Genomic DNA, 43,257 nt, shown 5'->3' with positions numbered 1-43,257 from the left:
TTTGCCTGGCGGCAATAGCGCGGTGGTCCCACCTGACCCCATGCCGAACTCAGAAGTGAAACGCCGTAGCGCCGATGGTAGTGTGGGGTCTCCCCATGCGAGAGTAGGACACTGCCAGGCATCAAATTAACGTTATCAGTGTGACGACTGGTAATGCGCAAATCGCAAAGCGCGAATTTGCCGGCATCGAGAGATGCAACGTAAAAGAATCGGTGGAGCGGTAGTTCAGTTGGTTAGAATACCTGCCTGTCACGCAGGGGGTCGCGGGTTCGAGCCCCGTCCGTTCCGCCACTTATTTAATTATGCCTGCTTTATTAGCAGGCATAATGTTAAGCGAGATTTAGGGGCGTAGCTCAGTTGGTAGAGCACCGGTCTCCAAAACCGGGTGTCGCGAGTTCGAGTCTCTCCGCCCCTGCCATATTAAGAACCCTTTGCGAAAGCAAAGGGTTTTTTTTTACCTATTATCCCTTCCCTTAGTGCATTCCCGCTTTGGAAAAGAGCGCTTTTGACGCTATATGCCGAGGTTTGCCCGATCCTGGCTGCTTCATGTTCTTCCGAGCTTTACCCTGCACGCCTCCGGATTCTCTTATCGTTTTGCATTATCTTCTCTCAGAAGGCGATGGGCGGCTTTTAGCATGATAGACAGTCATTACCACGATGACGGCATTTAAGGCCGCCATAATGCTTTAGGCTGCGGTATTTAAAGGTATTTTAAGTAATTGCCGAATCAAAGGTTGTTGATCGCTGTTTTGCAACCAGACGGCATACAGTGGGCGGACAATCGGCGGGATCTCGGTGGCGGCAAGCAACTGCGGATACTCTTTTTCCCACTGGCTGGGCAGGAAAGCGCATCCGCCTGTGGTTTCCAGCAACTGACGCGTCAGGTGTGCCGAGGTGGTCGTGAGTACCGGCACGTTATCACCTTCCAACATGCGGTTTTCCTGTTGGTGGAAGTCGGCCCCCCATTCCAGCTTGATGTACGGCATGGGGGATTGCTTGTCACGACGCGCGGATGAGAACAGGCGTAATGAGAAATTGCCCAGCTGCTGGCTGGCCAGTTCGTCCATCTTTGGCGGCTCAGTGGTGATCAGTAAATCGAGCTGCCTTTCATGCAGTTGCTTTACCAAAGAGTGCCTTAAGGCCACCCTGGCTTCGAGCTGCAGCGCCTCTCTTTGTTGATAGAGAGACTGCAACCAGGGGGTCAAATAAGCCTCCCACAACGAGGCAGTCGCGCCGATCGACAGCTCGGTATGTTGCAGTGAACGCACGACCTCTTTCTTCGCCAACTGCCAGGTGTTCATCAGGCTTTCGGCATAGGGCAGAAGCCGCTCGCCGGCAGGCGTCAGGCGGATGTTATTGCGATGACGGGTAAATAAATTTGCGCCCAACTGGTTTTCTAACTGACGGATGCGGAAACTGACCGCGGACTGCGTTAAGTACAAAGATTCTGCGGCTCTGCCAAAGTGACGCGTTCTACTGACCTCCAAAAAGGTTTTCAGTAATTCGGTATCCACACCTATCTCCAAAAAAATTTGTCGTTAAGATTTAAATGTTTTGTTTTACACGCTGTCAAGCCTATCTAATACTCCGCGCCATAAACAGCACGGCCATAAGAGAATTAGGAGCGTGTCAGATGGCGGATAGCTTCACCACGACCAATCGTTTTTTTGATAATAAACATTACCCTCGCGGGTTCTCCCGTCACGGCGATTTCACCATTAAAGAGGCGCAATTGCTAGAGCGTTTCGGCTACGCGTTTAACGAGCTGGACTCGGGTAAACGCCAGCCAGCGACTGAAGAAGAACAGCTGTTCGTCGCAGTGTGCCGAGGTGAGCGCGAAGCGGCTACCGAGCAGGAAAAAGTATGGGCTAAATATCTGGCGCGCACACGTCGCCCGAAGAAATTCCATACTCTGTCCGGCGGTAAACCGCAGGCTGACGCAGTGGAAGATTACAGCGACAGCGAAGACTAAAGACGATGGGGCCTGCGGGCCCCATTTTCATTCCAGACTGCGATGTAGCTGTAACAACAGACGATCCATACTGCGATAGCCCAGCGCTTCGCTGAGGTGGCGCCTGTCGAGTTCAGTATCTCCCGCCAAATCCGCCAGCGTGCGAGCCACTTTCAGGATGCGCTGCCAGGCGCGTACCGATAACCCCAGCGCGTTTAATGTCGTCTCCAAAAACTCGGCGTCCGCCGCCTGCAGAACACAATCACGTTCCACTTCACGGTTGCTCAACAGCGCGTTGACTTTACCGGCGCGTTCGAGCTGCCGGGCGCGTGCCTGCTGCACCCGTTTCCGCACCTGCTCACTGCTTTCCCCATGCGTTTTCCGCTGGCTGAGCGTACCCGGCGGTAACAGCGGCACTTCGATAGACAGATCGAAACGGTCGAGAAAAGGCCCTGACAGCCGGGCCAGATAGCGCAACACCTGCTGCGGCGAGGCGCGGTTGTGCAACCCCTGATAATGCCCTGTCGGGCTGGGGTTCATTGCCGCGATCAACTGTACTCTGGCAGGGAAACAGACCTTGGCGTTGGCGCGTGAAATCACGATCTCGCCGGATTCCAACGGCTCGCGCAGCGCATCCAGGACCTTACGCTCGAATTCCGGTAGCTCATCCAGAAACAGCACGCCGTTATGCGCCATCGAGATCTCGCCCGGACGCGGCAGTGAGCCGCCGCCGACCAATGCCGCCATCGATGCGCTGTGATGCGGCGCGCGAAACGGCCTCTGGCGCCATGGCAGAGCGCTCAGAACAGGGTGTTGCAAGCTGGCGATCGCCAGGCTTTCCAGCGCCTCAGGCTCCGTCAGCGGCGGCAGTAAGCCCGTCAGTCGGCTGGCCAGCATGGTTTTGCCTGTGCCCGGCGGCCCAATCAGCAGCAGGTTATGCCCGCCGGCGGCGGCGATCTCCAGCGCCCGCTTGGCCTGCTCCTGGCCGATGATGTCGCGCAGATCGGCGTTTTCGTACGCATTGCCGGCTGCGGGGGGTGTGACGGCCACCGGCAGTTCGCCCTGGCCGAGTAAAAAAGCACAGACCTCCAACAGGTGTTGGGCGGTATGGGATTGTGACTGTGCGATCAGGCCGACCTCGGCGGCGTTGTCCGTCGACAGGATCAATTGTCGCCCGGCGTCAGCCGCCGCCAGCGCCGCCGGGATGGCGCCTCTGACCGCACGCAGTGCGCCGGACAGCGCGAGCTCGCCAAGAAACTCGTAGCGTGCCAACGGTGCGAGGGGCAGTTGCTCGGAGGCGGCGAGGATCGCCAGCGCTATCGGCAGATCGTAACGCCCGCCTTCTTTCGGCAGATCGGCCGGTGCCAAATTGACGGTGATGCGCCGGGCGGGAAAGGTGAAACCGTTGTTGATCAGGGCGCTGCGCACCCGATCGCGCGCCTCTTTTACCGTGGTTTCCGGCAGACCGACCAGCGTCAGGCCGGGCAGGCCATTGCTGATATGCACCTCCACCGTCACGGAAGGGGCCTGAACGCCGATGATGGCGCGGCTATAGATTACCGCCAGTGACATATCGCTCTCCTTGCTGAGGGCGGCATGATGCGCGATTTATCCAGGTACCGCGCGGCGTTCTTGGCATTTTTTCCATGAAACTCGCAGCATAATCACTGATTTTCATCGAATTGAACGAGATTGTGCGAACCGCCTCGCAACCTGCGGCAATACCCATTAACAATTCGCTGAAGGCTGCAACACATTAGCGGCCCATACGCATTGCAACCATAGGGTTAACGGGTGTATTTAACAATTGATTAAAAGAAAAATCACTTCTTTAACACACTCCGACCGCCGCCGCAGTCTGCCCGGCAGCCGCTAAACCTCCTGACTTCGTACTCTACGGTAGGGATAACACTATGTTTGGTTGGACCCCGCTGCAACGCAACGCGGCAATTGCCAGTTTTTCAAGCTGGACGCTCGACGCTTTCGATTTTTTCGTGCTGGTATTTTTACTCAGCGACATCGCGCAATCTTTTCACGTCGGTCTGGAACAGGTCACGTTGGCTATTCTGCTCACGCTGGCGGTGCGCCCGATCGGCGCGCTGATCTTCGGGCGTGCGGCGGAAAAATATGGCCGCAAACCGATCCTGATGCTGAATATCGTCTTCTTTTCGGTGTTTGAGCTGCTCTCCGCCGCCGCGCCCTCGTTGACGGTCTTCTTGCTGTTACGAGTGTTGTACGGCGTTGCGATGGGCGGTATCTGGGGTGTGGCGTCGTCATTGGCGATGGAAACCATACCGGACCGCTCGCGCGGCCTGATGTCGGGCATTTTCCAGGCCGGCTATCCGTTCGGTTATCTGCTGGCGGCGGTGGTGTACGGCCTGCTGTTCGAAACGGTCGGCTGGCGCGGAATGTTCGTCATCGGCGCGGCGCCGATCCTGCTGCTGCCGTTTATTTATTATTGCGTGCAGGAGTCGCCGGTGTGGCTGGCGGCACGTGAGCGCAAAGAAAGTACGGCTTTATTGCCGGTGTTGAAGAGCCACTGGAAGCTATGCTGCTATCTGGTGCTGCTGATGGCGGCGTTCAATTTCTTCTCTCACGGCACGCAGGATCTGTATCCGGTGTTTCTGAAAGTTCAGCACGGTTTCGATCCGAAAACCGTCAGTATCATCGCCATTAGCTACAATATCGCGTCAATTATCGGTGGCGTTTTCTTCGGTTCGTTATCGGAAAAAATCGGTCGTAAAAAAGCGATCATTATCGCCGCATTGCTGGCCTTACCGGTGATCCCATTGTGGGCATTTTCCAGCGGTTCGCTAATGTTGGGGATCGGCGCTTTCCTGATGCAATTCATGGTGCAGGGCGCCTGGGGCGTGGTGCCGACCTACCTGACCGAGCTGGTGCCGGCCAACACCCGCGCGGTGCTGCCGGGGTTCGTGTACCAGCTGGGCAACCTGATCGCCTCGGTCAACGCTACGCTGCAAGCCACCATCGCCGAGCATCATGGGCATAATTACGGCCTGGCGATGGCGATCGTCGCCGGTACGGTGGCGGTGGCGATCGCCCTGTTGGTGTTCTTCGGCAAGGATACGCGCGGCAAGGCGATCACCGACGCGGTGAAAAATCCGGGCGTGCGCGCCAACGTGTGAAAGAGAGGCGATTCGCGTGAGGTATGACCAGATTGCGCCGAATAATAACGCAAAAAAAGTGTTGTCATGTCGCGCGCGGCTGTGGTACCTCTGTAAGCATTAGTTCTGAATGAGCACAGTGAACAAACCCATTATGAAAGCCTTTGCCCAAGTGATTAGCCTAGTCGTGATTAGCGTGGTGGTGATTATTATCCCACCGTGCGGGGCTGCACTTGGACGAAGAAAGGCTTAGCAAACAAGCCGGAATCGCAAGAGAACCCCCGCACCGTCAGGTCCGGGGGTTTTTTATTGGCAAGAGAAAAGTGGAGCAAGGGGCAGAGCATGAAAAACAGAACAAAATCCTGCGATTTTCGAAGTAAGGCGGGGAAATAACCATGAATGGCGCTCAGTGGGTAGTTCAAGCGTTGCGTACGCAGGGGGTGGATACCGTATTCGGCTATCCGGGCGGGGCAATCATGCCGGTGTACGATGCGCTGTACGACGGCGGCGTGGAACACCTGCTGTGCCGCCATGAACAGGGCGCCGCCATGGCCGCCATCGGCTACGCCCGCGCCACCGGCAAAGTCGGTGTCTGTATCGCCACTTCCGGCCCCGGCGCCACCAACCTGATCACCGGCCTGGCTGATGCGCTGCTCGATTCTGTTCCCGTTGTCGCCATCACTGGTCAGGTGGGGTCCGCGCTGATCGGCACCGATGCCTTTCAGGAGATCGATGTTCTCGGCCTGTCTCTGGCCTGCACCAAGCACAGCTTCCTGGTGGAATCGCTGGACGCCTTGCCGGGCATCATGGCGGAAGCGTTCGCCATCGCCGCCGGCGGCCGTCCCGGCCCGGTGCTGATCGATATCCCGAAAGACATCCAGCTGGCGCAGGGCGACCTGCATCCGCACCTGATGCCGGTCGATGAAGCGCCGGCGTTCCCGGCGGCGGCGTTGGCAGAGGCGGCCGAGCTGCTGGCGCAGGCGCACAAACCGATGCTGTACGTCGGCGGCGGCGTGGGCATGGCCCAGGCGGTGCCGGCGCTGCGCGAGTTCATCGCCGTGACCCGCATGCCGAACGTCGCCACCCTGAAGGGGCTGGGCGCGCCGGATGCGCAAGATCCGCTGTACCTCGGTATGCTGGGCATGCACGGCACCAAGGCTGCCAACCTGGCGGTGCAGGAGTGCGATCTGTTGATCGCCGTCGGCGCGCGTTTCGATGACCGCGTGACCGGCAAGCTGAACGCCTTCGCGCCGCACGCCAAAGTGATCCACATGGATATCGACCCGGCGGAGATGAGCAAGCTGCGCCAGGCGCATGTCGCCCTGCAAGGCGATTTGAAAACGTTGCTGCCGGCGTTGCAGCGCCCGCTGAACATCGCCGCCTGGCAGCAGCAGGTGATGGCGCTGAAAGCCGAGCACGCCTGCCGCTACGATCACCCCGGCCAGCCGATCTACGCGCCGCTGTTCTTGCGCCAGCTGTCCGCCCGCAAGCCGGCCAACAGCGTGGTGACCACCGACGTCGGCCAGCACCAGATGTGGAGCGCGCAGCACATGACGTTCGAGCGCCCGGAGAATTTCATCACCTCCAGCGGCCTCGGCACCATGGGGTTCGGCGTGCCGGCGGCGGTCGGGGCCCAGATCGCGCGTCCGCAAGATACGGTGATCTGCGTCTCGGGCGATGGTTCCTTCATGATGAACGTGCAGGAACTGGGCACTATCAAGCGCAAACGGCTGCCGCTGAAGATCGTGCTGCTGGACAACCAGCGTCTCGGAATGGTGCGCCAATGGCAGCAGCTGTTCTTCGACGGCCGCTACAGCGAAACCAACCTGTCCGATAACCCCGACTTCCTGATGCTGGCCGCCGCCTTCGGCATTCCCGGCCAGCGCATCAGCCGCAAGGATCAGGTGGAGGGCGCGCTCGAGGCGCTGTTCAATACCGAGGGCCCTTATCTGCTGCAGGTCTCTATCGACGAACTCGAAAACGTCTGGCCGCTGGTGCCGCCGGGCGCCGGTAACGAAACCATGTTGGAGGAAATATCATGATGCAGCATCAACTCTCGATCCAGGCGCGTTTTCGCCCCGAAATGTTAGAGCGCGTATTGCGGGTCGTGCGTCATCGCGGCTTTCAGGTTTGTGCTATGAATATGGTTTCCCCGGCCAACGCCGACAGCATCAATATCGAATTGACCGTTGCCAGCCCGCGCCCGGTCGCCCTGTTGTCATCTCAATTAAGCAAACTGATGGACGTCTCCTGCGTCGAGATCCAGCAGCCAACATCACAACAAATACGCGCCTGAGGCGCTGAGAAGGATAAATAACAATGACTAAGAAAGCCGATTACATTTGGTTCAATGGTGAGATGGTGCCTTGGGCCGAGGCCAAAGTGCACGTGATGTCGCACGCGTTGCATTACGGCACGTCGGTGTTTGAAGGCGTACGCTGCTATGACTCGCACTTGGGGCCAGTGGTATTCCGTCATCGCGAGCATATGCAGCGCCTGCACGATTCGGCGAAAATCTACCGCATGCCGGTGTCGCAAAGCGTCGACGAGCTGATGGAAGCCTGCCGCGCTACGCTGCGCAAGAACAACCTGGTCAGCGCGTACATTCGCCCGCTGGTGTTCGTCGGCGATGTCGGCATGGGCGTCAACCCGCCGGCCGGTTATAAAACGGACGTGATTATCGCGGCGTTTCCTTGGGGCGCTTATTTGGGTGAAGAAGCGCTGGATCAAGGCATCGATGCGATGGTCTCCTCCTGGCACCGCGTCGCACCAAACACGATCCCCACTGCGGCCAAGGCCGGCGGCAACTATCTTTCCTCCCTGTTGGTGGGCAGCGAAGCGCGTCGCCACGGCTATCAGGAAGGCATTGCGCTCGACGTGCACGGTTACATTTCCGAAGGGGCGGGCGAGAACCTGTTTGAAGTGAAAGACGGCGTGCTCTATACCCCGCCGTTCACCTCGTCGGCGCTGCCGGGCATCACCCGCGACGCGATCATCAAGCTGGCGAAAGACATGGGCTTCGAGGTGCGCGAGCAGGTGCTGTCGCGCGAATCGCTGTACCTGGCCGACGAAGTGTTCATGTCTGGCACCGCGGCGGAAATCACGCCGGTGCGCAGCGTGGACGGCATTCAGGTCGGCATCGGCAAATGCGGCCCGGTGACCAAACAGATCCAACAGGCGTTCTTCGGCCTGTTCAGCGGCAAGACCGAAGACAAATACGGTTGGCTGGATCCGGTAAACCCGTAACGACAAGGCTCGCCGCGCCGCGTGGCGGACGACAAGACAGACAAGATAAGAATATCCAGGCGGTTCGTTCGCCGCCTGTCATAAATACATTTGGAGTGAAAAGAGCATGCCTAAGTACCGTTCCGCCACCACCACCCATGGCCGCAATATGGCGGGTGCCCGCGCATTGTGGCGCGCGACCGGGATGACCGACGCCGATTTCGGCAAGCCGATCATCGCCGTGGTCAACTCCTTTACCCAGTTCGTGCCGGGCCACGTGCATCTGCGCGATCTGGGCAAACTGGTCGCCGAACAGATCGAAGCCTCCGGCGGCGTGGCCAAAGAGTTCAACACCATCGCGGTGGATGACGGCATCGCCATGGGCCACGGCGGCATGCTCTATTCCTTGCCGTCGCGCGAGCTGATCGCCGACTCGGTCGAATACATGGTGAACGCCCACTGCGCCGACGCGATGGTGTGCATCTCCAACTGTGACAAGATCACCCCGGGCATGCTGATGGCGGCGTTGCGCCTGAACATTCCGGTGATCTTCGTTTCCGGCGGCCCGATGGAAGCTGGCAAAACCAAACTCTCCAACCAGATCATCAAGTTGGATCTGGTAGACGCGATGATCCAGGGTGCGAACCCGAACGTCAGCGACGCCGACAGCGAGCAGATCGAGCGTTCCGCCTGCCCGACCTGCGGCTCCTGCTCCGGCATGTTTACCGCCAACTCGATGAACTGCCTGACCGAAGCGCTGGGCCTGTCGCAGCCGGGCAACGGCTCGCTGCTGGCCACCCACGCCGATCGCAAGGAACTGTTCCTCAACGCCGGCAAGCGCATCGTCGAGCTGACCAAACGCTATTACGAGCAGGACGACGAGAGCGCGCTGCCGCGCAATATCGCCAACAAGGCGGCGTTTGAAAACGCCATGACGCTGGACATCGCCATGGGCGGCTCGACCAACACCGTGCTGCACCTGCTGGCTTCGGCGCAGGAAGGCGAGGTGGACTTCACCATGGAAGACATCGATCGCCTGTCGCGCAAAGTGCCGCACCTGTGCAAGGTGGCGCCGAGCACGCAGAAATATCACATGGAAGACGTGCACCGCGCCGGCGGCGTGATCGGCATCCTTGGCGAGTTGGATCGCGCCGGCTTGCTGAACCGCGAGGTGAACAACGTGTTGGGGCTGACCCTGCCGCAGACGCTGGAAGCTTACGACGTGATGCTGACCCGCGACGAAAGCGTCAAGAAAATGTACTCTGCCGGGCCGGCCGGTATCCGCACCACGCAGGCATTCTCTCAGGATTGCCGCTGGGATTCGCTGGACACCGACCGCAAGGAAGGCTGCATCCGCACCCGTGAGCACGCCTACAGTCAGGACGGCGGGTTGGCGGTACTGTACGGCAACCTGGCGGAAAACGGCTGCATCGTCAAAACCGCCGGCGTGGACAAAGAAATCCTCACCTTCCGCGGCCCGGCCAAAGTGTATGAAAGCCAGGACGACGCGGTAGAAGCGATCCTCGGCGGCAAAGTGGTGGCGGGCGACGTAGTGGTGATTCGCTACGAAGGGCCGAAAGGCGGGCCGGGCATGCAGGAAATGCTTTACCCAACCACCTACCTGAAATCGATGGGGCTGGGCAAGGCGTGTGCGCTGATCACCGACGGGCGTTTCTCCGGCGGCACCTCCGGGTTGTCCATCGGCCACGCTTCGCCGGAAGCGGCCAACGGCGGCCTGATCGCCCTGGTGCAGGACGGCGACATGATCGCGATCGACATTCCTCATCGCGGCATCCAGCTGGATGTCAGCGAGCAGGAGTTGGCGGCGCGGCATGAGGCGGAACTGGCGCGCGGCGACGCGGCCTGGACGCCGAAAAACCGTGAACGTCAGGTGTCCTTCGCGCTGCGCGCCTACGCCTCGTTGGCCACCAGCGCCGACAAAGGCGCGGTGCGCGACAAGAGCAAACTGGGGGGATAAGCAGCATGGCGGTCTCTCAACCCCTACCCAGCGCCCCCTGCGGCGCGGAATATCTGCGAGCGGTACTGCGCTCGCCGGTTTACGAGGTGGCGCAGGTCACCCCGTTGCAGGCCATGAGCAAAATCTCTTCGCGTCTCGGCAACACCATTTTGGTGAAGCGCGAAGATCGCCAGCCGGTGCACAGCTTCAAGCTGCGCGGGGCCTATGCGATGATCGCCGGGCTGGACGAAGAGCAGAAGGCGCGCGGCGTCGTGACGGCTTCGGCCGGCAACCACGCGCAGGGCGTCGCCTTCTCCGGTAAACGGCTGGGGATCAAAACGCTGATCGTGATGCCGGTGTCCACCGCGGACATCAAGGTGGATGCGGTGCGCGGCTTCGGCGGCGAAGTGTTGCTGCACGGCGCTAATTTCGACGAGGCCAAAGCGAAGGCAATCGAGCTTTCCCATCAGCAAGGCATGACTTTCGTGCCGCCGTTCGATCACCCGACGGTGATCGCCGGGCAGGGCACGCTGGCGATGGAGCTGTTGCAGCAAGACGCGCATTTGGATCGGGTCTTCGTACCGGTCGGCGGCGGCGGCTTGGCCGCCGGGGTGGCCGTGCTGATCAAACAGCTGATGCCGCAGATCAAAGTGATCGGCGTCGAAGCGGAAGACTCCGCCTGTCTGCGCGCGGCGCTGGATGCCGGCCATCCGGTGGATCTGGCGCGCGTCGGGCTGTTCGCCGAAGGCGTGGCGGTGAAGCGCATCGGCGACGAAACGTTCCGCCTGTGCCGTGAGTATCTGGACGACGTGATCACCGTGGACAGCGACGCCATCTGCGCGGCGGTCAAAGATCTGTTCGAGGACGTGCGCGCCATTGCCGAACCTTCCGGCGCGCTGGCTTTGGCGGGGCTGAAAAAGTACGTCCAGCAGCACAACATTCAGGGCGAGCGGCTGGCGCACGTGCTGTCCGGCGCCAATCTCAACTTCCACGGACTGCGCTATGTTTCCGAGCGTTGCGAATTGGGCGAACAGCGCGAAGCGCTGCTGGCGGTGACCATTCCGGAACAGCAGGGCAGCTTCCTCAAGTTCTGCCAACTGCTGGGCGGCCGCTCGGTGACCGAATTCAACTACCGGTACGCCGATGCCGACAACGCCTGCATTTTCGTCGGCGTGCGGCTGACGCGCGGCCACCCCGAACGGCGGGAGATCATCGACGAACTCAACGCCGACGGTTACCAGGTGGTGGATCTGTCGGACGACGAGATGGCCAAGCTGCACGTGCGCTACATGGTGGGCGGGCGTCCGTCGAAGCCGCTGCGCGAACGGCTGTACAGCTTTGAATTTCCGGAGTCGCCGGGCGCGCTGCTGAAGTTCCTGCAAACGCTGGGCACGCACTGGAACATTTCGCTGTTCCACTATCGCAGCCACGGTACCGACTTCGGCCGGGTGCTGGCGGCCTTCGAGCTGGCGCAATCCGAGCCGGAATTCGAGCGGCACCTGCAGGCGTTGGGCTACGATTGCCACGATGAAACCGACAACCCGGCGTTCCGCTTCTTTTTGCAGGGGTGAGTCGGATTGATAAGTAACCGTGACGCATGAGTCAGTTTATGGGTTGTGCGGTTGTGATTTTGTCGTGCATTTTTATACTGCCAAGACTTCTGACGTATAGGGATGCACGACAATGAAAACTGCTTTTTCTACGCCGTTCGGTTCTCCCGAAGACGATTTGACCAACGCCGAGTTTGCCCGCCTGTTGGGCAATACCGGCGTACAAGAATTCTATCGCGATATTAATCTGCAAGCCTTGCAGGACTCGCTGGACTGCAGCCTCGCCTTTCATGGCGTGGGAATTATTTTTTCCGACGGGCAAAACTCATTTTTAGTCCGCCCGACGCAGCACACCGGTTACTCGAACGCTTCGCAGGTTACCCACGTGGTCATCAGCAAAACGGTGGCTCATACCTCGCGCGTTGCCGCGACCAATACGCTGTCGGAAGCGTTGAGCAAACCCAGCGTCAGCAAAGAGCTGGCCTCGGCCGCGCTGTCGTGTGGAACGCTGCTGGTATCGGTCTTTTTACTGGCGTCGGGCAGCGTCGCCGTGCCATTTACCGGCGGTACCAGCTCAGCGGTGGCTTATCTGGGCTATGCCGGCATGGCCGCCAGCGCGTTGCAGTGCGGTAATGGGCTGTACCGCGTCAACAAGCTTTATGACGGGAAAGGCGATGAATTGGCTCAGCTCGATTCAGAGCAGTGGTATATCGCCACCAGTACCGTGCTCGATGTGATCTCGCTGGCCAGCGCCGGGGCCGCCCTGAAGGAAGCGACGATGACCTATCGCGCCATGCGCCGCATTTCGGCGCGCAAGGCGACGGAGTGGCTGAAAAGCATGCCCCGCAGCGAAAGGAAGCGACTGACCGAAAACATCATTCGGGCGGAAAATCCGGGAATTTCCAACAACGTCTTGAAAGAGATGGTGAAGAACGGCCTGTACCCGAAACGCTACCCGACGGAAGCGATCCAAAACGGGCTGCGCCAGCAATTGCACTCTGCGCTCAATAACGCGTTGACGTTTGTCGGCAGCGGCATCAGCGGCACCCTGTCGGCGCCGGTGAATGTGAAAACCACCGGGCAGTATTTTGTGGGCATTATGCAGAAATTGCCGCAGATGGTGAGGTAATGGCGGAGTGGATGATTAAACGCCTGATCGTGCAGGGTCGGGAGATGGAAAGCCAAATCGCGGCGCGCGATCGCGCTCTTTTCGCCGGTGTGGATGCGCAGCTCGAGCAGCATTTCATGACGCCGGGCCAGCGGTTGTCGCCGCCGGGCGTCGGCAACGTCATGTTGCTGATGGTGTGCCTGACGCTGGGGCTGGCGGGCGTGATGGGTCTGGTCACGGATGTGGCGGCCGCCTGGAGCGGCAAGACCTCCGCCGCCGTGTTGATGGGCAGCGGCGCGATCGTGGCGGTGTGGATGACGTTGATCCTGTTCCAACTGGTGCAGGGTAAAAACAGCGGGGTGGTATTGTTGCAATATTACCTTGGCATGCTCGGTCTGTGTTGCCTCGGCGCCGCGGCGGCGTGGGCGGCGGGCATGACCGGCATCGCCACCGGCGCCCTGCTGCTGGGGGGCGTGGTTGGCGGTGCGCTGTTCAGCAACCGGGCGGCGTTCTACCTGTATGTCGCCTATTTCCGCACGCGTCGGCGCGTGTTTATCAAACGCCGTTGGCAGAGGGAAGATCTGCGCAACACCCGATAAACCGTCAGAACGGAAAAACTTATGACGCAACCTTTCTCCGGCTTTAGCCAGCAGGGCCTGAATTTCCTGCAGCAGGTGCGGATCGAGAACGATAAGGCCTGGTTCGACGGCAATCGCGACATCTACGATCGCGAGCTGCTGGCGCCGTTTCGCGCGCTGGTGGAGCAACTGGCTCCCGGCATGCTGGCGATCGACCCGCAGTTCGAGACCCGCCCGGCGATCGGCAAAACGCTGTCGCGCATTCATCGCGATACGCGGTTTTCTCACGATAAATCGCGCTACCGCAGCCGCATGTGGCTGACGTTCAAGCGCCCGAGTAAAGACTGGAAAGACGCGCCGGTCTACTTTTCCGAACTGGGGCCGGACATGCTGCGCTATGGGCTCGGCTACTACAGCGCCAACAAGCCGACCATGGATCTGTTCCGCCATACGCTGAGGCAGCGGCCGCAGCCTTTCCTGGAGGTGGCCGCCTGCTGCCGGCCGCCGTTCGAGCTGGTGGGCGAGCGCTACAAGCGCCCGCTGGTGAAGGAACAGGCGGCGGAGATCGCCACCTGGTACAACCGCAAGTCGTTTGCGGTGATGGTGACGGACAGCGAAGTGGAAAAGCTGTTCAACGCCGATCTGGCGCCGCTGCTGGCCGGGGCATTTTTGCAGCTTGAGCCGCTCTACCACTGGTTGATGCAGGTAGAGACGATGAAGCAGATCGATCCGGCGGACCTTTGAAACCCCGCGTCAGCGAGGATGCAGCAACCGCCAAAAGGCGTCGATCAACGGATCGCTGAGGCGTTTTTTCTGAACGCAGACCCCCAGTTCAAACGGTTCGACCATCGAGATGTTATCCAGCTGCGAGATGCGGTTACGTACCGGCTCCGGGCTGTTGTCCACCACCACGCTTGGGATCAGCGCGATGCCGCAGCCCAGGGCCACCATCGACACGATGGCCTCGTGGCCGCCGACGGTAGCGTAAATCAGCGGATTGCTGATGCGATGGCGGCGGAACCACAGCTCGATGCGTTTTCGCGAGGGGCCGTGCTCCGGCAGGATGAACGGGATCTCGGCCCAGTCGGGCTTGTCGGCGAACGCCTGGCTGCGCACCGCACAGGGCAGCGCCGGCGCGATCAGCACCAGCGGAATTTCGCCGATTTTGGTGAACGCCACGCTGGCGGGCAGCGTTTCCGGCCGGCCGGCGATGCCGAGATCGGCCTCGTTGGATTGCACCTTGTCGACCGCGTCGGCGGCATCGCCGGTGGTCAGCTTAATCTCTACCAGCGGGTGCTGCGCACGAAAGCGATCGAGGATCGGCGGCAGGTGGCTGTACGCCGCGGTCACCGAGCAGAACAGCCGCAGTTCGCCGCTCAGCGAAGGGCCGTGCTGGCCGAGCGAGTGCTTCAGCTGCTGATACTGCAGCAGCGTTTGCTGGGCGAATTCTTTCAGCTGTTCGCCGGCGTCGGTGAGCTGCACGGTGCGGTTATCGCGCAGGAACAGCGGCTGCCCGAGGATCTCTTCCAGCCGCTGGATCTGGCGGGAGAGCGTCGACGGGCTGACGTGCATCGCCTTGGCGGTGCGCCCGAAGTGATGGCTTTCGGCCAGATGCAAGAACAGCTTTAAATCACGTAAATCCATATCGATACGCTCGCAGTGAGAGTGTTGCAAAAATTGCAATGTCACGTTCTCAATATATCAATTTAAGCAACGCATTTCCTGTTATACATTGAGTTTAACGAATCTCCGCACAGACAGGGCGGGGAATGAAAATAACAATGCAAGACAACATCAAACCGGAGTACCACCATGGCTAACTATTTCAACACATTGAACCTGCGTCAGCAGTTGGCGCAATTGGGTAAATGCCGCTTTATGGCGCGCGACGAATTTGCTGACGAAGCCGGCTACCTGAAAGGTAAAAAAGTGGTGATTGTCGGCTGTGGCGCCCAGGGCCTGAACCAGGGGCTCAACATGCGCGATTCCGGTCTGGATGTCGCCTATGCCCTGCGCAAAGAAGCGATCGACGAGAAGCGCGCTTCCTGGCGCAAGGCGACCGAAAACGGCTTTAAGGTCGGCACCTACGAAGACCTGATCCCGCAGGCGGATCTGGTGGTCAACCTGACGCCGGACAAGCAGCACTCTTCCGTAGTGCGCGCGGTGCAGCCGCTGATGAAAGACGGCGCGGCGCTGGGTTACTCCCACGGCTTCAACATCGTTGAAGTGGGTGAGCAGGTGCGCAAAGACATCACCGTGGTGATGGTCGCGCCGAAGTGTCCGGGCACCGAAGTGCGTGAAGAGTACAAGCGCGGCTTCGGCGTGCCGACCCTGATTGCGGTTCACCCGGAAAACGATCCGAAAGGCGAAGGCATGGCGATCGCCAAGGCCTGGGCGGCGGCGACCGGCGGCCACCGCGCCGGCGTGCTGGAGTCTTCCTTCGTCGCTGAAGTGAAATCCGATTTGATGGGCGAGCAGACTATTCTGTGCGGCATGCTGCAGGCGGGTTCGCTGCTGTGCTTCGACAAGCTGGTTGCTGAGGGTACCGATCCGGCTTACGCCGAGAAACTGATTCAGTTCGGCTGGGAAACCATCACCGAAGCGCTGAAGCAGGGCGGTATCACCCTGATGATGGATCGCCTGTCCAACCCGGCCAAGCTGCGTGCCTATGCGCTGTCCGAACAGCTGAAAACCATCATGGCACCGCTGTTCCAGAAGCACATGGACGACATCATCTCCGGCGCTTTCTCCAGCGGCATGATGGCCGACTGGGCGGAAGACGACGTGAAACTGCTGACCTGGCGCGAAGAGACCGGCAAAACCGCGTTCGAGAATGCGCCGCAGTTTGAAGGCAAGATCGGTGAACAAGAGTACTTCGATCATGGCGTGCTGATGGTGGCGATGGTGAAAGCAGGCGTCGAGCTGGCGTTCGAAACCATGGTCGATGCCGGTATCATCGAAGAGTCGGCTTACTACGAGTCACTGCACGAGCTGCCGTTGATCGCCAACACCATTGCGCGTAAGCGTCTGTATGAAATGAACGTGGTCATCTCCGATACCGCGGAGTACGGCAACTACCTGTTCGCCAACGCGGCGGTGCCGTTGCTGAAAGACTTCATGACCACTCTGCAGGCGGGCGATTTGGGCAAAGCCGTGGCGGGTACGGCGGTGGACAACGCGCAACTGCGCGACGTGAATGAAGCGGTGCGCAGCCACCCTATCGAAACCGTTGGCCGTAAACTGCGTGGCTACATGACTGACATGAAACGCATCGCCGTCGCGGGCTGATTTTCCGCAAGGCAAAGCACAAAGAGCCGGCAGCGATGCCGGCTTTTTTATGCTTCCGGCGGTGCGATAAGCTGCCGCTCGAGACAGCGCCGGATCGCGTGTTTGGCGTTCGTGACCCCCAGCTTACGCACCGCATTGCCGATGTGAAACTTCACCGTACGGGTTTTGATCCCCAGGATCAGTGCGATCTCATGGTAGGTTTTGCCCTGGCTGGCCCAGTAGAGGATCTCCCCTTCGCGCGGCGAGAGCCGGTCTGTCCGGCTCGCCTCGGCGCTGGCCAAGGCCAGGGCGTGCTGGTGGGTATCGACCAATACCATCTGCAGGCTGGCCCTCTCGTCTTCCATCAGCTGCCGCAGATCGGCGTCATCGGCCGCCGTGGCGCTGATCGACAGGATCGCCAGGTTGTTGTCGTGATCGTGCAAAACAAAGCTGCAGCCGTGCACGATGTCGTATTCCCGCGCCTGGCTGAAGATCTTCCGGTAATGCCGATCCTCGGTGGTGACGGGGGTGTCGTGCCACATGAAGGGCGCGCAGCGGCTATGGGCGGCGCGCACGACGGGATCGATGCGCTGATAACGATTGGCGCTGTAGATGTCCAGCCATTCTTGCGGGTAGCTTGAGACCAGCAGATGGCGATCGGGACGGTGTTTATTGAAGGTCAAATAAGCGTATTTGAATTGGCTGAAGGCGTGCAGTCGGCCGTCAAGATGCAGTCTTGCGGCGACGGCGTTGGCGAATGCGACGGCCATCGGTAACCTCCCTGTCGTTCGGCGATTCAGCCCGACCTGCACCAAAGTCCAGCTAGTCAGTGCGGCGGATTGAAATTTATACTCGGCTAATAAATTCAAAAAGGCGGCAATGCCAAGACCTGAGCTTAGCAGTTCTGGGTATCAATAAGCCAACGCCAGGGAAATTCTTTCAATTATCCTCTCATCAATATGTCTGGGATCCATTGCGCCGGCGGCGAGGCCACCTCGCCGCCGCCTTATTGGCTATGCGGGCATTGCCGTTGCGGGAATGATGGCGCCGCGATGTTGGATCACCGTCGCGGCAAGCCGGTGGCCGCGCTGTGCCGCCTGCTGGGCGCTGCCGCCGTTCAGGCGTACCGCCAGGTAACCGGCGCTGAAAGAGTCGCCTGCTGCGGTGGTATCCACCACGCGCTCCGGCGGCAGTGCGATCGCCGGTACCTCAAGCCGCTCTCCCTCCACGCTGAACACCAGACAGGCATCCGCGCCGCGTTTGATAACGATCTCGCCGACGCCGAGCGCCTGTGTGCGTGCCACCACCTGTTCAACCGGCTGTGCTCCCCACAGCAACGCTTCGTCATCCAGCGTCAGGAAGGCGATGTCGGTGCAGGCCAGCACCTCGCGGTAGGCCAGCTGCGTTTCCTCACGGCTTTGCCACAGGCGCGGACGGTAGTTGTTGTCGAAGATAACCTGGCCGCCGTTGGCGCGGCAGCGGCGCAACAGCGCCAGCAGCTTCGTGCGGTCGGCAGGCGCGAGGATCGCCAGGCTAATGCCGCTGAGATACAGGTAATCGAACTGCGCCAGCCGGGCACACAGTGCGTCGGCCTGCGGTCCCGCAAGCCAATACCGGGCGGCGGCGTCGTTGCGCCAGTAGTAAAAGGTGCGTTCGCCGGCGGCGTCGGTTTCGATCACGTACAGGCCCGGCAGTTTGTTGTCCAACTGCTGAATCAACCCGGTTTCGATGTTCTCCTGCCGCCAGGCCAGCAGCATCTCGCCGCTGAAGCTGTCGGTGCCGAGTGCGGTGACGTAATGTACCTGCAGCGTCTGTTCCGGCATTTGGCGGGCAAGGTAGACGGCGGTGTTGAGGGTATCGCCGCCAAAGCCGCGCGTCAGCTGTGCGCCCTGCTGTGACAGCTCGATCATGCATTCGCCGATCACGGCGAGATTTCGGATAGTCATCGTCAATAAGCCCTGGCTAAAGAAGAAGCAACAGCCGCCAGTCTCCACGTAAGGCGGTCAGGGAGTCAATAAATTAAAACAGTGTTTTAATTTTTTATGATCGCGATCGACCAACGCCAACAGGGTGAAGAGGAAAGCCTGCGGTAATTCGTGCTTAAAGTTTTACGCGGCGCGGCCGATAAGCTGGGTAAAGAAACAGCGGCAGCGCTCTCACTTCCCCGCCACGGCGATAGTACCGATGATAACCAACCTGATCTCGGGTCTGCTGGCGCCCTGTTTTGCCCTCTATGCCTGCGCCAAATCGCGGCGCTACTGGCGGCAATGCCGGCGCTTGTATACCTTCCAGCCGATTTATCGCACCAGCGGCGCGTTGCTGGCGGTGGAACTGCTGACGGCGGTGTATCACCCAAATGAGCCGGGCAAACGGCAATCCCCGGAACAGTATTTTGCCTCGCTCGGCGTCGCCCAGCGTTTGCGGGTGATCCAGGAGCAGTTGGCGCTGTTGCAGCGCTGGCAGGCGTTGTTCATTCGCCACGCGGTGATGGTGTCGGTCAATATCGATGGTATGGCGCTGCAAGCGTTGCAACGTCATGACGCGTTGCAACGGCAGATCGCCGAGATGCCCTACCTGCGCTTCGAGCTGGTGGAGCAAGCCGCAACGGCGTCAAACCGCCCGTTACAGCAGATCGTCGGCGGCGAACGGTTGTGGCTGGACGATTTCGGCAGCGGGCTGGCCAACTTCTCCGCCGTCGGCGCCTGGCGCTATCAATACATCAAGGTGGCGCGCGAATTGTTCACCTTGCTCAAACAGTCGGAAGAGGGCGTACAGCTGCTCGGCACCCTGATCAAGATGATGAATCAGCACAGCGACGGGGTGATCGTCGAAGGCGTGGAAACCGAACAGGAGTGGCGGCTGGTGCAGCGTTCCGGCGCGTTGGCCGCGCAGGGTTACTATCTTTCCCGCCCGGCGTGCTTTGAAACTTTACACAGCGTACCGACGCTGTTTGCCGCGCCCGGCGCGCCGGCGTGAACTCCGGCCTATCCTCAGCTAGGCTTAAACGGGGCTGCTCATTCCTTTTCCTTTCATTCGGCAGCCCGGTTTATGTGCTGAGGGAGCCCTATGACAAGAACAGGAAAGGTTTTCAGCTGGCTGGGCGGCATTGTGCTGCTGGTGCTCGCCGCGCTGGCGATCTTCATCGCCACCTTCGACTGGAATCGACTCAAGCCTACCATCAACGATAAGGTGTCGGCCGAACTGCGGCGGCCCTTCGCCATCCGCGGCGATTTGGGCGTCGACTGGTCGCGTAACCCTGAGGAGGGCGGCTGGCGCGCCTGGGTGCCCTGGCCGCATATTCACGCCGAAGACGTGTGGTTGGGTAATCCGAAAAACATCCCCGGCGACAGCATGGTGACGCTGCAGCGCGTCGACGCCAGCATCGCACCGCTGGCGCTGCTGAGGAAAGAACTGCTGATCCCGCGCATCTGGCTCAAGCAGCCGAATGCGTCGTTGCAACGCCTGGCCAACGGCGACAACAACTGGACGTTTGACCTGGCCGCCGGCCAGGATCCCAAGCAGCCGCCTTCCGCCTGGTCGTTCACTGTGCACGACATCGTGTTCGACAAGGGACAGATCGCCTTTAAAGACGCCACGCTGAAGGCGGATTTCCGCGCCGTTATCGATCCGCTCGGCAAACCGCTGCCGTTCAGTGAAGTGACCGGCAAACAGAGCGGCGGCAAGGTCGCTACACCCGATTATGTTTTCGGCTGGCAGGTGAAAGGCAAATATAACGGCGAACCGCTGAGCGGCAGCGGCAAGATCGGTGGCATGCTGTCACTGCAGAGCGCCGATCTGCCGTTCCCGCTGCAGGCCGACGTGCGCTCCGGCAGCACCCGGGTGGCGGTGGCGGGCACCTTGTCCGATCCGCTGAACCTCGGCGGCCTGGACGTGCAGCTGAAATTTTCCGGTGAAAGCCTGGGGAATCTCTATGGCCTGACCGGCGTGCTGCTGCCGAACACGCCGCCGTATGCGACCGATGGCCATCTGATTGCCCGCCTGCACCAGCCGGGCGGCGCCGTGTTCGAATATCAGAAATTCGACGGCAAAATCGGCGACAGCGACATTCATGGCGACTTGAAATACGTTGCCGCTAAACCGCGGCCGACGCTGAGTGGCGCGGTGAGCTCCCGGCAGCTGAGGCTGGCGGATCTGGCGCCGCTGATCGGCGCGGATTCCAACGCTGCCAAAGCCGGCCGCGGCGAGAAGAGCCGCCAGCCGGCGGATAAGGTGCTGCCGGTTGAACAGTTCGATACGCAAAGCTGGAGCAAGATGGATGCGGACGTGAAGTTTGCCGCCGCGCGCATCGAGCGCGGCAGCGATTTACCGCTGAGCGATCTGGCCACGCACCTGAAGCTGAACAATGGCGAGTTGCGTCTGGATCCGCTGCGCTTCGGCATGGCGGGCGGCAGCCTGAACGCCGTGGTGCGCCTCGACGGCGGCAAAAAGCCGATGCGCGGCCAGGTAGATATGCACGCGCGCAAACTCCAGCTCAAACAGCTATTGCCTAACGTGGCGGCGATGAAGCGCAGCCTCGGGCAGATGAACGGCGACGCGAGGCTGACGGGCAGCGGTAATTCAGTGGCCGAGCTGCTGGCGACCAGCAACGGCGATCTGCGCCTGCTGATCAATAACGGGGTGATCAGCCGTAGCCTGATGGAGATCCTCGGTCTGAACGTCGGCAACTATCTGGTGGCGCAATTGTTCGGTGACGACGTGGTAGGCATCAACTGCGCGGCGGCGGACGTCGGCATCCGCAGCGGCGTCGCCGCGCCGCGGCTGTTCGTGTTCGACACCGAGAACGCGGTGATCAACATCACCGGTAACACTAACCTCGCCACAGAGCGGCTGGATTTATCCATCGATCCGGAAAGCAAGGGGATGCGCGTGCTGACCCTGCGATCGCCGCTGTACGTGAAAGGCACCTTCAAGCACCCGGACGCCGGGGTGAAAGCCGGGCCGCTGATCGCGCGCGGCGCGGCGGCGGTGGCGTTGGGGGCGGTGCTGACGCCGGCGGCGGCGCTGCTGGCGCTGGTCTCGCCCAGTGAAGGCGGCGAGGAGAACCAGTGCGGGCAGATCCTGCGGGAGATGAAAGGCAAAAAATAATCAGGCGCGCGGCGGTGGCGTAAGCAGCCGGCAGTCGTGATCCTGGATCTCTTCCGCCGAGGCCAGGGTGAACGGCAGCAGGCTGCGCTCGGTCGCCAGCAGCAGGAAATCGCCGTCCGGCAGCGCGGTCATCGCCAGGCCGAAGCTGCCCATGCGCCCGTCGGCGCGCGGCAGGCCGGCAGCCAACAGGCGGAAGGCGCCCTGTTGCTCCAGCTCGGCAGGGGTTACCCGCCGCCCCAGATAGTCATGTCCCAACAGGCCGCCGGGCAGCGGTTGCCATTGCTCGATGAAATCGGGGCCGATCTGCGCCAAGCGCTGTTTTACCGCCGGCAACAGGCAGGAGATATGAATGTGCAGCTGGTTTTGCGTGCGGCCATATTCCGAATTGATGGCCAGTGAAATATCACCGTCGTCGATGGGTTTGCCATAGCGTTCCGCCATCACGTGGCGCGCGCGCCAGGCCTGGGCGAAGAAATTCGGCGTGGCGGCATCCAGCACCGCCGGGCTTTCTATCCCGGTGATTTTGGCGCTGGGCATCAGCAGGTATTGCAGCGGTCCGTTGCGATCTTTAAACACCACGAAGCCGGCCTGCACATCCACCTGCTTGCAGGGCGCCGGGTTGTCATGCGCTTGCTGATTGGGCAGACATTGCTGGCTGACGATGCGCCACAGCGCATCGGGATGGTCGGGCTTCAACCCGTAATAGAGCGCGATGGCGAGAGCCGCCAGCAGCGCAACGCAGACAAATACCCCACGACGCAGAGACATCGGCCGATCCTGTTACCGAGATAAACATCCAGCATAGCCCGGTTTTATGACAGGAAACGAACAACGCGTGCGGCCCCCGCAGTGAGGGGGCCGCAGGGGATCACAGCGACTGGTGGCGGGTTTCTTTCATCAACAGCAGAGCCAGTAGCGTCAACCCGGCCATTGCCGCCAGGTACATGCCGACGTAGAACAGCCCGTAATGGGCCGCCAGCCAGGTGGCGATATAAGGCGCCACGGACGCGCCGAGGATCGACGCGACGTTGTAGGAGAACGACGCGCCGGTATAGCGCACTTCGGTAGGGAACAGCTCCGGCAGCAGCGCGCCCATCGGGCCAAAGGTCAGCCCCATGATGCTCAGGCCGCACAGCAGGAAGCCCATTACCAGCGCCTGGTTGCCGGAGCCCAGCAGGGTCGGGAACAGAAACGCGAAGCCGATCATCAGCAGGGTAATGGCGATCATGGTCTTGCGGCGGCCGAACGCGTCCGCCAGCAGGCCGGCGATCGGCACCATCACGCCGAAACCGATCACCGCCACCATCAGCATCCACAGGAAGCTGTTACGGGAGTAGCCGAGGCCCAGCGGCTGCGGCGCGGTGCCGTAGGTCATCGAATACACCGTCATCAGATAAAACAGCGTGTAGGTCGCCAGCATGATGAAGGTGCCGAGGATGGTGGCTTTCAGATGCTTGCTCAGCAGCGTGCCGAGCGGCACTTTTACCTGTTTGCCGGCCTTGGCCGCTTTGGCGAACACCGGCGTTTCATGCAGTGATACCCGCACGTACAGGCCAATCAGCACCAGCGCGGCGGAGAGAATGAACGGCACGCGCCAGCCCCATTCCATAAACTGCTGATCGCTCAGCAGCCAGGAGAGCAGCAGGAAGGTGCCGTTGGCGAAGAAGAAGCCGATCGGGGCGCCCAACTGGGGGAAAGAGCCGTATAGCGCGCGCTTTTTGGCCGGCGCGTTCTCCGTTGCCAACAGGGCGGCGCCGCCCCATTCGCCGCCCAGCCCCAGACCCTGGCCAAAGCGCGCCAGCGCCAGCAGGATAGGGGCGAAGATGCCGATGGTTTCATAGCTCGGCAGCAGGCCGATCAGCACGGTGGAAATCCCCATGGTCAGCAGCGAGGCGACCAGCGTCACCTTGCGCCCCACGCGATCGCCGAAGTGGCCGAACAGCGCAGAGCCGATAGGGCGCGCGACAAAGGCGACGGCGAAGGTGGCCAGCGACTGCAGCGTCGCGGTGGTCGGGTCGCCCTGCGGGAAGAAGATGTGCGGGAACACGATCACCGCGGCGGTGGCGTAGATGTAAAAGTCGAAGAACTCGATGGCGGTGCCGACCAGCGAGGCGACGATGACTTTCCCGCGGGAATTCACCGGTGTAGACGCGTCGTCGGCGTCGAGTGGGGGTGCGATGGTGGCTTGCATATCTATTTCTTATTGTTGGAGGGGGTAAAAATCCATCTTAGTGACAGCATTCCGCCTTTTCAACGCTGTAACTCTGGGCTGCGCCGCCGCTAACCGGTTAAAAAGACTAATGTTTTACCGGGCTTCTTTTCTGTAGCGTTAAACGTTGAGAAATGGGTTTCATACAGAGGGAATGGCTGTAAAAACGGGAAAGAAAAGTGAGTGGGTAGTTTGTTATGCTGGTTTTCCGAATGCCATGCCGCATGATTTAGAGGGATTGACTGGATTTTTGCTTATTAACCAGAGGAAAGTGCCGGCGTGTGCGATAACACCGGCACGATTGCATGGCTTCAGGGGGCCGGTGGCTCGCGTTCCGGCAAGGCTTTGTCGCCTTTGTAATCGGCGGTAGCGATCCAGGCGGCACAAAACAGCGTCAAACGGGCGAAGAAGTAGAAGAACGCCATCAGCCCGATCACCGAGCCGAAGGCCGCGCCGGAAGGCGATTTCGCCACCTGCGGCAGCGTCATCGTCATCACGAACTTGATCACCTCAAATCCGATGGCGGCGAGCAAGGTACCGCGCAGCAGCGCTTTTTTCTTCGGTTTGTGGCGCGGCAGCATCCAGAAAATCCACAGGAACAGCAGATAGTTGGCGAAAATCGAGATCGACAGCGCGATCGTCGTCAACGCCGGCCGCAGCCATTCGATGCCGTCCAACCCCAGCGCGTTGACGATCGCCGCCTGTGCCGATCCGGCGACCGAGGTCAGCGACAGCGTAATGATGAGCGCGACCACCAGGCCGGTCAGCGAGATGAAGTCGCGGGTGTACTTGAAATAGATTTTCTCCTGATCCTGCGGATTGCGCTCCCAGACGTCACGCGACTGTGCGCGGATCGCCTCGCGCAGGTTGCCCATCCAACTGATGCCGGAATAGAGCGCCAGCGCCAGACCGGTCAACCCCACGGTGGTACGCTGCTGAATGGCGGTGTTGACGGTGTTCTTCAGCGTGCTGGCCAGCGTCGGATCGCTGATGCTGCCGACGATCCGGTTGATCAATTGGGCCAGCAGATCCGGGTTGGAGGCCAGCACGAAACCGGCGGCGGCGAATGACACCATCAGGATCGGGATCAGCGAGAGGAATGAAAAATAGGTGATGGCGGCGCCGAACTGGCTACCCAGCCGATCGTTAAAGCGTTCGGCCGCGCGCAGCAGGTGCGCAACGCTCGGCCAGGCTTTGATGCGTTCAATCAGACGTGAAAAACCACCAATGCGGCGGTCGAGGGTCTCATGGCCGGTCTTGATGGCGATAAGCGGCTTCGGCGGCGTGTCTTGTGCGGGCTGGCGGCGTTCCTGGTCTGGTCCTGTAGGCATTACTTCACGATTTCCTTAACGTTAAACGGCATGTATCCGTATTGATTATAGCCAAAGCCTCGCGGCGTTTTGAGCGCCGGGACGGCAAACGGTCAATTTCCGAGCTTAACGCGTTAGCGCCTGGCATGAAATGCCGACGATGGCGCGATAGGTAAAATTCCTATGAAAAGCCCGTGGCGCCTCGGTTTTTTTCACTTCCCTACCTCCAATTTTTATCTGTTTCGTCGGCGAGAAAGCGTTTACTCATGATGTGGCGTCGCGCTTTACCGACCGCCGCTCCGCTGCAGCCGTAGGGGCTGGAACGGTCTCATCCGTCATCAACAGAAAAACTGGAAGGTCTTATGAAATTGCTTAATCACCCCACCTGCCGTCCGTTTACCGAAGCGGGCAATCTGTCGCAGCTTTCCGCCTACTATGAAGAGGAGAGGCATATCATGTGGATGCTGCTGCGCGCTGCGCCCCGCCCCTGCTTCAACCAGGCGCTGATCGAAGACATCATGACGCTGGCGCAGGCGGCGAAGGAGTCTTCGCTGCGATTCGATTTCTGGGTCACCGGCTCGCTGGTGCCGAACATGTTCAACGTCGGCGGCGATCTGCAGTTCTTCGCCGAAGCGATCAAAAACCGCAGGCGCGAGGCGATGATGGCCTACGCACGGGCCTGCATCGACTGTGTGCATGCCGCTGCGCGCGGTTTCGACACCGGCGCGGTCAGCATTGCCATGGTTGAAGGTAGCGCGCTGGGCGGTGGCTTTGAAGCAGCGCTGGCGCACCATTTCGTGTTGGCGCAGAACAATGCGCGCATGGGGTTCCCGGAGATCGCGTTCAACCTGTTTCCCGGCATGGGCGGTTACTCGCTGGTGGCGCGCAAGGCGGGCATGCGCTTGGCTGAGGAGCTGATTTGGGGCGGCGAGTCGCACACCGCAGAGTGGTTCGAGAGCCGCGGGCTGGTGGATCAGCTGTTCCAGCCCGGCGATGCCTATATGGCGACGCGCACTTTCATCGATACCATCCGGCCGAAGCTCAACGGCATGCGCGCCATGCTGCGGGCGCGTCAGCGCGTATTGCAACTGACGCGTTCCGAGCTGATGGATATTACCGAGGATTGGGTCCACTCGGCCTTCACCATTGAGGAAAAAGATCGCGCCTACATCGAGCGGCTGGTGATGTTGCAGGATCGCCACACCCTGAACCTGCGTCGTGCCGGCTAACGTTAACGCGCCCGCCTCACGCGGAAGGTGAGCGCGGGCGATAGGACTGCAGCCAATGCTCCAGCTGTTCCGGGAGCATTGGCCGCGCAAACAGAAAGCCCTGTTTTTCGTCCACGCCGACCTCGTCGAGGAAGTGGTTTTCGCTCTCGGTCTCCACCCCTTCGGCGATCACCCGGAAGGCCAGCGCCTCCGCCGCCGCGACGATCGCGCGTACCAGGGATTGCGATACCGGATTGAAATTCACCCCGCGCACGAAGCTTTTATCCAGCTTGATGGCGTCCAGAGGTATACGCGCCAGCTGCGCCAGTGACGAATAGCCGGTGCCGAAGTCGTCGAGATGCACCTGCGCGCCCAGTTCGCGTAGCCGGGTGATCAGCGCGCGCGCGCGGTTCTCGTCTTCAATCAGACTGCTTTCGGTCAGCTCGAAGTCCAGCAGACAGGGGGCCATGCGATGATGGCGCAGCACCCCGAGCAGGTCGTTGACGATGCCGTCGTCGGCCAACTGCCGGGCGGAGAGGTTGACCGCTACCCGCAGGTTCAATCCCTGTTCTTGCCACTGCGCTGCCTGGCTGGCGGCGGTCTGCAGCACCCATTGGCCCAGCGGGCCGATCAGGCCGGACTCCTCGGCGTAGGAGATGAACTGCAGCGGCGGGATCAGGCCGCGCTCCGGCGAATCCCAGCGCACCAGCGCTTCCACGCTGTGCACTTCGCCGCTGCGCGCGTCGATTTTAGGCTGGTAATACAACACCAGCTGATTTTGCTCCAGCCCTTTACGCAGATTGGTGTCCAGCCACATGTATTCGGCGACGCGTTTGTTCATCTCCGGCGAGAAGACGGTATAGGTGCGTTTGCCGTGCTCCTTGGCGACGTACATGGCGGTATCGGCGCTGCGGATCAGGCTGTCGAGATCGTTGCCGTGCTCCGGGCACAGCGCGATGCCGATCGAACAGCCGGTATACACCTCAATCAGGCCGATGCGGAAAGGGGTTTTCAGCCTGTCGATAATGCGCTGCGCCAGCGTTTGCAGGCGCTCGCGATCGGTTTGCGGCGCCAGCACCAGAAATTCGTCGCCGCCGAGGCGGGCGAGCACCTGATCCGGGCTCAGGCAGCCGAGGATCGCCAGCGCGACTTCGACCAGCAGCCGATCGCCGAACATATGGCCGTAGGCGTCGTTGACCTTTTTGAAGTTGTCGAGATCGAGGTACACCAGGCCGAAGCTCTCTTCGCTGCGCGTAGCGATGGCGTGGTTGATCTTATCCTGGATGGCGTTACGGTTAGGCAGGCCGGTGATAAGATCGGTGTTGGCCAGCACCCGCAGCCGTTCCTGCGCACGGCGTTCTTCGGTGATGTCGGTGCCGGAGCAGATCAAAAACACCTCGTTCTTGCCGCTGCCGCTGTGCACGAACTTATTGCGGAACAGAAACAGCCGTTCGCCCTTGACCGTCTTTACCCAACGCTCCACCTCATAAGACGATCCGTTGCGGAAGAAGCCGGCGATGTTGCGCCGCGAGGCGGCGGCTTCTTCCGGGCTCATAAACAGCTGGAAAACGTTTTTGCCGATCACTTCGTGTTCGTGCAGCCCGGTGTACTCCTCGCTCAGCCGGTTGAAACGCTGAATGCGGCCGTGCTGATCGACGATCACGATCACCGAGTTGGCTTCGGACACCACCTGCTCGGCAAAGGAGAGGCCGTGCACCAGATCGCGCGCCACGGATGGGGTGTCGCTGAAGGCGGAAGCGGTGCCCGCCCATTCGAGGTTGTTGACGCGGCGCCCGACCAGATGCAGATGCAGCGGTTCGCCGGCCAGCGTAATGGTCAGCTCAAGGCTGGCGGTTACGCCGGTTAGACGGCGAATTTTCGCCGCGTCCATGGCGCTGAGTGCCACCGCGACGTGGGCTTTGCCCTTAACGGCGGACAGCTCCAGGGCATTGCTGTCAAACGCCAGCCGCCAGTGGGGGCTTTGGGTGCCGAAGTGGGCGTTAAGAAGCTCAGGGCCTTGGTCTGCGGGCATGATGATTCCTCAAAAGAGCACGGGCGGCCGGTCGGCGCAGCTCCGGGCAGCCTGTTGGCCCGAAAGCGATCGCCGTACGCATCTGTGCATCATATAACAGGTTTTTGCAGGCGGGACGGGTGATGGAAACTATTATATAAGCAATGATTAGTTTTGCGGTGTAAACGTCGCCCGGCGGCCGCTTGCCTTAAAGTGTAGGAGAACATCGGATCCTATGATGCTTGTACTGACTTCCCCCTGCTATCGGAAAACGGTTGAGGCAAGATTGCCGTGCTGGCGAGTAAATTATAGCGGTGAGGGGAAAGCGGAAAAATAACTCCACCGGGGGGATTTTTGCCGAGAAATTAAAATTTCCATCAAATAAACGCCATCTTCATAGTTTTCTCATAATTGGTGAATAAATCCGAGACGGGTTTTAAAAAGTTTACACACCCTCGCATTACTTGAATTTTATCAGCCTATTATTATCTCCGACGACGAATGAGCCTGTTAACGTACAGCGCTCCTGATGAAGAAAAACTTTTAAGGAAATGATTATGCGTAAATTGACGGCTTTATTTATTGCTTCCACGCTGGCTCTGGGTTCTGCTTCCGCGGCGTTCGCCGCCGATACGGTGACTGCCCCGGCGGCGGATGCGGCGCCGATGAAAATGATGCATCACAAGGGTGAAGGTAAAGGCGGCCCGTTCGCCGGGTTGAACCTGACCGAGCAGCAGCGCCAGCAGATGCGCGATATTATGAAAGAGTCGCACCAGAAGCGCGGGCCGGGCATGAAAGAAGAACGCCAGGCGCTGCACAATCTGGTCGCTTCCGACAGCTTTGACGAAGCGAAGGCGAAGGCGCAAATTGACGCGATCGGCAAAGCACAATCCGAACGCATGCTGGAACGCGCCAAAGCGGAAAATAAAATGTATAACCTGCTGACACCTGAGCAGAAAAAACAATACAATGAGAATTATCAGAAACGCGAGCAAAAGATGATGGACCACATGAATAAAATGAAGGAGCAGATGTCCTCCGGTCAGTAATATCCGCTCGCGGTGAGTAAAAAAGGGCCAGGCTATTTGTCTGGCCCTTTTTCTATTTGGCGTTATCGCCGGCAGACTTTGTCGTGAGTGATAATCATTCTCCGCCGACAATGTGCTGGAAATGTTCGGCAACGGCCTGCGCAAAGCACGGGTCGTTAATATGATAAGGCGTTTTTATCAACCGGCGTTTGTCGGTGGCGTGCACCGTTTCTTCCAGCGCCTGCGTAAAGGCGGCCAGCGCCGCCGGATCCCAGAACGGTTGCCCGGGCGCATCCAAAGCCGATACGCCGCCTGTCGGGATAACGAAACGCACTTCGCCCGCGCAGGCGTTGATTTTTTCGCCCATCCAACGCCCCATTAACGCATTCTCCCGCGCGCTGGTACGCACCAGCGTCACTTGCGGGTTGTGATGGTGACGCAGACGGTTGGCATAGCGAGCCGGCACCGTATTCGGCGCGCCGAAGTTGATCATGTCTATCGCGCCGCAGGAGAGCACGCACGGGATGCCGGTACGCGCGATGGCACCGAAACGATCCATATTGCAGGGCAGCACACCGCCAAACAGGTAATCGGCCATTTCGGTGGTGGTCAAATCGATGGCGCCGTGCAGTTGGCGGTTATCGATCAGTTTTTCCAACGACCTACCGCCGCTGCCAGTCGCATGAAACGTCAGACAATCCCATTGTGTTCCCAGTTCGGCCACCAACGCCTGAACGCAGGGCGTGGTGACGCCAAACGTCGTCAGGCCGATCGCGGGTTTGTTGTCGTGATAGTCGACGGCGGCGAAGTGCACTGCGCCGGCTATCTGGCGTGCCGCGTTGCCTAGCACCTGTCGCGAGATGCGGTTAAGACCGGCGAGATCGGTGACCGAATACAGCATGTTGATATCGCTGGCGCCGACATAGGCGGAAACGTCTCCTGCCGCCATGCTTGAGACCATTATTTTCGGCAGGCCAATCGGCAGCTGCTGCATGGCCGGCGTGATGATGGCGGTGCCGCCGGAGCCGCCCAGACCCAGCAAGGCGGCGATATCGCGGCGCGTCAGGATAAAACGTTCGAAAGCGGTCGCCATAGCGGCGATCGCCTGGCCGCGACTGGCGCAAAAGACCGCACCGGCGCCTGCCGGATGGTGGCGAGCAACGTCCTCTGGACCGATATCGGCCGGGGAGTCAAACGGCAAGCGACGAGTGGAAAGATCGACGGTTCGCGTGGGTAAATTCAGGGCAGCGATTAGCCGCCGTACATACTCCAACTCTTGTCCTTTCGTATCTGCTGTGGTAGCAATATAGACAAAATTTGAAGTTTCTTTCATGTGTCTTCCTGGGGTGTTTCTAATTTTTATTTAAAAATCATTTTATTATATTTTTTAGGGTGCCCTGGTGTTGGCATTTAAATTAAATTGATTAATGTATTTATATAATGAGACGGCAGTATCATTTTTGCAAGGGCAGCTCAGTGCAAAATGGGACTCCTGTCTCATTTTTGAGCTTTTCAACGTGGCCGGCGCTTTGCCGGCAGCCAGTCGACAGAGGCGCATCCTCTGTTGCGCAAGCGTGTGCAGATGTATGAGGTTTAAGTGCCGATAAATGCTTTTCCCACCCCGTTCGATCCTTCACTGACTTCCACACGGGCAAAAACCTACCGTTTGTTGCTGGCCAGCGCGATGGCGTTGTATGACGAAGGGGCGTTTCCTTCGATCACCGAGCTGGCGGCGCATGCCCAGGTATCGCGCGCGACCGCCTACCGTTATTTTCCGACCCAGAGTGCGCTGATTAGCGCCGTGGTGGCGGAAAGCCTGGGGCCTATTCTGGAATGGCGCCCGCAGGACGACGATGCCCTGAAGCGTATCCAGCAGTTGCTGACCTTCGCCTATCCTCAGATGGAACGGCACGAGGGAGCATTGCGTGCGGCACTGCAGCTCTCTTTGCAGCAGTGGGCGCACGCCACGCCGGGCGAAAAATTCGTGCGCGGCAACCGCAAGCGTCTGTTGGCGCTGGCGGTAGAACCGTTGCAGGGCAAACTGCCGCCGGATTCTCTACAGAGAGTGATTCATGCTTTCTCGCTGATTTACGGCTCGGAGGTATTCCTGGTGTTGAAAGATATCTGGGGGCTGGAACTTGAGGGCATTCAGGACGTCACGCAATGGATGGCCAAAGCCATCCTGCGTCAGGCGGAAGAGGACGCGACGAACCGCAAAAAAACATCAGCAGGATAATCCAATTTTTGCCGATGACCGAGTGAAAAACCAGCATAATTCACTGAGTGAATATTGGCAAAATTTATAATTAAAAGTGATAAAAGACGCCTGTTAAGCACTTTTCAGGCGGCCATCTCCTTCATTCGATCTTTGTTTATATTTTTATTTATCAGCGTATTAAGGTTTTTCCTCTCACTTTTTATCGCCGCTTCGCTACCGGCAAACGTCATTGCCATTTCTTATTGGCGTTGGCCTGATTCACCCCTGAAACGTTCTCTCCCCCCGCCGAACTGCCGAGTAACACATTAAGCGCACTTGAGATTGTTGTGCTTTATTTATTTGGTGTTACCAAACTGTTACACAAAAAATCTTATAAAACATTTGCAAACAACAACGGACGGTATCTGGGATGGAGAAGAAACTTAGAGGAGTCAAATCCGCTCGGGCGGCCTTCGGCTGGCCTGAAATCGGAGTTCATCGCGCACAATGGAGCGCGATGCTGATCTGCCTGACGGCGATCGGCGGGGCGCAGGCCTCCAGCTATATAGAGAACGGCAAAGCGGGCGATCCGGCCAGTTGGCGCAGCAGTGAGTTCAACGCGGAATGGGGGCTGGGAGCGATCCACGCCGACCAGGCCTACGCCGCCGGTTATACCGGAAAAGGCATCAAACTCGGTATTTTCGATCAGCCAGTCTACGCCAAGCACCCCGAATTTTCCGGCCCAGATAAGGTGATCAATCTGGTTACCCATGGCACTCGCGAATACACCGATCCCTATATTCCAGTGAAAAAAGGCGATGACTTCCGCTATGACGGTACGCCAAGCACCGACTCCAGCGGCAAATTAGGCTCGCACGGCACCCACGTGGGCGGCATCGCCGCCGGCAGCCGCGACGGTGGCGCCATGCATGGGGTGGCATTCAACGCGCAGATCATCAGCGCAGAAAACGGCGACCCCGGCCCGGAGGACGGCATTGTGCTCGGTAACGACGGCGCGGTTTACCAGGCCGGCTGGGAGGCGCTGGTGGCCAGCGGCGCGCGCATCATCAATAACAGTTGGGGCATCGGCATCACCGAGAAATTCGATGAAGGCGGGTATGACCCGGCTTATCCGCACTTCACGGTGAACGATGCGCAAAAGCAGTTCGATCAGATCAAAACGATCCTGGGCACCAAGCCCGGTGGCGCCTATCAGGGCGCGATCGACGCGGCGCGCAGCGGCGTGGTCACCATCTTCGCCGCCGGCAACGACGGTAACCTCAACAACCCGGATGCCATGGCCGGCCTGGCCTACTTCGTGCCGGACATCGCGCCGAACTGGCTGTCGGTCGCCAGCCTGCAGGATCCCAACAATACCGGCGATTACAGCATCAGCACCTTCTCTTCCCGTTGCGGCTATACCGCCAGTTTGTGCGTCTCGGCACCGGGTACCCGGGTGTACAGCTCGGTGATCGCGGGCACCGGTGTGGACGACCTGACGACCGGCTATGCCAATAAAAGCGGTACCTCGATGGCGGCGCCGCACGTGGCCGGCAGCGTTGCGGTGCTGATGGAGCGTTTCCCGTATTTGAATGGCGCGCAGGTGGCGGAAGTGCTGAAAACCACCGCCACCGACATGGGCGCGCCGGGCATCGACGCGCTCTACGGCTGGGGGATGATCAACCTGGGCAAGGCCATCAACGGCCCGGGCATGTTGGTGACCGCTGAGGATATTCCCGAAGAGTTCCGCATCCCGGATCCGACGGGCGTGGCTTATGGCCCGACCCAGTTCGTGGTCGATCTGCCGGGCGTCGGCGCGGTGCTGGACAAGGGTAAACCGACCGAGCGCGTCTGCAGCAGCGATCTTTGCGGCCTGGACTTCTGGAGCAACGACATCTCCGGCCACGGCGGCCTGACCAAGCAGGGCATCGGCACCCTGGTGCTGACCGGTAACAACACCTATGCCGGCCCGACGCTGGTCAATCAGGGGCGGCTGGCTGTCAACGGTTCGGTCACCTCGGCCGTCAGCGTGCAGAGCGGCGGTATTGTCGGCGGCAGTGGCACGGTCGGTTCGCTGACCGCCCGTGATGGCGGCACCGTGGCGCCGGGCAACTCGATCGGCACCCTGAACGTGGCCGGCAACGTCAGCTTCGAGCCGGGCTCGCGCTACGCGGTGGAAGTGGGCCCGAACGGCCAGAGCGATCGGATCCAGAGCAGCGGATCGGCGACGATCGGCGGCGGCGAGGTGGCGGTGACGCTGGAGAACAGCCCCAACCTGCTGACGCAAAGCGAGGTGCGCAGCCTGCTGGGCCAGCAGTACACCATTTTGAGCGCGCAGCAGGGGGTGAGCGGGCAGTTTGACGCGGTGGCGCCGAACTACCTGTTCCTCGGCACCGGGCTGAGCTACCAGCCGACCGGGGTGACGCTGAGCGTCGGGCGCAACGGCACGAGCTTCGCCAGCGTGGCGCAGACCTCGAACGAGCGGGCGGTGGCGGCGGCGGCGGATGCGCTGGCGGCGGGCAACCCGGTGTACGAGAGCCTGCTCACCAGCGGCACGGCGGGCGAAGCGCGGCAGGCGTTCCGTCAGCTGTCGGGGCAAATCCATGCGGATATCGCCTCGGCGCTGGTGAACGACAGCCGCTACCTGCGTGAGGCGCTGAACGGGCGTCTGCGTCAGGCGGAAGGGCTGGCGAGTTCGTCGGCCATCAAGGCGGACGAGGGCGGGGCCTGGGCGCAGCTGCTGGGGGCGTGGGACCACGCGTCGGGCGACGCCAACGCCACGGGTTACCAGGCCTCGACCTACGGGGTGCTGGTCGGGCTGGACTCGGCGGTCGCGGGCGACGGGCGGCTGGGGGTGGCGACCGGCTACACCCGTACCTCGCTGCACGGCGGCTACGGGTCGAAGGCGGACAGCGACAACTACCACCTGGCGGCGTACGGCGACAAGCAGTTCGGGGCGCTGGCGCTGCGTGGCGGGGCGGGCTACACCTGGCACCGCATCGACACCAAGCGGTCGGTGAACTACGGAATGCAGTCGGACCGTGACACGGCGAAGTACAGCGCGCGCACCGAGCAGCTGTTCGCGGAAGCGGGCTACAACGTGCAGGGCGAGTGGCTGAACCTGGAGCCGTTCGTGAACCTGGCGTACGTGAACTTCGAGAACAACGGCATCGCGGAAAGCGGCGGCGCGGCGGCATTGCGCGGCGACAAGCAGCACACGGATGCGACGGTGTCGACGCTGGGCCTGCGTGCGGACACCGAATGGCAGGTGAGCGCGGGCACGACGGTGGCGCTGCGCAGTGAGCTGGGGTGGCAACACCAGTACGGCGGGCTGGAGCGAGGCACCGGACTGCGGTTCAACGGCGGCAACGCGCCGTTCGTGGTGGACAGCGTGCCGGTCTCGCGTGACGGCATGGTGTTGAAGGCAGGGGCGGAAGTGGCGGTGAACGAAAACGCCACGCTGTCGCTGGGCTACGGCGGGCTGCTGTCGCAAAACCATCAGGACAACAGCGTCAACGCCGGCTTCACCTGGCGTTTCTAAGCAACATTGACTCAATCCTTGTACGGGAACCGTCTGCGGGCGGTTCCTTTTTCACATCCTGCTAATGAGAACCCGGCGCACCTGGGGCGTCGGCCAATAACAAGCAAAAGGTAAGGAAATGACAACAACAATGGGTTTTGATAGCAAAGGAAACGCTCGCCGCTTGCCGTGGCGGCTGAACGCGTTGGTCTGCTGCATGGCGCTGGCGGGGTATGCACAGGCGGCGCCGCACGAGGTGAACGGCCAACCCGGCGATCCGGCCAGCTGGCGCAGCGCCGAATTCAACGCCAACTGGGGGCTGGGGGCGATCCACGCCGATGAGGCCTACGCCGCCGGCTACACCGGCAAAGGGCAGAAGGTGGGCATTTTCGACACTCCGGTCAACCGTCATCCCGAGTTCGCCGGTGACGGCAAACTGATCAACGTCGTCACCGAGGGCTACCGCGCCTATACCGATCCACACCGGCCGGGGATTAACGCCGGCGATCGTTTTTACTTCGACGGCACCTTCCACTTCTACAGCGGCTCGCAGGGCATGCTGAGCAATCACGGGGTGCACGTCGCGGGGATCAGCGCGGCGAACCGCGACGGCATCGGCATGCACGGCGTGGCCTTCGATTCGCAGGTGATTAGCGTCGATAACGATAACGACGGCCCGGCCTACGGCGAATTCCTCGGCCTGGACGGCGCCGTCACCAATGCCGGCTGGCAGGCGATGATCAACAGCGGTGCGCGGGTGATCAACAACAGTTGGGGCGTCAGTATTCCCGATTTCCTGTCCGACGGCGGCCGCGATCCTAACGCGCTGCACTTTGAGCTGAAGGATGCGCAGGAACAATTCGATCAGGTCAAACCGCTGCTCGGCAGCCTGGCCGGCGCAGGCTATCAGGGCGCGATCGATGCGGCGCGCAAAAACATTCTGGTGCTGTTCGCCGCCGGCAACGACGGCAACTACAACCAGCCGGATGTGATCAGCGGGCTGGCCTACTTCGTGCCGGACATCGCGCCGAACTGGCTGTCGGTCGCCAGCGTGGCGCAGGATGCGGCATCGACCAACAGCGTGCCTTATACCATCAGCAGCTTCTCTTCCCGCTGCGGCTATACCGCCAGCTTCTGCGTCTCGTCGCCGGGCAGCAAAATCTACAGCACCGTGGCCAACGGTTCCGATCCGGCCAACCTGGTGTCGGACTACGGCAATAAAAACGGCACCTCGATGGCGACGCCGCACGTGACCGGCGCGGTGGCGGTGTTGCTGCAGCGCTTCCCGTACATGAGCTCGGCGCAGATTGCCGACGTGCTGAAAACCACCGCCACCGACATGGGTGCGCCGGGCATCGACGCGCTCTACGGCTGGGGGATGATCAACCTGGGCAAGGCTATCAACGGCCCGGGCATGTTCTATACCGTCGAAGATATTCCTGCGGAGTTCCGCATCCCGGATCCGACGGGCGTGGCCTACGGCCCGACCCAGTTTGTCGCCAATATTCCGGGGAGGGGCGCCGAGGTGGATGCCGGTACGCTGCACGCCAGGAAATGTGATGACTTCCACTGTGGATGGGAAATCTACTCCAACAACATTTCCGGCCACGGCGGCCTGACCAAAGAGGGCGCGGGAACCCTGGAGCTGACCGGCACCAACACCTATGCCGGCCCGACGCTGGTCAATCAGGGGCTGCTGGCCGTCAACGGCTCGGTCACCTCGGCCGTCAGCGTGCAGAACGGCGGCATCGTCGGCGGCAGCGGCACGGTCGGTTCGCTGATCGCCCGTCAGGGCGGCATCGTGGCGCCGGGCAACTCGATCGGCACCCTGAACGTGGCGGGTAACGTCAGCTTCGAACCGGGCTCGCGCTACGCGGTGGAAGTGGGGCCGAACGGCCAGAGCGATCGGATCCAGAGCAGCGGAGCGGCGACGATCGGCGGCGGTGAGGTGGCGGTGACGCTGGAGAACAGCGCCAACCTGCTGACGCAAAGCGAGGTGCGCAGCCTGCTGGGCCAGCAGTACACCATCCTGAGCGCGCAGCAGGGGGTGAGCGGGCAGTTTGACGCGGTGGCGCCGAACTACCTGTTCCTCGGTACCGGGCTGAGCTACCAGCCGACCGGGGTGACGCTGAGCGTTGGGCGCAACGGCACGAGCTTCGCCAGCGTGGCGCAGACCTCGAACGAGCGGGCGGTGGCGGCGGCGGCGGATGCGCTGGCGGCGGGCAACCCGGTGTACGAGAGCCTGCTCAACAGCGGCACGGCGGGCGAAGCGCGGCAGGCGTTCCGTCAGCTGTCGGGGCAAATCCATGCGGATATCGCCTCGGCGCTGGTGAACGACAGCCGCTACCTGCGTGAGGCGCTGAACGGGCGTCTGCGTCAGGCGGAAGGGCTGGCGAGCTCGTCGGCCATCAAGGCGGACGAGGACGGCGCCTGGGCGCAGCTGCTGGGGGCGTGGGACCACGCGTCGGGCGACGCCAACGCCACCGGCTATCAGGCCTCGACCTACGGGGTGCTGGTGGGGCTGGACTCGGCGGTTGCGGGCGACGGGCGACTGGGGGTGGCGACCGGCTACACCCGCACCTCGCTGCACGGCGGTTACGGGTCGAAGGCGGACAGCGACAACTACCACCTGGCGGCGTACGGCGACAAGCAGTTCGGGGCGCTGGCGCTGCGCGGCGGGGCGGGCTACACCTGGCACCGCATCGACACCAAGCGGTCGGTGAACTACGGGATGCAGTCGGACCGTGACACGGCGAAGTACAGCGCGCGCACCGAGCAGCTGTTCGCGGAAGCGGGCTACGGCGTGCAGGGTGAATGGCTGAACCTGGAGCCGTTCGTCAACCTGGCGTACGTGAACTTCGAAAACAACGGCATCGCGGAAAGCGGCGGCGCGGCGGCATTGCGCGGCGACAAGCAGCATACCGACGCGACGGTGTCGACGCTGGGGCTGCGTGCAGACACCGCGTGGCAGGTGACCCCGGGCACGACGGTGGCGCTGCGCAGTGAGCTGGGGTGGCAACACCAGTACGGCGGGCTGGACCGTGGCACCGGGCTGCGGTTCAACGGCGGCAACGCGCCGTTCGTGGTGGACAGCGTGCCGGTGTCGCGTGACGGCATGGTGTTGAAGGCAGGGGCGGAAGTGGCGGTGAACGAGAATGCCACGCTGTCGCTGGGCTACGGCGGACTGCTGTCGCAAAACCATCAGGACAACAGCGTCAACGCCGGCTTCACCTGGCGCTTCTGACCTTCAACGGTCATCACAATGACAACGGAGCCGGCATGCCGGCTCCGTTTTTATTTGCGGCTGCGGGGTGAGTCCGTATGATGGCGCGGCGCCAGGGCAATAAAAAACCGGGACCCTGACGGATCCCGGCTCAAAAGTGGGTAAAACAGATTAGCGCTAAAGGCTCAAGCCCCGTTTTGCTTGTGCAGTCCGAGCGATGTGATCATCGTCTCAGTAGCGGCAACGGAACAAATTTTCCCTGGTGTTACTATGGTTATTATTAAAAAACGTGCTGGTGTTATTTTTTATAGTGTATTGCTGTATGTCTCTTTTGATACCATGTTTGACGATGCAACATGGTATGTCAAGCAACGTTTTTAACGCATAATTGCATCAGATGCTAGTTTTAGATGTGGCTTTTTCAGCGGAAATAATCAAAACGACTGATAAATCAGTAAAAAAAATCGAAGGAACAAATGGATAACAATCACCAAAAATTCGATTCACAGTCGATTGCCAATCGGGTCAGGGAGCTGTTTTTACATTACGGGATTGGAAAACGTCAGCATGCCCGCGAGCTCAGCCGCATCTTGGATCTGAGTTTTTCACATGCGCACCGCAAACTGAAAGGGCAAAGCCCCTGGACGCTGGAACAGATCAACAGCGTCGCGGCCGCGCTCGGAGAAACGCCGGCGGCGATCGCCGATTTGAGCGCCGAACACGAGACTCCCGAGCCAAACATGGCGCGCGATGCCATCTTTGTCGTGGCGGGGGTGGCGATACCTTGCGTCGGGCACATCGGCGACGAGCTTCCTGCCGGGCGGCCGGCGGAATTTGTGGCGCTGCGCGTGGAAGGGCAGTGGCATATCTATCGCACCGATGAGGCGCCGGCAGGCCCGCGTTACGGCGTCGATCTGATCGAAATCCGGCCCGGCTTCGGCGACGACGAGCGGCTGAGCATCGCGGTATTGGACGATTCGCATCAGGCGGCCGATGAACTGGCCAAGTATCTGGGTGGCTGCGGGTTCAACGCGGTGGCGTTTTACGACGTCGACAGTTTCTGTCAGGCGTTGCAGCAAAGCCTGTTCGACGGTTACGTGGTGGACTGGTTGATCGGTGAGGAAACGGCGGATCGCTGTATCGCTACCATCCGCGCCTCCGACAATCCGGACGCGCCGGTACTGGTGCTGACCGGTGAACTGGGCACCGACCGACGCGAATCGGAAATCGCTCAGGCGATGCGCGAGTACGACGTGCTCGGCCCTTATGAAAAACCGGTGCGGCTCCATGTGATCGAAGCCGCACTGCAACGCTGTTTTAATCTTTAGCGGGGAACACCTCGGCCAGCGCGCTCGACAGCGCATCCAGTCGAACCGGCTTCATCAGGTAGTTATCGAACAGGGCGCGCTGATCCGCCGTTAACTGCTCCGGCGTGTAGGCGCTGATGCCGATGATCGGCACATGGCGGTTGGGGCCGCGACGGTTGCGCAACTGCCTGGCCAGAGCAGCGCCGTCGATGCCCGGCATCTGCAAATCCAGCAACAGCGCATCGTAAGGACGTCTGAGCAGCTTCTGCAGCGCGCGTTCCGGCGAGTCGCACAGTTCGTGCTGGTAACCCAGCTTGTCCAGCAGCGCCGCAAAGGCGTCACCCACCGACTTGTTGTCATCCACCACCAGAACCTGCTGCGGCTTATGCTGCAGAGAGGCATTGGCAGCGGCGGGCTCGTCGGCACGTTCGTCTTCACTGATCTGCACCGGAATGCTGACGATAAAGGTGCTGCCCTTCTTGATTTCGCTGTACACCGTGATGGTGCCGTTGAGCAACGTCACCAGGCCGTGCACGATCGCCAACCCCATCCCCACGCCGGCATACTGCTTGGTATGCGACTGATCCAACTGGGTAAAGGGCTTGAAGATCTGATCGAGCTGGTCTTTTTCGATACCGATGCCGGTGTCAGTCACTTCGATAATCAACGAACTGCCGCCCGGTTGGCGGCGCAGGCAGCTGTGCAGCGTAATGCTGCCGCTTTCGGTGTACTTGTAGGCGTTGGTCAGCAGGTTGACGATAATCTGCCGGATGCGCAGCGGATCGGAGTGCACCAGCAGGTGGCTGCATTCCACTTCACAGCTGAGTTTGACCTGTTCTTTGCGGGTCAGGGTGGCGATTTCGTTGGCGGTCTCCGCGATCAGCTTCTGCGCGTCGAACGGTACGATGCGCAATTCCATCATGCCGCTGTCGAGGTGCGCGTAGTCGGTCAGATCTTTCATCTGGCTTTCGATTTGCTGCGCGGCGGTCTCCAGCCGCTGGAAGGTGTCCGCATGCTCTGCCGACACCCGGGTATTCACCAGCACGTCGATGGCCGACATCACGCTCTGCAATGAGGTGCGCAGCTCGTGGCCAATAGCGCCGAGGAAGGCGTTTTTGGTGCGCGTCGCTTTCTCCGCCTCAATCGCCTTGGCCTGTTGGCGAATGGTCAGCCGCTGCTGGCGGAACACGATCAGGGTGATGGCGATCAGCGCGATCACCGAGAACATGACGATCACCAGCCCATAGAAAATAATGTGCCGCTTCTCGATGTAGTCCTCATAGGCGGCGGTGCGCTGCTTCACCTCGGCATGGTCGGTCAGGTTGGCCATTTCGATGGAGTAAGGCTTGATGGCCTTCATGGCCGCGAAAACCTGGTCGAAGTCGATTTTCGGGCTGTCCAGCAGCTTATCGATGCGATCCATCTGCAGGCGCATCTGTTTGACCACTTCCGGGTAGCCCGGCTCGGCGTACAGCGGCTGGGTCGATTCGGAGACGGTTTCCAGCACGTAAAAACGCGAATAGAGGATTTCGAACCGCAGCCGCAGGTTGTCGTTGTCCACCTGCGGCGCGTGACTTTGCTGTTCGACCAGCGTGTCGAACTCCGCCAGCTTGATGGAGAACTTGGCGATCGACCAGGAGTAGTTCTCCTGCGTGCCGGCGATGGCATACAGCCCTTTCTTCGACAGGGTGGCGCTGTAGTAATAGAGCGTGACGGTCGAAGCCACTAAAAACAGCGCGGCAAAGATGGCCGGGATCGCCAGCCTGCTGCCGTTCTTAAAGGTCGTCAGCTTCATTTGATCACGATCCTGTCGACTTGCCAGATAAAGCGTGAATTGTACAACGGCGAGTTCAGTTCAGGCCCGGCGGCGTCACGCGGGTACACCAGGAACAGCGGGCCGAAGTTTCTGAGCTTCAGCATTTCCCCGTCCATCTTGTAGGCCAGGATCATGTTGTATTTCGTGACGTCGGACAGCGGCACGTCGATGTAATAATCGTTCAGCGCGTAGAAGGTCAGCGTCTCGCCCTTGGCGCCGACGCGCTCCAGGATATCGGCCACCGAAATCCCTTCGAATTTTCTCTGCGGCGTCCAGGACGTGGAGGTGGTGATGCTGCGCACCGGCATCGCCAACAGTTGTTTATCGGTGAACAGATAGCTTTTGTTGACCGGGTCGGTCACGTTGTCGATCTTGCCCGCCACTTCCAGGGTAAAGCTGAGGGCGCTGCTCTGGGCGATAATCAGGGCCACGCAGGCTATCGCAAGGGTTTTGCATAGTTTGAACAGCATCGGTGTTCTCCAGAGGCGCGGGGAGGTTGTATCAGTCCCGCTAATTTATCAGGCAGAATAATGGCAGAAAAAGCAGGCGGGTGCGAAGGGAATAGTAAACCGCACAAAAAGAACAGGTCTGGGTCGGTCGGCCCGTGCGCGTAACCTTTCCCTTCCGTTTGTCAGCCGTTCCGATGTGCTTTCAACAGCTGGGCCAGCTGCGTCAGGCCTGCCGTTAGCTCGTCCAGTGAGGGGGAACCCAGGCACAGGCGAATGCCCGATTCACTTTCGCCGTCATTGACCATGACCGCGGCCGGCGGCGTGACTTTAACGCCCGCCAACGCGGCGGCGGCGGCCACAGACTCGGCGGTTTCGTGCGGCATCGGCAGCCAGACATGGTAAGCGTCGGGATGCGATACGCATTCGTCGGCATCGAATATCGAGGTAGCCAGATGCACTCTTCGCTGAGCCTCATGGCGCAACGCTTGCGGTATCGCCTCGATCGCGCCGCTGGACAACCACTCCCCCACCACGGCGCAAGACAGTGGCGAAGGTGCGAAGGGAATATCTTGCAAGGCTTCTTCCGCCGCGGTTTGCATGTCGGGCGGTAGAGTCAGCATACCGATCCGCAACCCCGGGCCGAGCGTTTTCGACAGGCCATTGACATGGAACACCCGCTCGGGTGCCAACGTCGCGAGCGCAGGCACTGCTGAATGCCCTAGGGCATACACGCCATCCTCGATGATCCAGACATTCGCCTGCCGGCATATCTCGACGATAGCCCGCCTGCGCTCGGCGCTCATGGTGGCGGTCGTCGGGTTATGCAGCGTCGGTGTCAGATAGACCGCAATATGGCCGGAGGAGACACGCTCGAGCGCGCTCGCCAGCGCCTGCGGCACCATGCCTTGCGCATCGATCTCCACGCCGATCAGGCGATGGCCTTTACGTCGGGCCAGCGCGATCGCGCCGGGGTAGGTCAGCCTCTCGGTCAGTATCGTCCCGCGTGGCCCGCAGGCCAGGTCAAATGCCAACGAAATCGCCTGACGGGCATTGCTGGTCAGCGCCAGGTGCGACGGTTCGATCGTGACGCCGGCGTTTTCCAGCCAGCGGGC

33 protein-coding genes, 2 tRNA genes and 1 rRNA gene (1 of these 36 running past the window's edge) are annotated in these 43,257 nt (G+C 60.6%); 23 read left to right on the top strand and 13 right to left on the bottom strand.

What is annotated here, in order from left to right; translation table 11 throughout:
• The first annotated feature begins 4 nt into the window (after positions 1 to 4).
• The 3 genes from rrf (at position 5) to BVU99_RS05600 (ending at position 418) form a co-directional block, all read left to right on the top strand.
• A 5S ribosomal RNA gene (gene rrf / locus BVU99_RS05610) occupies positions 5 to 120 on the top strand.
• Between the two features lie 94 nt (positions 121 to 214).
• Positions 215 to 291: transfer RNA gene (locus tag BVU99_RS05605), tRNA-Asp, on the top strand.
• Between the two features lie 51 nt (positions 292 to 342).
• Positions 343 to 418: transfer RNA gene (locus BVU99_RS05600), tRNA-Trp, on the top strand.
• Between the two features lie 268 nt (positions 419 to 686).
• Here BVU99_RS05600 and hdfR read toward each other — a convergent pair.
• Complete coding sequence (gene hdfR / locus BVU99_RS05595) at positions 687 to 1,514, bottom strand: HTH-type transcriptional regulator HdfR (protein ID WP_094141939.1); 828 nt, start codon at positions 1,512 to 1,514, stop codon at positions 687 to 689.
• A gap of 119 nt (positions 1,515 to 1,633) precedes the next feature.
• Here hdfR and BVU99_RS05590 point away from each other — a divergent pair, with 119 nt between their 5' ends.
• Positions 1,634 to 1,972, top strand: a complete 339-nt coding sequence (locus tag BVU99_RS05590) for a DUF413 domain-containing protein (RefSeq protein ID WP_004929946.1) — start codon at positions 1,634 to 1,636, stop codon at positions 1,970 to 1,972.
• A gap of 27 nt (positions 1,973 to 1,999) precedes the next feature.
• On the opposite strand, the gene BVU99_RS05585 is transcribed toward BVU99_RS05590, so the two are convergent.
• Positions 2,000 to 3,523 (bottom strand): YifB family Mg chelatase-like AAA ATPase, encoded by a 1,524-nt coding sequence (locus BVU99_RS05585; protein ID WP_049205986.1) that lies wholly within the window; start codon positions 3,521 to 3,523, stop codon positions 2,000 to 2,002.
• A gap of 341 nt (positions 3,524 to 3,864) precedes the next feature.
• On the opposite strand from BVU99_RS05585, the gene BVU99_RS05580 reads away from it, so the two are divergent.
• The 10 genes from BVU99_RS05580 to BVU99_RS05535 all read left to right on the top strand — a co-directional run bounded on the left by BVU99_RS05580 (position 3,865) and on the right by BVU99_RS05535 (position 14,238).
• Positions 3,865 to 5,097 carry an MFS transporter gene (locus BVU99_RS05580; protein WP_025304644.1) on the top strand — a complete coding sequence of 411 codons (1,233 nt, stop codon included), beginning with the start codon at positions 3,865 to 3,867 and terminating at the stop codon, positions 5,095 to 5,097.
• A 133-nt stretch (positions 5,098 to 5,230) separates the two neighbouring features.
• Positions 5,231 to 5,329: an ilv operon leader peptide gene (ilvL, locus tag BVU99_RS05575; protein WP_013814970.1), complete on the top strand. Its 99-nt coding sequence runs from the start codon at positions 5,231 to 5,233 to the stop codon at positions 5,327 to 5,329.
• Positions 5,330 to 5,471: 142 nt separating this feature from the next.
• Entirely contained in the window at positions 5,472 to 7,118 is a 1,647-nt protein-coding gene (gene ilvG / locus BVU99_RS05570; RefSeq protein WP_060448494.1) for an acetolactate synthase 2 catalytic subunit, read from the top strand.
• Positions 7,115 to 7,372 carry an acetolactate synthase 2 small subunit gene (gene ilvM, locus BVU99_RS05565; protein WP_004929955.1) on the top strand — a complete coding sequence of 86 codons (258 nt, stop codon included), beginning with the start codon at positions 7,115 to 7,117 and terminating at the stop codon, positions 7,370 to 7,372. Before ilvG ends, ilvM begins: the two co-directional genes overlap by 4 nt.
• A 23-nt stretch (positions 7,373 to 7,395) precedes the next feature.
• A complete protein-coding gene (locus BVU99_RS05560) occupies positions 7,396 to 8,322 on the top strand; it encodes a branched-chain amino acid transaminase (protein WP_016930475.1) in 927 nt (308 codons plus the stop codon).
• 106 nt (positions 8,323 to 8,428) lie between these two features.
• Positions 8,429 to 10,279, top strand: a complete 1,851-nt coding sequence (gene ilvD, locus BVU99_RS05555; RefSeq protein ID WP_015379395.1) for a dihydroxy-acid dehydratase — start codon at positions 8,429 to 8,431, stop codon at positions 10,277 to 10,279.
• 5 nt (positions 10,280 to 10,284) lie between these two features.
• Positions 10,285 to 11,829 carry a threonine ammonia-lyase, biosynthetic gene (gene ilvA / locus BVU99_RS05550; protein ID WP_043142923.1) on the top strand — a complete coding sequence of 515 codons (1,545 nt, stop codon included), beginning with the start codon at positions 10,285 to 10,287 and terminating at the stop codon, positions 11,827 to 11,829.
• 112 nt (positions 11,830 to 11,941) lie between these two features.
• Positions 11,942 to 12,937: a hypothetical protein gene (locus BVU99_RS05545; RefSeq protein WP_025304642.1), complete on the top strand. Its 996-nt coding sequence runs from the start codon at positions 11,942 to 11,944 to the stop codon at positions 12,935 to 12,937.
• Positions 12,937 to 13,515, top strand: a complete 579-nt coding sequence (locus BVU99_RS05540) for a hypothetical protein (RefSeq protein WP_025304641.1) — start codon at positions 12,937 to 12,939, stop codon at positions 13,513 to 13,515. The genes BVU99_RS05545 and BVU99_RS05540 overlap by 1 nt, the downstream gene beginning before the upstream one ends.
• Positions 13,516 to 13,536: 21 nt before the next feature.
• Positions 13,537 to 14,238 (top strand): DUF2461 domain-containing protein, encoded by a 702-nt coding sequence (locus BVU99_RS05535; protein WP_099817034.1) that lies wholly within the window; start codon positions 13,537 to 13,539, stop codon positions 14,236 to 14,238.
• 9 nt (positions 14,239 to 14,247) lie between these two features.
• Here the strand turns inward: BVU99_RS05535 and ilvY are convergent, their stop codons facing one another.
• Complete coding sequence (gene ilvY / locus BVU99_RS05530; protein WP_004929971.1) at positions 14,248 to 15,138, bottom strand: HTH-type transcriptional activator IlvY; 891 nt, start codon at positions 15,136 to 15,138, stop codon at positions 14,248 to 14,250.
• Between the two features lie 168 nt (positions 15,139 to 15,306).
• Here ilvY and ilvC point away from each other — a divergent pair, with 168 nt between their 5' ends.
• Complete coding sequence (gene ilvC / locus BVU99_RS05525; protein WP_025304638.1) at positions 15,307 to 16,782, top strand: ketol-acid reductoisomerase; 1,476 nt, start codon at positions 15,307 to 15,309, stop codon at positions 16,780 to 16,782.
• 47 nt (positions 16,783 to 16,829) lie between these two features.
• Here the strand turns inward: ilvC and BVU99_RS05520 are convergent, their stop codons facing one another.
• Positions 16,830 to 17,531, bottom strand: a complete 702-nt coding sequence (locus tag BVU99_RS05520) for a LuxR family transcriptional regulator (RefSeq protein WP_099817033.1) — start codon at positions 17,529 to 17,531, stop codon at positions 16,830 to 16,832.
• A gap of 243 nt (positions 17,532 to 17,774) precedes the next feature.
• Positions 17,775 to 18,707, bottom strand: a complete 933-nt coding sequence (locus tag BVU99_RS05515) for a sugar kinase (protein ID WP_099817032.1) — start codon at positions 18,705 to 18,707, stop codon at positions 17,775 to 17,777.
• 238 nt (positions 18,708 to 18,945) lie between these two features.
• Between BVU99_RS05515 and pdeH the strand changes: the two genes are divergently transcribed.
• Both pdeH and BVU99_RS05505 read left to right on the top strand, forming a co-directional pair.
• Complete coding sequence (pdeH, locus tag BVU99_RS05510; RefSeq protein WP_025304635.1) at positions 18,946 to 19,737, top strand: cyclic-guanylate-specific phosphodiesterase; 792 nt, start codon at positions 18,946 to 18,948, stop codon at positions 19,735 to 19,737.
• A 90-nt stretch (positions 19,738 to 19,827) separates the two neighbouring features.
• Entirely contained in the window at positions 19,828 to 21,867 is a 2,040-nt protein-coding gene (locus BVU99_RS05505) for an AsmA family protein (RefSeq protein WP_099817031.1), read from the top strand.
• Here the strand turns inward: BVU99_RS05505 and BVU99_RS05500 are convergent, their stop codons facing one another.
• The 3 genes from BVU99_RS05500 to yhjD all read right to left on the bottom strand — a co-directional run bounded on the left by BVU99_RS05500 (position 21,868) and on the right by yhjD (position 25,407).
• The gene (locus BVU99_RS05500) at positions 21,868 to 22,635 is read right to left on the bottom strand and encodes a CDP-diacylglycerol diphosphatase (RefSeq protein ID WP_025304633.1); all 768 of its coding nucleotides are present in this window, start codon (positions 22,633 to 22,635) and stop codon (positions 21,868 to 21,870) included.
• A 100-nt stretch (positions 22,636 to 22,735) separates the two neighbouring features.
• On the bottom strand, positions 22,736 to 24,058 hold the full coding sequence (locus BVU99_RS05495) for an MFS transporter (RefSeq protein WP_016930463.1): 1,323 nt from the start codon (positions 24,056 to 24,058) through the stop codon (positions 22,736 to 22,738).
• A 329-nt stretch (positions 24,059 to 24,387) separates the two neighbouring features.
• Positions 24,388 to 25,407, bottom strand: a complete 1,020-nt coding sequence (gene yhjD, locus BVU99_RS05490) for an inner membrane protein YhjD (RefSeq protein WP_099817030.1) — start codon at positions 25,405 to 25,407, stop codon at positions 24,388 to 24,390.
• Between the two features lie 341 nt (positions 25,408 to 25,748).
• On the opposite strand from yhjD, the gene BVU99_RS05485 reads away from it, so the two are divergent.
• Positions 25,749 to 26,615: a crotonase/enoyl-CoA hydratase family protein gene (locus BVU99_RS05485; protein WP_025304631.1), complete on the top strand. Its 867-nt coding sequence runs from the start codon at positions 25,749 to 25,751 to the stop codon at positions 26,613 to 26,615.
• 16 nt (positions 26,616 to 26,631) lie between these two features.
• Here the strand turns inward: BVU99_RS05485 and pdeR are convergent, their stop codons facing one another.
• On the bottom strand, positions 26,632 to 28,626 hold the full coding sequence (gene pdeR, locus BVU99_RS05480) for a cyclic di-GMP phosphodiesterase (RefSeq protein WP_025304630.1): 1,995 nt from the start codon (positions 28,624 to 28,626) through the stop codon (positions 26,632 to 26,634).
• A gap of 536 nt (positions 28,627 to 29,162) precedes the next feature.
• Here pdeR and spy point away from each other — a divergent pair.
• Positions 29,163 to 29,654 carry an ATP-independent periplasmic protein-refolding chaperone Spy gene (gene spy, locus BVU99_RS05475; RefSeq protein WP_043142950.1) on the top strand — a complete coding sequence of 164 codons (492 nt, stop codon included), beginning with the start codon at positions 29,163 to 29,165 and terminating at the stop codon, positions 29,652 to 29,654.
• A 94-nt stretch (positions 29,655 to 29,748) separates the two neighbouring features.
• Here spy and BVU99_RS05470 read toward each other — a convergent pair whose 3' ends face one another.
• Entirely contained in the window at positions 29,749 to 30,966 is a 1,218-nt protein-coding gene (locus BVU99_RS05470) for a Tm-1-like ATP-binding domain-containing protein (RefSeq protein ID WP_043142954.1), read from the bottom strand.
• Between the two features lie 264 nt (positions 30,967 to 31,230).
• Between BVU99_RS05470 and BVU99_RS05465 the strand changes: the two genes are divergently transcribed.
• From BVU99_RS05465 to BVU99_RS05450, 4 genes are all read left to right on the top strand, one after another.
• The gene (locus BVU99_RS05465; protein WP_038630005.1) at positions 31,231 to 31,869 is read left to right on the top strand and encodes a TetR/AcrR family transcriptional regulator; all 639 of its coding nucleotides are present in this window, start codon (positions 31,231 to 31,233) and stop codon (positions 31,867 to 31,869) included.
• Positions 31,870 to 32,347: 478 nt separating this feature from the next.
• Positions 32,348 to 35,371, top strand: coding sequence for an autotransporter serine protease (locus BVU99_RS05460; protein WP_099817029.1), 3,024 nt, complete (start codon positions 32,348 to 32,350; stop codon positions 35,369 to 35,371).
• A gap of 130 nt (positions 35,372 to 35,501) precedes the next feature.
• Positions 35,502 to 38,594 carry an autotransporter serine protease gene (locus BVU99_RS05455; protein WP_099817028.1) on the top strand — a complete coding sequence of 1,031 codons (3,093 nt, stop codon included), beginning with the start codon at positions 35,502 to 35,504 and terminating at the stop codon, positions 38,592 to 38,594.
• 455 nt (positions 38,595 to 39,049) lie between these two features.
• Complete coding sequence (locus tag BVU99_RS05450; protein WP_025304624.1) at positions 39,050 to 39,901, top strand: helix-turn-helix domain-containing protein; 852 nt, start codon at positions 39,050 to 39,052, stop codon at positions 39,899 to 39,901.
• Here the strand turns inward: BVU99_RS05450 and BVU99_RS05445 are convergent.
• From BVU99_RS05445 to BVU99_RS05435, 3 genes are all read right to left on the bottom strand, one after another.
• Positions 39,891 to 41,675, bottom strand: a complete 1,785-nt coding sequence (locus BVU99_RS05445; protein WP_025304623.1) for an ATP-binding protein — start codon at positions 41,673 to 41,675, stop codon at positions 39,891 to 39,893. The two genes, BVU99_RS05450 and BVU99_RS05445, sit on opposite strands and share 11 nt — an antisense overlap.
• The gene (locus BVU99_RS05440) at positions 41,672 to 42,166 is read right to left on the bottom strand and encodes a molybdopterin-dependent oxidoreductase (protein WP_049205620.1); all 495 of its coding nucleotides are present in this window, start codon (positions 42,164 to 42,166) and stop codon (positions 41,672 to 41,674) included. The genes BVU99_RS05445 and BVU99_RS05440 overlap by 4 nt, the downstream gene beginning before the upstream one ends.
• A gap of 161 nt (positions 42,167 to 42,327) precedes the next feature.
• On the bottom strand, positions 42,328 to 43,257 hold the 3' portion of the coding sequence (locus BVU99_RS05435; RefSeq protein WP_099817027.1) for a PLP-dependent aminotransferase family protein. It continues 420 nt past the right edge of the window; only the last 930 of its 1,350 coding nucleotides appear in the window; its start codon lies off the right edge, out of view — the gene reads right to left on this strand; its stop codon occupies positions 42,328 to 42,330.

This window comes from Serratia sp. OLAL2, assembly GCF_002752475.1.
Lineage (GTDB): Bacteria > Pseudomonadota > Gammaproteobacteria > Enterobacterales > Enterobacteriaceae > Serratia > Serratia bockelmannii.
This window is presented reverse-complemented; position numbering and strand designations above follow the sequence as displayed.

Coding starts and splice junctions, on each gene's coding strand:
- BVU99_RS05590 (WP_004929946.1), top strand. CDS start 1,634: ATGGCGGATAGCTTCACCACGACCAATCGTTTTTTTGATAATAAACAT.
- BVU99_RS05585 (WP_049205986.1), bottom strand. CDS start 3,523: ATGTCACTGGCGGTAATCTATAGCCGCGCCATCATCGGCGTTCAGGCC.
- BVU99_RS05580 (WP_025304644.1), top strand. CDS start 3,865: ATGTTTGGTTGGACCCCGCTGCAACGCAACGCGGCAATTGCCAGTTTT.
- ilvL (WP_013814970.1), top strand. CDS start 5,231: ATGAAAGCCTTTGCCCAAGTGATTAGCCTAGTCGTGATTAGCGTGGTG.
- ilvG (WP_060448494.1), top strand. CDS start 5,472: ATGAATGGCGCTCAGTGGGTAGTTCAAGCGTTGCGTACGCAGGGGGTG.
- ilvM (WP_004929955.1), top strand. CDS start 7,115: ATGATGCAGCATCAACTCTCGATCCAGGCGCGTTTTCGCCCCGAAATG.
- BVU99_RS05560 (WP_016930475.1), top strand. CDS start 7,396: ATGACTAAGAAAGCCGATTACATTTGGTTCAATGGTGAGATGGTGCCT.
- ilvD (WP_015379395.1), top strand. CDS start 8,429: ATGCCTAAGTACCGTTCCGCCACCACCACCCATGGCCGCAATATGGCG.
- ilvA (WP_043142923.1), top strand. CDS start 10,285: ATGGCGGTCTCTCAACCCCTACCCAGCGCCCCCTGCGGCGCGGAATAT.
- BVU99_RS05545 (WP_025304642.1), top strand. CDS start 11,942: ATGAAAACTGCTTTTTCTACGCCGTTCGGTTCTCCCGAAGACGATTTG.
- BVU99_RS05540 (WP_025304641.1), top strand. CDS start 12,937: ATGGCGGAGTGGATGATTAAACGCCTGATCGTGCAGGGTCGGGAGATG.
- BVU99_RS05535 (WP_099817034.1), top strand. CDS start 13,537: ATGACGCAACCTTTCTCCGGCTTTAGCCAGCAGGGCCTGAATTTCCTG.
- ilvY (WP_004929971.1), bottom strand. CDS start 15,138: ATGGATTTACGTGATTTAAAGCTGTTCTTGCATCTGGCCGAAAGCCAT.
- ilvC (WP_025304638.1), top strand. CDS start 15,307: ATGGCTAACTATTTCAACACATTGAACCTGCGTCAGCAGTTGGCGCAA.
- BVU99_RS05520 (WP_099817033.1), bottom strand. CDS start 17,531: ATGGCCGTCGCATTCGCCAACGCCGTCGCCGCAAGACTGCATCTTGAC.
- BVU99_RS05515 (WP_099817032.1), bottom strand. CDS start 18,707: ATGACTATCCGAAATCTCGCCGTGATCGGCGAATGCATGATCGAGCTG.
- pdeH (WP_025304635.1), top strand. CDS start 18,946: ATGATAACCAACCTGATCTCGGGTCTGCTGGCGCCCTGTTTTGCCCTC.
- BVU99_RS05505 (WP_099817031.1), top strand. CDS start 19,828: ATGACAAGAACAGGAAAGGTTTTCAGCTGGCTGGGCGGCATTGTGCTG.
- BVU99_RS05500 (WP_025304633.1), bottom strand. CDS start 22,635: ATGTCTCTGCGTCGTGGGGTATTTGTCTGCGTTGCGCTGCTGGCGGCT.
- BVU99_RS05495 (WP_016930463.1), bottom strand. CDS start 24,058: ATGCAAGCCACCATCGCACCCCCACTCGACGCCGACGACGCGTCTACA.
- yhjD (WP_099817030.1), bottom strand. CDS start 25,407: ATGCCTACAGGACCAGACCAGGAACGCCGCCAGCCCGCACAAGACACG.
- BVU99_RS05485 (WP_025304631.1), top strand. CDS start 25,749: ATGAAATTGCTTAATCACCCCACCTGCCGTCCGTTTACCGAAGCGGGC.
- pdeR (WP_025304630.1), bottom strand. CDS start 28,626: ATGCCCGCAGACCAAGGCCCTGAGCTTCTTAACGCCCACTTCGGCACC.
- spy (WP_043142950.1), top strand. CDS start 29,163: ATGCGTAAATTGACGGCTTTATTTATTGCTTCCACGCTGGCTCTGGGT.
- BVU99_RS05470 (WP_043142954.1), bottom strand. CDS start 30,966: ATGAAAGAAACTTCAAATTTTGTCTATATTGCTACCACAGCAGATACG.
- BVU99_RS05460 (WP_099817029.1), top strand. CDS start 32,348: ATGCTGATCTGCCTGACGGCGATCGGCGGGGCGCAGGCCTCCAGCTAT.
- BVU99_RS05455 (WP_099817028.1), top strand. CDS start 35,502: ATGGGTTTTGATAGCAAAGGAAACGCTCGCCGCTTGCCGTGGCGGCTG.
- BVU99_RS05450 (WP_025304624.1), top strand. CDS start 39,050: ATGGATAACAATCACCAAAAATTCGATTCACAGTCGATTGCCAATCGG.
- BVU99_RS05445 (WP_025304623.1), bottom strand. CDS start 41,675: ATGAAGCTGACGACCTTTAAGAACGGCAGCAGGCTGGCGATCCCGGCC.
- BVU99_RS05440 (WP_049205620.1), bottom strand. CDS start 42,166: ATGCTGTTCAAACTATGCAAAACCCTTGCGATAGCCTGCGTGGCCCTG.